Raw genomic sequence first — 57671 nt, forward strand, 5'->3', positions numbered from 1 at the left:
CTTAGCTTGAGCTCCCGAGAGCTATTTAAGATAGATCTGGCGCTGGCTTGTATATAACAGAGAACAAGGAGCACTGATGAAAATTGAAAAAGTCGCCAATGTTCTAAAGGTGCTTGGTCATCCCAAGCGATTAATTATCTATAAGAACGTGGTAGAATCCGGGGCTCTTGGGATCTCAGTCGGGGAGCTAAAAAAACGCCTAAACATCCCCTCTTCAACACTATCCCATCATATTGCTTGTCTCATTGCTGTTGGTCTTTTGAGCCAACGACGTGAGGGCGAACACTGTTTTGTGTCGCTGAGTATCAATATCTTTCGGCGATGCTTGATTTTACCCTTGAAGAGGGCTGTGTTTATGAGTGAGCCTGGAACATATTTGGTACTGATCATGGTCGGCTCTGGTTCGAATAGGCTGGTGATCTGGACTCGAAAATCAACTCAGAGCATTTGGCGATAAAGGGGATGAGCCTAGAGTTTTTTCGGATTAATCCGGTTCATTATGTTCAGGCTTTGCTAAGCTGACTTTCTTCAGCAGAGCGGCCAAGGGCGTGGTTGCATCGCAACAAGCGAGAGGCATGGGTGGAATTGCCTCCTGGCAATGAAACGGGAGGCAGGATGCCGAGCTGGTGAGGATGCCCATGGATGGGCATCGCCGAACTGGTAAGGATTATCATGGATGATAATCGGTATTGCGAGTCAGCGTGTAAAGCCAGAGATTAATTACAGCATTGGCTCCATCTATGGAGAAAATGCTCTAGTTACCTATATACCCAGAGATGAAAAGAGCCTCATCAAAGAGGCTCGAGTTCACTGCATGACCCTGGGGGCCATCTTATGATGAAAACCCGGTACTTAATGGTTTTTCTTGATTAACAGGTAATTTATGAGTCGAGACAAATAATCTACTTTCTGCCGGGCATTGCTTCCTCGTAACTTTTGCAGACAAATCTGGTACTTCCCATTAATAATAAACTCCGGAACACCGTACACCTTATAGCTCTTTATGAGTTGATTATATTGGTTAATCATTCCCTCAACCTGGAGGTTGCTCCATGCCTGATCAAATAGCTCCCCATTCACCTCGTTGGCAACAAACAACTTCTTGATGTCCGATTCATCACTTAGATTCTTATGTTCAAGTTGAATTGAATTAAATAATACCGGCGTCATCTTTTCTGTCACCCCTAATAACTGAGCTACGGCAAAGGCATGTTGTAGTAACGGGCCTGAAGGACCACCGAGTAAGGCGAGTGGAACTCTTTTAAACTCAGTCCCTGCTGGGATTTTTGATTTTAAATATTCGGTAATAGGTTCAAATTGGTAGCAGTGCGGGCAAAAATAGGAAAAAAATTCCATAAGCTGGGGGTTTTCTGTGCTAACCTGTTTTACAATTATATAGTTCACACCTTTCTTGAACAGAGGTTCAGCCTGCGAGCTTAAAGAGGTGAATGTTCCAAGAAGTATTATCAACAACCATCTTTTCATGTCTGTTACCTATGAGGTTTTCAGGTTTTTTGGATTTATCTATTCATTGGGATCAAGATTACAAATAAGAGCTGTATCCAGATCTTATTTGTAATATTTTATTTGATTTATTTGTTATAAGTTAAATTGTTACCATAAATATAAAAGTAAATTGGTTATGTCTCAGATCCGTTGCTCATACAAAGGTGTACTGATTTCAAGGTCACCAACCTTCTGCCGCAGGGATGCGGCAGCAGAGGCTCCATGGAAGGATACACACCGTGTTGGTGAGACATGAAATCAGACATCAACATCAGTATTCATTTTCTGAGGAGCATGGAGTTCGCTGGTGCTGTGGTGCATCAATGTCATGGTATGGAGTTATCTATCAGATGCTATAGGTTGATGTTTTTCTATGGCAGCAGACCTTTGAAGATTCATCTTCTTCAACAGCACACAGATCAGCCATGATCTCCTTCAGGCTCTCTCTGGCACGCAACAGCCGGGATTTCAAGGCTGGTAATGTTATCCCCATTTCTGCTGCAACCTCTTTCTGTTGCCGACGTTCTAAGTCACATTCACGCAATAGGGTGCGTGTAGCCTCTGGTAGTTTATTCATCGCCTCAGGCAGACATTCTGTCAGGGTTACCAACTCGGATTGCTCCACTCCGGCCGGAAAGTCAATCTTATCTATGTCAACACAGTCTCTATTGCGCCTATGTTCATCGGTGATCAAATTCTTAGCGCTTCGATAAATCCAGGCCCGAGGTTGAGCCATATCGCAGAAGCTGTTGAAATTGTCTCTTGCTTTCAGAAATAATTCACTTAGAAGATCTTTAGCTTTTTCTGGATCAGCCACTCTTGACAATAAAAACATGTAAAACTCATCCTGATGTTGATCCCAAAACTCAGTTATACATGAGTTAAATGATTCGATACTTTTCATTAATCTACCTTCTGATTAAAGCTTAAAATTTCTCTATCGAGGAGTCATGCTTTCCTATCACAGCTAGCTACAGGAGCCGGAATAGACTTTGAGCTCGATGTTGATCGATTCATCAATAGAGCCCAGAAAATAATGTTGCAAATTTGATTCAGAAATTCCAGGCACAGCTCTAACGCCTCCTCGAGAGTGTCTTATGATGGCTCACTTTAAGAACAGTGATTAGATTCGTATGTGGCCTAAGTCAAACCAATTGCAACTTCCATAAAACTAGTTTTATGGAAATGAATTGTAGCCTATCTCTTAGAGCATAACAACGTTGATTGAGCTAACAGAAAAACCAACCCCCAGGGTAAAGAAATCATCGTTTTGCCACAAGGCTTGGCAGAGAGTCTGAGCCACAGAGGGGCTGAAATCATCAGGATTACTGAGGATTATTTGAGATCCGGGACCTTGTGGATTGTTCGCGGTGAGCACCATGCCTTGTGTATTAGGAGGGAGACTATCTTTTCAACTCGCCGTGGGTCTGCATCGGCATGTACCCTGAGCCCTTGGTCTGAGAGCTGGTCGCGATGTTAGCGAGGGTGATTTATAGTTTTTAATATTGCTTTCATCAGGAGGCATGAATGAAATGCTCCCTGCTTGCCATCGCGTTACCATCACCGGATGTGCCACTCGTCCAGCGGAGCGTACGGAATATACCAAGCTGCAGCCTCTTGAGAGCGGCTGGAGTCGTATCTATGTGAGTGCGGGGAGATATGCTGGAGTAAAGTTGTGGAGTGTTCACCAGGTCGGCCCCGTCTTCGTCGATGACCAACATGTGGGGAATACCGCAAAAGATGAGCATTTTGTGGTTGACCTGCGACTAGGGAGCTATGAGGAATATTGTGAACCAGAGCAGCCGGACAGGAACCGGGTTGAAAAACGCCAGTTCAGATTTAATGCTGGAGAGACGTATTACTTAAGCTGTGAAATGTCGAATAAAGGGGTTGGGATCGGCTTTGGCATGGTTGGCGCTATTTTCTCAAAATACTTAACCAAATCCTATTTAGCAGAAAAGACGATGAGTGACCCGGATAGCAAACTTGTTGCATACAAGAGATTGCAGCCCACACCCCTGAATAAATAGCTTCATTTTGACTCGCTTTAGTAAAGATCTGACATGCATCCGCGCCATCACGAGATGAGAGCAGATAATTGAGACTCTAGGTGAGCGAGAGCTGATGACTGGGTGAGTTATTTAGGCAAGTGGCATGTCATTAATGCTGCAACTTGGTGGAGCTTTCCTCTGAAGACTTCTGCCATCTTTAAGCCGACGTATCGACCAATCGAAGGGAGATCGGGAATGGAGACAAATTGCGGGCCGGTATAGGGTGTGGGCTTTTTGGTAAAGTGGACTGGATCTGCCTTGAGTGTCTCCTTTAGAACAAACTCAGAGAATGGTACTGACTGTAGGTACTCCTGATTATATGTAGAAAACCGCGAGCCCGGGGGACAGCATACCAGCCATCAGTATTTGCAACTTGCCTAATATACTCTTTCGAAAGCCCTGGTCACCAATTCATGAACATAGCCTTGATCCGGCAGGGGCATCCCTATGTAGGGTTCATGTTCGGATGCGGCTAAAACAACTTTATCTCTGGCTATAGCAAGATTGGCCACGAACAGTGCAAATATCAAAGGGAGAAAGAACAGGTTGCGCCCTGGGGATAGCCAATCTGGACAAGTATGTATCGCGGGTGGTGGGCTACTCATAACTCTCCTCCCTGAGAGTCTATGCGATCTGGAGATCTTTTCCTGCTCTAATTGTAGTTTAGTGGGAGAGCATATCTGCTCTGCGATAATCGAGCGGCTTTGCGCTTATAAATCTTTGCCAGGGATTTTGCAGCATTATCTGCAGATTACAGGCTGCTTAAGTCGAAGAGGGAAGAGATGAGCCTGCAGATGGACGCCTTGATGGGAATGCTTCAAAGGGGCCGGTGCGTTACCTGGCGATTAGAAGAGCTTAACGGGTTGTCTTACTGCAAGGTCACACACCCTGAAGGGACGGGCTCACTTGGATGGTTAACGTTCGATTTAAGTCAAGTCCATATTTACCAAAAAGCCTTTGTTTACTCACTAAGCAGGCTCTTCTCTTAGCTTAAATGAACACGCTTCTACTATAGAAATAGATGCTAACATGACCTGGTGAAGCTTGTTGCATCGGGCTTAGTAGTATACGATACGATAATCATTTTAAATAAAAAAGTCTGAATTCCATTGATAAAAGTATGGTTCTAGGAATGTATGTTAACGAGTCTTTTTAAGAGGGTTGATATTGAAATGTGTTTCTGTTAACTGCTCCAATGGTGGTGTGAATGCAGATAACTTTATGCAATAAATCGGTTAGGACTTTGCATTCATGCAATTAACTTTCTAGATTGTCGGTGGTAACATAAGAGTAATTCTTCCTCTACCTGATGGTCCAAAATTATAAGGTATGATGATAAAATGCTTTCTAAAACACTAGACTGGGACTTATTGAGAATTTTCTTCGTCATTTGTAAAACCGGCTCTCTTTCAAAGGCCAGTGATTATCTAAATATAAATCAGTCTACAATTTCACGCAAGCTTGCGAGACTTGAATTAAAATTAGGTGTTAGACTATTTGATAGAGTTTACAGTGGCCTTAAAGTAACTGATGAGGGTATTCAATTACTTGATTCAGTTAATAAAATAGACGTGGAAGTTAATAATATTAGTCGGCATTTTATGGGGAATGGTGACGAACTCTCAGGGAAAGTTGTTGTTGCAACTTTTGATGCAATGGCTGAGCATTTGCTACCGATTATCTTGTCTTTCCAAAAAAATAATCCAAATGTAACAGTTGAGCTTACTTCATCGGGTCATACATGTAATCTTGAAGATCGAGAAGCTGACATTTCTATTAGAGGTGCAATGAGCGTTCCTGAGGGTTTAATAGGGAAAAAAATATCACCAATTAGTACGTCAGCATATAGAAAATCTGATATTACCGGGGAGATGCCTTCTTCTTGGATCGGTTGGGGCAGCTCAGACAGCAAGCTTGATCCAACGCCTAAAGATGCCAAGGTCTCACTGAGATTTGATAATGTTGGGATGATACTAAAAGCTTGTGAGTCTGGCGCGGCCATTGCTACTCTTCCCTGCTTTATAGGCGATGCCTCCAAAAAACTTTGTCGTGTCCCGGGAACTTTCAACGAGGAACAGACTGGTCTGTGGATGCTTTGTCATAAAGATGTGATAAAGAAAAAGAGGGTAAGTGTTCTTTATAATTTATTACTGGATTTTTTCTATGAAAGTAATCCAGTAATAAATAGCTGAAGTTATTTCTAGTGTTACTTTTATAAAGATAAATTATAAAATGTATGCTGCATGGGGATCTTGGTTTATCTATAACCTAACTGGTTTACTTATGGGCGACTTACCTTTTATATAAATGTATCCCTCACATTGCCGTATGTATTTTTATAAATACAGCGATTTTCTTGTTTTCTTCATTGTAAGGTACAACTTATTCTCAAAGTATCCATTCCGTTGGGTCTTGGGCTAATAAAAAATCACATTGCCAGTGGTGAGTAAATAGTAGCTAAGATTAATATAGCTCAAGGCATTTATGCCTTGGCTGTATTGCAATTTTGCAAGGGTGATTAGTTGGTTAATTTGTAAGGTGTGTGTATCATAGGTTATATTACATGGTTCACCTGGTTGGGCTTTATTTTATGTAAATTTGAGTATATGGAGAGAAAGGTGTCACTGGAAACTTTATCTAGGATGATAGGTATATGGACAGGAAGCGGGGAAATGAATGATGGGAGCCGTAAAGGAGATATTCATGAATATCTAGAAATAAAACACAGTGATATCAATGATTGTTTGTCTTATGAGAGAAAGCTTAGGATAGACTATCCAACTGAATCAGTTCTTCATAATGAAATTGGATATGTTACACATGAAATGTTTAACATAATGACCTCATTAGGTGGTTACCTCCCATTAAAGTGGAATAGTGTTAGTGAAAGATATTGTCAAATGTATGAATCCTCGTTCATCAAAGGTATATCGAGAAAGGTTGTATTCCCTAACTCAGCGATGATGATTTGGGATAGTAGGTCAAAAATAATTAATGGTAGAGATTGGGTTACCCATAATGCATATGTTGAGTTTTTCTTGGTCAGTAGGTGAACTTTAATATATAAAACAAGATATAAATCAATCTCCTTATTTATGGAGTGATGCGTGAAAATTATACTCAGTACTATTTTGTAAGGTGATAAAATGAAAAGAATTTTTGAAAACTTATGGCAAACCGAAACAGAGAACCCTTTTTCAGGGCTAAACACCCATGCTTATGTTTTGAAAGTTGAGGGGGTAAATATTCTAATGTATAACACAAGTCTTATAAGCGAGGTTGATGAAATGGCTGATGTTGGAGGTATTGATTATCAACTTATCAGTCATAGGCATGAGGTAGGTAAATCATTAAGTCTAATTAAAAATAAATATAACAGCAAGCTCTGCATTAATAAATTAGAGGCTGGATCCTTTAAAGGTGATGTGGATGTTTATCTTGACCAAAACACAGATATAGTTGAGGGGTTAAAAGTTATCTCTACTCCCGGTCATACCAGTGGTGGAGTTTGCTTCTATTATAATCCGCCAGTGGGGAAGTCATATCTTTTTACCGGAGATACATATTTTATTTCAAATGGTTTACTTAGTACATTGATTTTTTCTAGTCATGGAGGTAATTCACATGATATGAAATGTAGTTTATTAAAGCTAAAAGAACTGTCTCCTGATTTCATCATACCCAGTGGCTCAGTAGGCGAGGTTAACATTTTAGAAATCACAAAAAGTGAATGGCAAGAAGCTATTGAATCTAGTTTGTTGAATATATAGAAATAGATGTTTATGATACTATCACCTTAATGGCTATTAATTAAAAGTGTTGTCTCATGCAATGTAATCATTGAATGTCGTACTTTTAGTTATAAAAGATTTCAACTTAGGTAAGTCTTTTGTTCATGAATCACTGATTCACAAGTTGATCTGAACTTAATAGAAAAACCCTCAAAAATAGAATTAATATTTGTGGAACAGCCAGTATATGCTCTACTGAGGACTCTTGAGGCATGTAAAAATACAAGGTGTTTTAGTTTCTATTACTATCCAGTTAAATAATGAGGTGGCTACTATCCAAGTGCTAATCTCTTGAACAACTAATTCGAGGTTTATATTATGAGGGTTCAATTTACAAACACTCAGGTTAGGATTCACTTGAATGTAATAGAATGCCATAATTTGAGTGATGGTATTCCTTTAGATCTTGAGTACAAGGTTGGAAAAAATTCACTTTACTCATGTCGCGTTGAATCCTGTGATTATATACAAGATTACCTGTTAAGTAATGATGGTGGCGAACACTTGATATTGTTTAACTCTACTCATGTTAAGAAATTTATTAGTAACGATAAAACTTCACCATTCATTTTGGATAATGGAAAAGTGGTAATATTAGTCGAGCGGAATAATTAGATTTAATTTCACCTTGTTATTTAAGGAATAAATATGCCTAGAGAATAAGGGGGGAGTAGAGTTGAAACTTTCACTACCGTTAATATGTCTTCTAAATACTAAAGTCAGGTTTTATTTTAATTTTACTCAAACAGGTATAGGAAATACTGGGTTATTTCTTCTGAGCTTAAGGGTGATTCTGCATAGTATTTTATTCTCAAGGGAATCCGGGATATGACGAGAGCGGAGTGAGAAGGGATTGCAAAGGGGAAGCAATTTCCCCTTTGGCCGAAGGTCACAGCCAGGAACCTGTACCGAAGGCACAAATTCCGGCCCACAACTGTATTTTAAAGTCTCAACTTCTGATCATTCGCTGCGGTTGACGACTGGCAGTCGCAGCTCCACCTGTTTTTGCGCCATGATTGCGGCCAGAGCCGGTGGGGGCGACTGATCACTGAACAGGGCCGTCGCCTGACCTATATTACCGATCTCCACTGCGGCCGAGGAGTGGTACTTGGTATGGTCGGCGGCGAGTAGCAGGTGACGGGAATGACCCATCATCGCCTTGACCACGGCGCTTTCGTTGACATCGTACTCCAGCATGCTGCCATCCTCCTCAAGGGCGCCCATGCTGGTGATCAGGTAGTCGGCGCGAAATCCTTCAATAAAGGCGACCGCTGCCGGACCTATGATGCCACCGTTATGAGGGCGCAGGGAGCCGCCGGGTACCATGACTTCGAACGATTCAGATTTATACAGGATATCTGCCACCCGCAGGCTGTTGGTGATGATGCGCAGATCTTTATGGGATCTGAGCGCCCTTGCGATCTGCTCCACTGTGGTACCAATGGAGAGAAACAGGGTGCAACGGTCGGGAATATAGTCAGCGATCGCCTGAGCGATCGCCTCCTTCTCTGCGGTATAGGAGATTTCTCGTTGTTCAAAATCTGTATTGACCACACTCGATGCGCGTCCCGCACCGCCGTGGTGACGAGTCACCAGGCGCTGCTCGCTGAGTTTGCGAATATCGCGGCGGATCGTTTGAGTCGACACCTCCAGCAGTTGGGATAGTTCCTCAATACTCATATAACCGCGCTCTGAGATCAGGGCGATCAGCTGGTCATGGCGCGGATTACCGGTAAACCCGGAGAGGTTCATGCGCGCTCCTTGTAAAATGGACATGGATGTGACCATTTTAATCATAAACTGACAAAAATGTGTTTAATTGATCACAATCCGGGATCCCGCTGCGACCTCCGGGCTGGGTACACTTGAGTGCTGCCGTGGCGCAGGCGAGCTGTACCGCCTGCTCCTGGGAGGAGCCTTCGGCGAGGGCATAGGCGAGGGCCCCATGAAACACATCGCCGGCACCTGTGGTGTCAACCACTTCAACCTTGAAGCTGTTTTGATGCTTCATCTTTCCCTGGCTCAGGTAGTAGCAGCCTTTGGCTCCGGCCGTCACATACATAGCGCCGTTGGCACGGCCGCTCATCATCTGCAGGGCCTGTTGGATATTTTCCTCAGGGCAGCAGCGATGTAGTCCTGGTTCAGAAAACGCCACATGATCGGCTAGTGTGACCAGCGGCAGAATATCCTGGGGGTGACATCGGCATCCAGCAGGGTCGGCACTCCGGCTTTTGCCGCCAGGGTGAAGGCTAACTGAGCTCCCTCGTCCCAGCGCACGTCTGCCAGAACCAGATCGTAGGCGCTAAAATCGATCTCATGCAGCCAGTCGGCGTTGTTTGGTAGCTCAGGACTGGCTGCATTGATGATGGTCCGTTCACCCTGGGCATCCACCAGAATCGCCGATTGGGAGGAGCGAGCTCCCGGGATACGTTGGGTATAGCGGCAGTTGACACCATAGTATTCAAGCTCTGCGATGATCGCATCACCGCAGTCATCACTTCCGACCCGACCGATAAAATCAACCTCGGCTCCCAGGCGACTCGCCGCAACCGCCGCTGTGGCAGCGGGTCCACCCCCCATCTCCCTGTATTGATTGGCGACATATTTACCCGAGGTCATCGGCAGTTGATCCAGGTAGTAGATGCGATCCTGCACCGCGATGCCGACACATGCGATCTTGCTCATAAGAGAACTCCTTTTGTTGTGTTTAATTGCAGCTGCTGATCATTTTATCGGGGGCAAAATCGAAAAGAGTGACGAATGTCATGTTTTTTACTTAAAACAACAAATATGATCACTTTCGAGCGATAAGTGACAAATCTGAACACAGACGAGTCCACCGAATTCAACAAGGAGATCAGCAATGGCTACAGTAGCATTTATTGGTTTAGGACAGATGGGGCAGCCGATGGCTCTCAATCTGCTTAAAGGGGGAGAGCAGTTGCGGATCTATGATCGCAACCCCAACGCGATGCAGGCGTTGACTGAGCAGGGCGCTTTCTCCTGTGATTCGCCAGCCGAAGCTGCTGAGGGAGCCGAGTTTGTCATCACCATGCTGCCTAATGGCGATCTGGTTAAAGAGGTACTGCTGGGTGAGCAGGGGGTGTGTAGCAAACTGGATAGCAAGGCGCTGCTGATCGATATGTCGACCATCCATCCTCTGCAGAGCGATCAACTACGTGAGCAACTGGCTCAACTCGGATTTAGCTATATGGATGCTCCGGTTGGCCGCACTTCCGATCATGCGGTTGCCGGTACACTGCTGATCCTTGGCGGGGGAGATGCGACGCAGCTTGAGCGGGCACGTCCATTGCTGATGAAGATGGGCAGCGAACTTATCGAGGCGGGCGGTCCCGGCATGGGGATCCGGGTCAAGCTCATCAACAACTATATGAGCATTGCTCTCAACGCATTGTCTGCCGAGGCCGCGACCCTGTGTGAAGGGCTGGGCCTGTCATTTGATGTTGCCCTTGAGGTGATGCAGGGCACGCCGGCAGGCAAGGGGCACTTTACCACTACCTGGCCGAACAAGGTGCTCAAGGGGGATCTCTCTCCCGCCTTTATGATCGATCTGGCCCATAAGGATCTCGGGATCGCCATGGATGTGGCAAATCAGCTGCATGTCACCATGCCGATGGGCGCTGCGGCACGTGAACTCTTCAGCCAGGCAAGAGCCGCCGGGCGCGGGAAGCAGGACTGGACCGCGATCCTGGAGCAGGTGCGCGCAGCATCCGGGCTCACTTCAAAAGAATCAACCAAGACGAATTAAGGAGACAATGATGCCATATATCTCGGGAAAACAGATGATCCAGAAGGCCTGGCAAAATGGCTACGGGATCGGCGCATTCAGCGCCCATAACGCGGAAACCATTGCTGCCATCCTGGAGGCAGCAGAGGCGGAGCAGGCGCCGGTGATGATCCAGATCGGCCAGAAGGTGATCAGCGTCATGGACCTTGAGCCAATGAAGGCGATGGTCGATGCCTTCATGGAGAAGATCACAGTTCCTGTGGCGATCCACCTGGATCACAGCCGCAGCTTCGAGCAGACCATGCGTGCAGCGCGTTGTGGCTTCCAGTCTTTGATGTTTGATGGCTCACACCTGGAGTTTGATGAGAATGTTCGTATCACCCGCGATGTCGCCAATGTTGCCAGTGCCCTGGGCATAGGTATGGAGGGGGAGATAGGTAAGATTGGTGGTACCGAAGATGATATCTCGGTCGATGAGAAGGATGCCCTGATCACTACCTGCGATGAGGCACAGCGCTTTGTTGATGGGACTGGGGTGGATTATCTGGCGGTCTCTATAGGCACGGCTCATGGGGTTTACAAGCAGGAGCCTAAACTTGCATTCGGACGCCTCAAGGAGATCCGCGATGAGATCCAAAAGCCTATCGTACTGCACGGTGGCTCCGGGGTTCCCGATGATCAGGTGCGTGAAGCGATCTCCCTTGGCGTTGCCAAGATCAATGTGGATACCGAGCTGCGTCAGGCGTTTACCCAGGGGGTCAATGAGATACTTCAGGCTAACCCGGATGAGGTAACCCTGGCGGTCTCCCTCGGACGGGGACGTGAGGTGATGCGTGACAAGGTAGTGGAGAAGATCCGCCTGTTTGGCAGCCAGGGCAAGGCTGCAGATTTTAACTCCGTAAGTCACTCAAACTAGGACCGACTCATGACCCAGATAACGAAGCATTTTTTTGGTGAACATCAGGGACAGGAAGTGAGTCTCTATACACTAACCAACAAAAACGGCCTGCGGCTGTGTGTAACCGACTATGGTTGCATCATCACCCAGCTATGGGTGCCGGATCGAAACGGTGAGCTGGCGGATATCGTACTGGGTTTTGATGAGCTGGCCAGTTATCAGGCAGGACACCCCTTTTTCGGGGCCATCGCCGGACGCTGCGCCAACCGTATCGGTGGGGGGCGCTTCTCGCTCAAGGGGCAGGAGTATCAGCTTGCCTGCAATGAGGCGCCCACCGGTCAGCACCTGCATGGTGGGGTGCGTGGCTTTGATAAGTATGTGTGGCGCTCTGAGGTCGATGGTGACGGCATCCTGTTCTCACGAGTTTCTGCCGATGGTGAGGAGGGGTATCCGGGGGAGCTATGGGTGACTCATCGGATTGCCCTGACCGATGACAATCGTCTGGTGTTTGACTACAGCGCCCATAGCGATCGCACCACAGTGGTTAATCTGACCAACCACAGTTACTACAACCTGAGTGGTCAGCGGCAGGATATTTGCCAGCATCAGCTGCAGATCAATGCCGATTTTATCACTCCCACCGATCCGGCCACCTCTTTGCCCACAGGTGAAGTCCTGAGTGTGGCAGGCAGTGCGTTTGACTTCCGGCAGGCCACCTGCCTCGGGGAGGCGATGGCCAGACGGCCCGATCGCGACTTTGATATTAACTATGTGTTGCGTCGCGACAGTGAATCGCTGCGGTTTGCGGCCGAAGTCACTGAGCCAAATTCGGGGCGAGTGATGCGGGTCCTGACCAACCAGCCCGGAGTTCAGCTGTATAACGGCTTTAAGCTCTCCAATAAGCACTGGGAGGGTAAAGGAGGTGAGATCTATCGTGCCTTTGCAGGCTTCTGCCTCGAGGCCCAGGCGTTTCCCGATAGCATTCACCAGCCTCACTTCTGTGATGTGGTGTTGCAACCGGGTGAAACCTATCAACACCGTACCGAGCATCACTTTTCTGTCATCGATGGGCAGGAGTAAGTCGGTTATCCGATGATATTTGAGTCTTAATGGAGCTGATGTAATGAGCTTTTTCTCTATCTATACCCCGGAGGGGGTCCTGCTATCCGTTGGCACAGTGCTGATTGTGACAGGCCTGATGTTTTCCTACACCTTTGTCGGTATCTGTGCCGGCTTTGGTGGAGGATTAACTTCGATGCCCCTCATCACCCTGCTGCTTCCGGTTAAGATGGCGGCACCCATGTCGGTGATTGTGGGGACGGTCACCGCCATCTATGCAACCTGGCTGTCGCGCAAGGAGGTGGATTGGCGATCCTCTGCGGTGCTGATATTGTTTTCGGCGCTGGGGGTACCGGTTGGCTTGTATGCTCTGTCTTACCTGCCGGATGATCTGATGAAGATAGGACTGGGGGCATTTTTGATCCTCTACTCCTTCTACAGCCTGTTTATCCCCAAGCTGCCTATCTATGACCGGCGCTGGATCGCGGCACCCATGGGAGCGATTGCCGGTGCCCTGGGCGCAGCATTCTCTACCAATGGTCCACCTGTGGTGATCTATGGCATGCTGCGTAATCTTGGTCCGGCAGCATTTCGCGGCACCCTGAACGCCTTTTTTACCGCCAACAACATCATTATTATCTCGGGTCTGGTAACCAGCGGGATCCTGACAGTGTCTACGGTCAAGCTGGTCATGTTTTCGATCCCAACCATGATCCTGGGTAGCCTGGTGGGCCAGTGGGTTCATAAGAGAATGCCGGTGGCGGTATTCCGTAAGCTGGTGTTTATCCTGCTGATTGCATCGGGCTCGATGCTGATTAAAGGGGCGGCGGATCTGCCAGCTGCCTGGGTGCTGGGTTCGAGCTTTGGGTTGCTGATTATCTGCCAGTTGCTGTTTGGCAAGAAGGTGGCAGCGATCCGTGCTCAGGAGAGTGCCTGAAGTTTTGTAGCCATGAGATAAAACTGAACTAAAACCTGAATAGAACTGAACTATAACCCTAAGAAATGAAAGGATATCAAAAGATGAACAAATGGTTTAATACCCTGACCCACAACCGCTGGCTCGAACAAGAGACCGATCGTATTTTTGACTTTGGTAAAAAATCTGCAGTTCCGACCGGATTCGGCTGGCTGGGGAATATGGGGCAGGTTCGCGAGGATGTCGGCACTCATCTGTGGATCACCGCGCGGATGCTTCACTGCTACTCAGTTGCTGCCGGAATGGGCAGACCCGGTTCGTTAGCCCTGGTTGAACATGGCATCAAGGCCCTCAATGGCCCGCTGCGTGATCAGCAGCATGGTGGTTGGTATGCCTGCGTCAATGATGAAGGTGTCCTGGATGCATCCAAGCAGGGATATCAGCACTTCTTCGTCCTGCTGGGGGCTGCCAGTGCGGTAACCACAGGTCATCCGGATGCACCTAAACTGCTGGATGATGCGATCGAAGTGATCGAGAAGTACTTCTGGAGCGAAGAAGAGCAGATGTGTCTTGAGTCCTGGGATGAGTCCTTTAGCAAGACCGAAGACTACCGGGGCGGTAATGCCAACATGCACGCCGTTGAAGCCTTCCTGATTGTCTATGATGTGACGGCGGATCGTAAGTGGCTGGACCGTGCTCTGCGCATCTCTTCTGTCATCATCCATGATGTGGCGCGTGCCGGTGAGTACCGGGTGAACGAGCACTTTGATACCAACTGGAATCCAATTCGTGATTACAACAAAGAGACTCCGGCGCACCGCTTCCGCGCCTATGGCGGAACCCCGGGTCACTGGATCGAGTGGGGGCGCCTGATGCTGCACCTGCGCGCAGCCCTGCAAGCTCGGGGTGAAACGGCTCCACAGTGGCTGCTGGAAGATGCCAAGGGGCTGTTTGATGCCACTATCCGTGATGCCTGGGCACCCGATGGGGCCGATGGATTTGTCTACACTGTGGACTGGGATGGCAACCCGATTGTTCGTGAGCGCGTTCGCTGGCCGATTGTTGAAGCGATGGGTACCGCTTATGCCCTGTTTACAGTGACCGGTGATCACCAATATGAGGCCTGGTATCAGAAGTGGTGGGATTACTGCGATAAATATCTGATGGACTTCGAAAATGGCTCCTGGTGGCAAGAGCTGGATACCAACAATGAGGTCACCACCAAGGTTTGGGATGGTAAACAGGATATCTATCACCTGCTGCACTGCCTGGTGATCCCTCGCTTGCCGCTTGCTCCCGGATTGGCTCCGGCGGTTGCCGCCGGTTTGCTGGATGTGAATGCGAAATAGCATCCAGTAACCAGGTGACTGGTTAGGAGTTACCTACCGTTTCGAAAGCCCTGAACAGTCAGGGCTATTCGAAACGGTTTATCACGCCAGGGAGCGTTTGATTCAATAGCGTTCAGTTACTGCTCCAATCTTAGCCACGCAAGTCACAGTTCTTATTCATCATAACTCCTGCCACTTTGCATCCTTTCTCCCGCCGGCTTGGCTCTTACCTCAATACGCCTGCTAGGGCCTTTTCCGGATAAACCGGTTCATCTCATGAAAGCAGCTTTGACTTTGATCGCTGACTCGCAAGTCACATCCATGTTGCTCTACTGCAGCATCCTTGCTGCAGAAGGCCAGCTTAACAAAGCTCAAAGCTGCACTTGAACTTGAGAGGCGCGAATAACTACCCGGATTACACAAAAATGCTCTAGGGTAAACCCGATTCATGCTCAAGATCACCTGAGTCACCCTCCAGCTCACCTGACTACCAAGCATAGGTGTTGGTCAGGCCACAAAAATACAATTTCATGAACATTTATGGACATTAAGTGGGCTTTGTGAGGCTCATGTCACAGTCATTGTGATTGATATTGGTTAAGTTGTTTCGAAAGTTGACATTTATTGGGGTCTTGATGGTCATTTGTGTCTTTTTAAGCTGTCAAACAGACACTTATTTGATGAGAGGCCCAGGGCAGGGAGCCTTAAACCCGTTCACTAACCCTTTAATCTGATGCCTCAGCGGGGCATCCTCAACGGAGACTGAAGATGAATCACAGCTGCGACAAACCGGCCGGACGCCGGTTAGCTTTCAGTGAGAAATTTTCCTACGGTATGGGGGATCTGGGATCGAATCTGCTACTGGATATCGGCACCCTTTACCTGCTCAAATTCTACACCGACGTGCTGGGGATCCCGGCAGCCTATGGTGGTGCCATTTTTCTGGTGGCTAAGTTTTTTACCGCTTTTACCGATATCGGCACAGGTCTTATCCTCGATTCGCGTCGGCGCATTGGACCTAAGGGCAAGTTTCGTCCCTTTATTCTCTATGCCTCCTTCCCGGTTGCCCTGTTGGCGATCGCTAATTTTATCGGCACAGATTTTAGTATCACAGGCAAAACCATAGTCGCGACTATCCTGTTTATGCTCTACGGGTTGTTCTTCAGTCTGATGAACTGCTCCTACGGCGCCATGGTGCCGGCGATGACCAAGAACGTGGATGACAGGGCACAACTGGCAGCCTGGCGTCAGGGGGGGGCAACCATAGGTTTGCTGCTGACAACCGTGGGTTTTGTGCCGATTCTCAAGCTGTTTGACTCCAACCCTCAACTGGGCTATATCCTGGCATCCAGCGTGTTTGCTCTGGTGGGGCTGGCCTGCATGTGGTGGTGCTATCGAGGGGTCCGCGAGTATCACGTGGAGGCGGTAAAAGAGCCCGCGGCTAGCCGTCCCGGCCTGTTGCAATCCTTTAAGGCGATCGCCGGGAATAAGCCTTTGTTTGTGCTGTGCATCGCTAACCTGTGCACTTTGGCGGGTTTTAACATCAAGCTCGCGATCCAGATCTACTATACCCAGTATGTACTGCATAACACCGAGCTGATGTCCTACATGGGCTTTTTTAGCATGGGCTGTGTGTTGATTGGGGTACTGTTGGTGCCTTCGGTGGTGCGCCGTTACGGCAAGAAGTCGGTGTATCTCGGTGGCCTGGCACTATGGGTGGTGGGTGATCTGCTCAATTTTCTGTATGGAAACTCCCCGGTGACCTTTGTGCTGTTCTCCTGCCTGGCCTTTTTTGGCACTGCGTTTGTGAATAGCCTTAACTGGGCGCTAGTGTCGGATACTGTCGAGTTTGGTGAGTGGCGTACCGGAGTACGCTCCGAGGGTACCATCTATACCGGATTTACCTTTTTCCGCAAGATGTCCCAGGCATTGGCCGGTTTTTTCCCGGGGGCGATGCTGAGCATTATCGGTTATGTGCCCAACGTGGAGCAGACCTCCGATACCGTGGAGGGCTTAAGGCAGCTGATCTTTATCTATCCGGGCGCTCTGGCGCTGCTGACCGCCCTCGCCATGGGCCTTTTCTATAGCCTCAATGAGAAACGTTACAGCGAGATCATCAATGATCTTGAGCAGCGTCGTTTAAGCGTCTAGTGAGCTATTGACGCAGCATGAGGCTGCGTCGTTGTTTGGCAACCAAGAGGAACTATTTATGGCCAACCGACATCAGTCCCCCTGACTCTGAGAGAAAAGCTGGCCTATGCGGTAGGGGATGTGGGAAACGGCTTTATGTACGATCTGGGGCAGATCTACCTGCTTAAGTTCTACACAGATAGCCTGGGTCTTCATCCTGCCGCTGCGGGTGGCGTGTTCTTCTTTACCAAGATCTTCGATGCCTTTACCGACTTTAGTGTCGGTACCTGGGTTGATAAACGCCGCCGCCTCGGCAAACGTGGTAAGTTTCGCCCCTTTATCCTGTTTGGAGCGATCCCCCTTGGGCTTGCCACCGTTGCTTCCTTTTATAATCCGGGGCTGAGTGTCACAGGTAACCTGGTATGGGCCTATCTGACCTATATGCTGTTTGGCCTCATCTACAGCATAGTGAATATCCCTTATGGCTCGATGATCCCGGCAATGACTCAGGATCCTGTGGAGCGGGCTCAGCTGTCGGCGTTTCGCCAGGGGGGCTCAAACCTGGCACTACTGATCACCACGGTCCTGTTTGTCCCCCTGACCAGCATGATGCCAACCTCATCCGAGGGCGCTATGATAGTCGTCAGCATCTTCGCCCTGAGTGGGGTATTGTTGCAGCTGTGGTGCTATGCCAATGTGCGTGAGCACAATGTGGTGATAGAAAAGGTGCAGCCACAGGTTGAGTTTAAGAAGGCGTTTAGCGCCCTGCTTGGCAACACCCCCCTGCTGCTGCTCTGCCTGGCGAGTCTATTTACCTTCTCCGCCTTTAACGTCAAGCTGGTTGTCCAGGTTTACTACCTGCAGTACGTCCTAAAAGATATCTCTTTGCTGCCCTATATGGGATTTTTCAGTATCGGTTGTGTATTTTTAGGAGTAGCCTGTGTGCCCTGGCTATCGAAGACCTACGGCAAGAAGCTCACCTTCATGCTTGGTTGCGCCATCTGGGCGACCGGGGATCTGGTGAACTACTTCTTTATTCACAATCACTTCGGCTTTATCTTTTTCTCCTGCGTGGCATTTTTCGGCAGCGCCCTGATCAACAGTCTGAGCTGGGCCATTGCATCGGATGCGGTTGAGTATGGACAGTGGCGCTCCGGGATGCGTACCGAGGGGATGGTGTACTCGTTTTTTATCTTCAGCCGTAAGCTGTCTCAATCGATCGCAGGTCTGGTTCCCGGTGTCGTGCTCGCTTTTGTGGGCTATGTGCCAAATGTGTTGCAAACCGCCGAGACACTGGTGGGCATCAAGCTGCTGATGTTTGTCTATCCCGGGGTGTTGGCGCTTATCACCCTGCTCATCTGGCATTATGGATATCGGTTGGATGAGGATCGTTATGAGCAGATCCTCTGTGAGTTGCGAAGCACTTCGTAGCAATAAATGGAGCTATCCGGCGGCAGGTGTTGGATCCGCGCCGCAGCAAGGCCTTGAGATAGCAACTGCCCATTCGGGTGAGCCGTTGCTATCTCAAGGGAGGTCTCTTCTTAGGATATCGATTTTGGCAGCCGCAGCTCAGGTGCCAGATAAAATCCCCGGGTCACTTATCATCGAGTGACCTCCAGCCATCATTTCGGCTCAAATCTCCTTACAACCCTTCACCTGTGGCTGTTGCTCTTCCTGGGTCGCTTCAAAATGGCTTTGTACTCAAGCATGCCGGGCGGCAATGAAACACAGATAACTGAAGTCAGACTCCTGTCTTTGCTGACACCTGTGTGTCTCTCATGCCGCCGCTGAGCCCTCACCAAGACTCGTAACGATACGATTTTTGTTTCAGTACTGCCTGTTTTTGTTAGCTTGATCACGATTGAGAGAATTACCTGACATTTTTTAAGGTTTTTACGGGCGCAGGGATTAAAAAATTTATATGATCCGGCCCCGCTGGATTAATAGAGACTGGGTTCTAACCGGGTCTTATCACAGATTTTGTAGTATTGAGTGATATTGTTTTCTATCTGTTAACTCCTTGATTTAAACCTCGTCGGCCTCCTGAGGAACGGATAACTACATGCCAGAAACAGCAGTAACAATTGGCTCCTTTTTGCTCTTCGTTTTTATCGTAGCGCTCTATTCCTATCAAAAGACCAAAGGGGTTAGTGAGGATGGGGTGAGCGGTTTTTTCCTGGCCGGGCGGGGGCTGAGTGCCTCCTTTATTGTGGGCTCCCTGCTGCTTTCTAACCTTTCGGCCGAGCAGCTGGTGGGGCTTAATGGCAATGCCTATCGCTTTGATATCAGTGGGTTAGCCTGGGAGAGCACGGCGGCGCTGGCAACCATAGTGATGGCTCTGTTTTTCCTGCCCCGTTACCTGAGGCGTGGGATCAGCACCATGTCGGAGTTTCTTGAAGAGCGTTTTGATGCCACGACCCGGCGGATGGTGAGCCTGATGTTCCTGGTGGGCTATACCCTGATGGTCAACCCTTCGGGTCTTTACCTCGGGGCGATCACCATGGATAAGATGTTCGGTCTGCACCAATCCCTGCAGCTTTCTTATGAGAGTTCGATCGCAATCCTGTGTGCGGTGATGGGGACGGTTTCAGGCTTGTATGCAGTATTTGGAGGTCTGAAGGCGGTGGCGGTTTCCGATACGATCAACGGTGTGATCCTGCTTGCTGCGGCGCTGCTGATCCCGGTTTTGGGGCTGATTGCCCTGGGGCATGGCTCTTTTCTCGGGGGAGTCGGGATGCTTTTGCAGCAACATCCGCAACAGCTCAATGCGGTCGGTGGTGCTCAGGCCAGCGTTCCCTTCTCGACTATCTTTACCGGCATGCTGGTGGTGAATCTTTTTTACTGGTGCACCAACCAGATGATTATTCAAAGGGCCCTGGGGGCAAGCTCGCTGGCACAGGGGCAAAAGGGGGTACTTCTGGCGGGCTGTTTTAAATTGCTGCTCCCTCTGGTGTTGGTTCTGCCGGGTCTCATCGCCTTTAATCTTTTTGGAGGGGGATTACCCCATCCGGATGTTGCTTATCCAACTCTGGTACAGGCACTTCTGCCCTGGTGGCTGAGCGGGCTGTTTGCAGCGGCTCTGTTTGGTACCGTAGTGAGTCATTTTAATAGTATTATCAACTCGGGAGCGACCCTGTTTACTCTGGATCTCTATCAGCCGCTAAGCGGGTGTCGCGATGAAAGAAAGCTGGTGTGGGTCGGTAAGCTGGCCTCGTTGGTTATCGCGATTATCTCGATTGCGATAGCCCCACTGCTGCTACATGCTTCCAGTGGTATTTTTGAGCTGATGCGTAAGGCGACCGGATTTTACAGTGTCCCGATCATTTGTATTGTATTGATGGGCTTTTTGACCCGGCATGTTCCCGCGCTGGCGGCCAAGTGGGTACTGGTGTTCCACTTGCTGGCTTATGGAAGCTACACTTTTTTTCTCAAGCGCTACTTTGCTCTCAATTTTATTCATGTGATGGGATTGCTGTTTGTGATTGAGGTTGGGATGATGTGGTTTTTTGGCCACTACCGCCCTCAGCGGAGTTATCAGCCCAGAGCCATGCGTCCCGAGATCCCGATGCGTCCCTGGCGATATGCCCGCCTGGTCAGTACCTTGATTGTTGCAGCTCTGGTCAGCATCTATATCACCCTTTCGCCTTTGGGGGTTGCGAAGCCGGGCCCGGTGTCATGGCATTATCCAATATTGCTGCTCTTGGTTTGGGGCCTGGCTGTCGTGGCTTATTTTCTGAAATTCAATTCAGAACGAACGGTAAATACAGTAATTATTCATGCGAAAACGAACCAAACAAACTGTCAAACTGGATGATGTAGCTGCGCTGGCCGGCGTCTCACCTTCTACTGTCTCTTTATATGTGCGCCATCCCCACAAGGTTTCTGAGAAAAGTGGCAGCAAAATTCGCCAAGCAATCGATGAGCTGGGATATGTGCACAACAGGATCGCCAGTCAGTTTACCGGTGGGCGAAGTCACACCATGGCCGTGGTGGTTCCCTCCATTGCCAATATCATCTTCGGCCGAACTTTGCAGCAGATTGAAAAACGGATCAGTGCCGCTGGTTATCAGTTACAGATCGCCTCCCATGATCACTGTCTTGAAAAGGAGGAGCAGCAGATCCGATCCATGCTTGAATGGTCTCCCGCGGTGATCGCGGTGACCGGCTTGGAGCATACACCCAATACCCTGAAGCTGCTTAAGTCCAGTGGGATCCCCGTGGTCCAGATGTGGGAAGTGGGTGGAGATGATTTTCCGGCTCAGGTTGGCCTGGATCATTTCAAGGCAGGCTTTGAGGCGGCTCGCTATCTCTATGAATCCGGATGCTCTAAGGTGGCTTACTTCACTGTGCGACTCAAGGATGATATACGGGCGCAAAAGCGCAGCGCCGGCTATCTGGAAGCGGTACGCCAGTTTGGGGAGCACCCGCCGATTATCCTGGATATGCCCCGAAGTGATAATACTTTTGAGACCTCGCGTAATTTTTTGACTCGTACCCTGGTGAAAGATCGGGGGTTGGATGGGATCATTGCTTCCAACGATGATATTGGCACCGCGGTGTTGATGGAGTCCTTTGATAAGGAGATTGAGATCCCAAGGCAACTCAGTGTGATGGGATTTGGCGATTTCCCACTCAGCGCACACTTGTCGCCTCATTCGCTCAGTAGTGTCAATCTCAATACGGATCGGGTGGCGGAGGCTGCGGCGCAGATGATGCTCAGACTCAGCGAAGAGGAGGGGTATCGGGGAGAGGTGGTCGATGTGGGGTATGAGATCATTCCCCGGGGCAGTACTCGCTTGTTGATCTGATGAAGCCGCTCCACCTCTGAGTTGCCAGGGGAACCTTGAAGGGAGCCGTATCGTTTTTTACTTTGGTTGCGTGAGATTCCCCCCTTGAATCGATAAAAAAAGGAAGGGTATAGTCAGGGTTGTGTGCTGTGAATCAAGGATGGCTGATGAGATTAAACTGCGACATGGGTGAGAGCTTTGGACTCTGGGCGATGGGAGAGGATGCGCAGGTGATGCCCTGGATCGATATGGCGAATATCGCCTGTGGCTTTCATGCTTCGGATCCTCAAACCATGGCGAAAACCGTAGAGCTGGCGGTTCGGCACGGGGTGCAGATCGGGGCGCATCCTGGCTATGAAGATAAGCCCGGATTTGGCCGGCGCAGCATTCCCCATGCGTTACCCTCCATTACCCAGCTGTTGGTCTATCAGGTAGGGGCCCTGGATGGCATCTGTACCCTTTATGATTCTCATGTGAGCTATGTAAAGCCCCATGGCGCTCTGTATAACGATATGATGGCGCGTCCCGAGATCTTCGAGGCGATTCTCAAGGCGATTGCCGCGTTGAACCAGCAGCGAAAAGAGCCTCTGCCTCTGATGATCCTGGCGCGATCCGATAACCGGGCCTATAGTGATTTGGCGCGTGATTACCAGGTCTCGCTGCTCTGCGAGGCATTTGCTGATCGAGCCTACAGCGCGGATGGGGCATTGGCTCCCAGGGGGCAAACCGGCAGTGTATATCAGGATCCACAGCAGATAAAACGCCAGGTGGTTGAGCTTGCCGCAGGCAGGGTGACCAGTATCGAGGGCCAGTCTCTTAAGCTATCGGCCGATACAATCTGTGTTCATGGTGATAACCGGGCTTCGATGGAAATTATCAGTGAGCTCAGGGGGCTTATGGCTAAAAATGATTAAGATCCAGCCTGTCTCTGAGGTAGCCCTGATGGTCTATCTGGGGGAGCAGATAGAGATCTCCCTGACCCACAAAATCGTCCAGCTCACAAACTACCTCGAAGCCCGCTATGCTGGCGCCCTGGTTGAGCTGATCCCTTCATACTGCTCCCTGATGGTTCAATATCATCCCAGGCGAGTGGACTATGAAACCCTGGTTCAGGGGATCCGGGCTTGGGAGCTGCTTGATGAGCCTTCTAATGTATCGGGCAAAGAGCTCCAGCTGCCGGTTTATTATCATCCCGAGGTGGCACCGGATCTTGAGCCTGTAGCCAAACGCTACAGCTTATCCATTGAACAGGTGATCGAATACCATTGCCTGCAGCAATACACTGTGTGTGCCATCGGTTTTGCGCCCGGGTTTGCCTTCCTGGCCTCGGTTTCCCCCAAGATTGCCACGCCACGCCATGATGAACCCCGGCTGGTGATTCCGGCGGGAAGTGTCGGGATCGCCGATCAGCAAACTGCCGTGTATCCAAGCCGTTCACCAGGTGGCTGGCAGATCATAGGTAACTGCCCGCAACGAGTGTTTGATCCCGGAAGCTCGCCGATGAGCCCCTTTGAGGTGGGAGACACAGTGAAGTTTAAGCCGATCGATAGGGCTGAGTTTGTGGCGCTGGGAGGTGAGATATGTCCGAGCTGGAAGTAGTTCACCCCGGGGTACTGAGCCAGGTTCAGGATCTGGGGCGCTTTGGAGTGGCTCGCGCCGGGCTCAGCCAGGGGGGCGCGATGGATCTGAACGCTTTTTGCTGGGGGAACCATCTTCTTGGAAACCCCATCGGCGCCCCTCAGGTCGAGCTCACCCTGGGACGCAGCGTGTTTATGGCACACCGGGATATGCTGTGTGTGCTGACCGGTGCCGATATGCATGGGCGGATCGGGGATCGCGCCATTGAGCCCTGGCAGACATTTATCCTAAGAGCCGGTCAACAGCTTAGTTTGGGATATGCTCGTCATGGCTTGCGCGCTTATCTGGCCGTTGAGGGGGGCTTTGAGATTGAGCCTGTGCTTGGGAGCTGTGCAACCGTCACCCGCAACCAGCTTGGTGGGCTGGCAGATGGAGAGCCTCTTCAGGCCGGGGATCGCCTGGCGGTCGGTGATGGCCATGGTCAAAAGGCTGGCCGAAGCGTGCCCTGGCGATATATTCCAGATTACAGCCAGCCGCTTAAGCTAAGGGTGATTGAGTCCTATCAGCAGACACTGTTTACTGATGAGGAGAAGCAGTCATTTTATGGGGGGGAGTATCGGGTCAGTCAGGCCTCGGATCGCATGGGATGCCGGTTGCAGGGACCAGAGGTGAGCGCTGAGGTGGGGGGGATTATCTCTGAGGCGATTGAGCTTGGGGCGATCCAGTTTCCGGCCAATGGTCAGCCGATCATCCTGTTGAGCGATCGGCAAACCCTGGGTGGCTACCCCAAGCTTGGCTGCGTGGCACGAGTCGATCTACCTGCCTTGGCTCAGGCCAAACCCGGGGACAGCATCCGGTTTGTCAAAGGGGATTTGACTGAGCTTCGCCGACAGTGGTGCGAGTTCTCAAGGTTTTTTGGCCTGCCGTTTTAGGTTGATTTGCCCTGCCAGCGGCTGTTTTGTGCCTGTGGCACAATTGTCCGGCCGCGGACTGCGGGTCAGGGGGACTGCTCACCCAGTTCCCCTAACAACCCCTAGGGTGCCTCTCGATTCGTGGAGATCCTGAAAATCACTTACTCCTTGATACTCAGCATAGACACGTCGCATACCATCCATGATATGCCTACCTAGTTCGATATCCCTATCTCTCGCTCTGTCTCTCCGGGAGAGACTCCTCCCTTGGCGTGACTATGTACTCATGGCGTCCTGCCATTCGGCTTCACTCGCATTATGATTTTCGGGCACGAATCAAAGGGGAAGTAACTCCCCGTGAGCGAGCGCTGAGGCGAACGATAAACCCACTATTTTTGTTTTCGAGGCAGGATGCCGAGCACCGGAGCTTGATGGAGGGACCCATCACGCGAAGGGAGCTTTTGATTAACCTGAGCTGCGCATAAGAGGGGAACTAAAAGCTCAAGCTGCGATCTGATCGTTTGTCCAGAACCATCAATCGCCAAGGAGCTTGGGCATGATCAATTTAGAAGCTATTTTCGTTGATGTCGATGATTTCTGTCAGGTCTTTCTACCCGCTTGGCAAAAACAGCAGATCTCCTTAGGTGTGAAGCAGCGGAACAGACCCTCTCGCCTGGCTGTCAGTGAAGTGATGACCATCGTCATCGCATTTCATCGCTTGGGCTTCCGAGACTTTAAATCCTATTATCTTCAGTTTGTCTGTAAGTACTGGAAAAGTGAGTTCCCCGGCCTGGTGAGTTACACTCGGATGTTGAAATTGATGCAAGCGACCCTGATCCCTTTGTGCTCCTATCTCACCCACAGACAAGCAAAACCTACTGGGATTGCATTCGTCGACTCAACAAAACTTCAGGTTTGCCATAACCTTCGCATCCCTCGACATCAAGTATTTGAAGGTGCAGCCAAGCGTGGCAAAGGAACCATGGGGTGGTTTTATGGATTTAAATTGCACCTTATTATCAATGATCAAGGTGGTGTTATCTCGGTCAAATTAACCCCAGCCAATGTTGATGACAGAACTCCTCTTCCTGAAATGTGCGAGCAGCTCTGGGGTTCACTCTATGGAGATAAAGGCTATATTTCAGGACCACTTGCAGAAGAGCTGGCAGACCAAGGGGTCACATTAATTACCAGCATCAGGAAGAATATGAAACCAAAGTTGATGCGGCTATGGGATAAGCTGATGCTTCGCAAACGCTTCATCATTGAAACCGTCTTTGATCAGCTGAAGAACATCTCTCAGATAGAACACTCACGGCATCGTAGCTGCGTCAGCTTTATGGTGAATCTCCTTGCTGGCCTCATTGCATATACCTTCCAGGAAAAGAAGCCGAGCATCCGAATGTCTCGGCTTGAAAAGGAAGCGCTTATGCAGATCTGAGGTTGATTACTTTTGGCGGTACAAAAGTAATGTGCTGCCGGCTTCCCGGCAATAATGCAGCGCAGCTGCAAAAAGGCTATTCGCAGGATATCTGAAAAGTTCGCTTTTGATACAAAGTGAACTTTAGCCATGTGTCCTTCGGACAGAGTATTTGTGCCTGTGGCACAATTGTCCGGCCGCGGACTGCGGGTTAGGGGGACTGCTCACCCAGTCCCCCTAACAACCCCGAGGGCGCCCCCCGATTCGCGTTGATCCTCAGAGCCACTGGTTTTATGAGGTACGCAGAAACGAGCCATCCATGGCTCGACCCTGCTTTCAGGATATCCATATCCTTCAATCTCAAACACCAACGTGACCCTTCGGTGCGAATCAAAGGGGAGTTTAAACCCCGTGAGCGAGCGTTGAGGCGAACCGTAGGGGATTTGTGCTCTTTTCGAGGCATACCGTAGCTTGATGGAGGGACTCATCTTGCGAAGGGAGGTTTTGCTGACTTTTGCCGGTACAAAAGTCAGGCGCTGTCGGCGCCCCGACATATTCTGTGGCGAAGCCACAATATTAGCTGCATGCAATGCCACCAAACTCGCTATTGGTACAAAGCGAATCTGGATAGATTGACCTGCGGTCAGCAGTTTGTACCTACGGCACCCTGGTATTTTCTTCATCTTCAAGTTTCAAATTCGCAGAGGTACAGGCAAACAGTACGTCCATGTACTGGATGCCTTTTCATCGCGGATATCATCCATGATAAGCTGTGCCTTAATCCTTAGGGAAGCCGAAGACTCAGCGAGGTCCGGGGCGCCAGGGGATTGCAAAGGGGAAAGGCGTTTGCCCCTTTGCTTGCCGGTCGGGCAAGACCGACACTTGCCACATAGTGGCAAACAGCCATCTGCAGAATATATATGAAGTTCGTAGTACGAGCCTTAGTTCAACGTAAGTCCTGCATCGACGATATAGTTTTGACCGGTGCAGCCGCAGGATTCATCAGAGCCAAGAAAAAGAGCGAGCCTGGCACAGTGGGTGCCATCCAGGCGGATCTTGAGAGCCTGGAGTTCAATAAACCGGTCGATCTGGGTAGGATCCAGCTCGGCCCACATTGAATCCTGTTTCGCGGTGCGGATCGCCCCGGGAACCAGGCTGTTGACCCGAATGCCGCGATCGCCAAGCTCCTGAGCCAGAGTTCGGGTAAAGCCGTTGATCGCAGCCTTGGAGAGTGAGTAGCAAACCCGCCCGGGGCGACCACGCATCCAGTTAATCGAGCCCATGTTGATGATGGATCCCGAGCCTTTTTTGGCCATTCCCTCAATGACACACTGAATGGCAAAAAGCTGGTGGCGCAGGTTGATGTTGATCCGGTTGTCGAAATACTCCTCGGTTATATCTTCAAGCTTATGGTGGTCATCACAGCCAACGTTGTTGATCAGGATATCAACATCCCCAAGATTGGCTGCAACTTGTGCAAAACAGTCTTTGAGCTGTGAAGTGTTGGTCACATCACAGTACAGAAATAAACAGCCCAGCTCTGAGGCAAGCAGTTCAGCACTTTTCTTATCAAAATCCAGGAACGCAACCTTTGAGCCCTGGCTAACATAGGCTCGAACCAGCTCCTCGCCGATCCCATTCGCACCACCTGTGATGACAACTACTTTATCTTTCAATGATTGATAGGAAACCTGATTTTGGTAGTTCATTATTATGTTCCAATATCGTTATTAATGGAGGCCGCAGGGGATGGTCGCCATTATATCTGATACCGAAACCAACAGAGCCTAATCTTTGGCGAATACCCCGGGAGGGATCTGATGGGGGCCATAGTAGTGCCTTAGGATCTGTTGGTAGCTTCCGTTGGCTTTTATCTGTGCCAAGCCTTGTTTGAAATCTTGTATATGTTGTTGGCACTCTCTGAGAAAGACAAGGTCACCCGAGGCGTAGAAAAGCGATTTCGGATCCATCTCAAACTGATCTGAGCTCTGTGGGTAGATCGCATCGATCAGCATCCAGCCGGTGAGAGCGGAGGCGATAAACAGATCGACCCGCCCCAGGTAGGTCTTTCTCAGGTTTTGCTCCATGGTGTTTGAATAGTAGATATTGGGTAATAGCGGGCTGCCCTGAAAATGCACCAAGAAAAGGGGGCTTCGCAGCACACCTATCTTGAGTCCGGCCAGCTCTTTAAGCTGGTGATATATTAATCCGTCTGGAAAGCGCTGCTTGAGATAGAAAAAGTGCAGATCGGTGTTGTAGATATTGATAAATATCTTGTTCTTCTGCTCGGTGGTTTCGAACCAGTTGCGACTACCGGTGGCGAGACAATACTTTTGTTTGGTCAGGGAGCGGGTGATCCGAACCACAGGCTGAGAAACAAATTTGGTCTGGATCCCGCTGGCCTTGAAAGCAGCGCGGGTGATATCGGTCATGATCGCATTCTTCTCTCCCAACAGGGGAGGGATCTCCGCGGTCAGAATGGTGAGTGGCTCTGGCGCAACTCTAGGCTTTTCTGAGTCTCCCAGTGAAGTGGCAAATGCAGTGAAACTATTCAGGGTGAGGGCCGCGAACCCAGCGATGATTAAGGAGGTAAACTGAATCATGGCATCCTCTTAGTGGTTAACTCTAAGATTAGGTGAGCCAGGGTGAATGCTCAATGGTTCAAAGCTTCGATTGCACAGACAGCGACTGGCAATGACTTGGTTAGCGCACCAGATCGCAGCATCTTCTTACTGCCGAGTCCAGTCAAACGAAGACTTGCCATTGGAACAATACTGACATCTTTAGGACTGGGCTTGTACCAGTGGCGCATTTACTAGCGGCCGCAATCGTCACCGGATCGATGTAATGCTGGTTTCCCGGGCCTTTTCAGATTATTCGGCAAGGCTTTTCAAAAAGTGCTTTTTGTACAATAAATGATTAGGTATACTTAATTTTCGCTGCGTTTAAAGTCCATTTTAAACGTCCTCGCGAAATCAAGTGATTATTGATTCACTCGAAACCTTTTCGGATTCATTTGAAGATTGATGATGGTGCTAATTAACTCTCCATTAGCACCATCATGATTATAAATGGATCCATTTGAACTAAATTTATTTTTGTTTTTACTTTCAGGTAATTAAAAATGCTGCTTACTAACAATGCTCGGTTTGGTACGAGTCTTTTGAGATCTTGTTTGCTATTTATCTTATGTCTCGGAACGATACATACAACATATGCTAGTACTAAATGCTCTTTTACCAAAGTTCCTGAGGGACAGCGTAGATGGTCTATGTATTTGCTCTCAGGCAATACTAAAAATCCACAGCAAAGCTGTGATCAAATGACTCTTAATTCCGGTAATAGTCCATTGGATATAAAAAGTGTCAAAATTGGATTCAATGGTCAAGAACTGAGCACCGATGTATCAGCTGGTGACAAGATAGCAAAAGTTCAGCTGTCTTCGAAAAAGGATATAAACTCTGTTCATCTATATGTAACGCTGGCTAACGGGTATCAGTATGATCTTGGGACACGATCAACGGAGCACCGTAAGAATAGAAGCACTGGGAACTTTATCATCCGAGAAGTTGATCAACTGACAGGTGATATGTGTTTGCGCTTCAACAACGAGAACAAGTGTGCAAGTTTGGTCGGAGAGCATCCAGCGATAAAACATCAGCTCATGTTGTTGAATTCGGCTAGCTATGCGAGTGTTTCATGCTCTCCTGAGAATGTCTCAGCTAAGTTTGACTTGTATGATAGAGCCATTGAGGTCGTGGGGGATTGTCAAACATTTTCAGTTTCGGGTGGAGATCCTGTACAAAATCCTTGTGAAGGGGTGGGAGTGTTCTCAGTAGCAATTGATTCAAGTGTTGTATTTACAAAATGCGTCACTAAAACATCCAATAAAGGTCCTGGGGTCTACTTTTTTAACTGACACTTGCATTAAATAGCCAAGCAATATAAGGCTTATGTTCTTTCCAGAGGCAGGTTGTATAATGACATCCTGCCTCTCTCTTTATTGATACGCTCTATATGGGAGATTCAGCTCCCCCAGTCGCCTAACGATTCTGGGTGTGCCCTCCGATTCTTATGCCTCCTTAAATCATCGCTAATTCGTTGTGTAGCCATAGCGAATGTTATGGATGATTATTCTTTAAGCCCCAGGATAGATGAGGGGAAAGCGAGGTCTGGGGCGCGAGGGATTACACGCCGTTAACGCCGATTATCATCCATGATAATCCTTTCCTGCTCAGTCTCCCTCCCTCGCGTTACGTTACTCCGGGAGTAACTACACCCTTGTCTAGCGCGGCATTCACACCTCCCTGTGTATCAGGGGAAGGCCGTTTCCTGCAATACAGGATGTATCAATGCCGTGGAAGGCAGGGTGGAGTTGCAAAGCACGTAGCGAGAGCAATGGACTGCGAACTGGAGAGGGCTATCAGGATGGTAGCCGCCTGAGAACGGCCTTTGCTCGCTGTCGGGCGACCACGACATCTATGCTGCGTAGTGCAAAACGGGTATCCGTAGGATATAAAGTTTGAGCGTGGAGGAAGGGGGATGCACTCCCCTTATATAGAAGCGGTTAACTATGGTAGTCCCGACAGGCGATGAGGGTGTTCTCCAGCAGGGAGGCAACCGTCATCGGGCCAACCCCCCGGGAACCGGGGTAATATAAGCGGCGTTTTGGCTGGCGGACTCAAAGTCGACATCTCCCACCAGTTTTCCGCTCTCCAGGCGGTTGATCCCGACATCAATCACAATCGCACCGGGTTTTATCCAGTCACCCGGGATCATCTGGGGTTTACCCACGGCAACGATCAGCAGATCGGCGTTACGCACATGGGATTCGAGATCCTTGGTAAAACGATGGGATACCGTGGTGGTGCAGCCCGCCAGCAGCAGCTCCAGGCTCATCGGGCGACCCACGATATTTGAGGCACCGATGATCAGGGCATTGAGACCGCGGATCTCCACATCCAGAGACTCAAGCAGGGTCATCATCCCCTTCGGGGTGCAGGCTCGCAGCGCCGGGTTGCGCTGGACCAGTCGCCCGATATTGTAGGGGTGGAATCCATCCACATCCTTATCGGGGCGAATCGCTTCGATGACTTTCACCGAGTCGATATGCTCAGGCAGGGGTAGCTGAACTAGGATGCCATCGATACTGGGGTCCTGGTTAAACTCCTCAATCACATTGAGAAGCTCGGCCTCGGTGACCGATTCAGGCAGGTCTGCAGACTTAGAGATAAAGCCGACTTCATCACAGGAGCGGCGCTTGCTGCCGACATAGACTTGTGAGGCCGGATCATCACCGACCAAAATAACTGCCAATCCGGGGGGACGTTCACCCCGGGCGAGGCGTTCTTTTACCTCGGAGGCAATACCTTGTTTAACTTGCTGAGCGATCGCTTTTCCATCAATGAGCTGTGCAGGCATGGGGGGTCTTCTTTTCGGCCGTGAAACATCAGTGCGCATTGTCCTATTTTTCGGGGGCCTTGTCAGTACAAGATGTTGTAATAAAGGGGGAGAATTGTGAATAAAAAGCTGATAGTTCGTTTTGGCGGAGGATTATTTCTCCATCCTGCTGGGCATTTAAACAAACAGTTCGGACAGGCAAAAAAAAGTTTGACCGAACTAGGCGAAATGGCTAGGATTCTTCCCCGTCAGTTAGCTCTGGCTTGTTCGGTGAGTAGCGCAGCTTGGTAGCGCATCTGGTTTGGGACCAGAGGGTCGGGGGTTCGAATCCCTCCTCACCGACCAACTTGATTTTTACTGACAATGAGATTACGGTGAGTAGCGCAGCTTGGTAGCGCATCTGGTTTGGGACCAGAGGGTCGGGGGTTCGAATCCCTCCTCACCGACCAGGCGCCCTTAGCTCAGCTGGATAGAGCAACGGCCTTCTAAGCCGTGGGTCACAGGTTCGAATCCTGTAGGGCGCGCCATTATCTCACATCTCTATGGTGGCTATAGCTCAGTTGGTAGAGCCCCGGATTGTGATTCCGGTTGTCGTGGGTTCAAATCCCATTAGCCACCCCATCTCTCTTGGTTTTACCCTGCTTTGTATCTACATCTTCGCTAACCAGAGCCCGATCATCTTAATCGCATCTCGCTTTTTATTTTTTTCTGTTTCAGGGGTTGAATCCTGAACCTGGGATCCCCACTTCAGGTACAAGGGTGAGAGTCGCTCGAATTATTCGTGTCGAGCAAGGAGCAATCAGGCCGTTAAAAAGCGGTGTACGGCTCGACTCGCGATCAAAGCGCCGCTATAATGGCGCGTCTGATTTTCATACGCTCTGAAGGCAGGTACTGCCTTCAATTGAGGGGAATCCAGGCAGAGAGTTCTGTCTGAAGCGAATTGGTGAGCAGCGAGATGAACGCTGCCGTAAATCGAGGTAACAAGATGCAAGTTTCTGTAGAGTCGACTGAAGGCCTAGGCCGTCGCCTTACTATTACTGTTCCAGCGGAAAAGATTGACGCTGAAATCAATAACCGCCTGCGTAACCTGGCAAAGACCCGTCGCATCGATGGTTTCCGTCAGGGCAAGGCTCCCCTTAGCATTGTTCGTAAGATGTATGGTCAGGCTGTTTCTGCCGATGTCGCTGGCGATATCATGCAGCGCAACTTTATCGAAGCGATCATCTCTGAGAAGCTCAATCCAGCGGGTGCTCCTGCTATGGATGCTCCTGAGATCAAGCAGGGCGAAGATTTCTCTTTCACCGCGAGCTTCGAAGTTTATCCTGAAGTGAAGGTTGAAGGTCTGGAAGAGATCGAAGTTGAGAAGCCGGTTGCCGAGATCCAGGACGCTGATCTGGACAACATGATCGAGACTCTGCGTAAGCAGCAGGCAGGCTGGACAGAGGTTGAGCGCGAGTGTCAGAACGAAGACCGCGTGAACATCAACTTCATCGGCAGTGTTGACGGTGAAGAGTTCGAAGGCGGTAAGGCCGAGAACTTTGACCTGGTGATGGGCGCTGGTCGCATGATCCCTGGCTTTGAAGATGGCATCATCGGTAAGAAGCAGGGTGATGAGTTCACCATCGATGTGACTTTCCCTGAAGAGTATCACGCTGAGAACCTCAAGGGTAAAGCGGCACAGTTTGCGATCACCATCAACCGTGTTGAAGAGCAGGAACTGCCAGAGCTGACTGAAGAGTTTGTGAAGCGTTTCGGTATCGAAGACGGTTCTGTGGACGGCCTGAAGGCTGAGATCCGCAAGAACATGACTCGCGAGCTGGAGCAAAACATCCGTAACCGCATCAAAGAGCAGGTTCTGGATGGTCTGGTATCTAAGAACGAGTTCGACCTGCCTTCTGCAGCGGTTGCTCAGGAAGTTCAGACTCTGCGTGAGCAGGCGATGCAGCGTTTTGGCAACATGCCAGCTGACAAGGCCCCTCAACTGCCGGATGAGCTGTTCAAGGACCAGGCTGAGCGTCGCGTACGTGTAGGTCTGCTGCTGGGCGAGCTGATCCGTGAAAGCGAGATGAAGGCAGACGAAGAGCGCGTGAAGTCGACCATCGAGTCTATGGCGAGCGCTTATGAAGATCCTTCAGAAGTTGTAGATCACTACTACAACAACGAAAACCTGCTGACAGGTGTTCGTAACCTGGTTCTGGAAGATCAGGTCGTTGATATGATCCTGGAAAAGGCTAAGGTTTCTGATAAAACCATGAGCTTTGACGAAGTTATCAACAACACTGCAGCAAGCGCTTAATCGCAAGTTGACTTAATATCTAAGGCTTTGCGTATAATGGCCCGAGTGTTTTCACCGGGCCATTCTTTTTAGGGACACAAGATTATGTCGATAGAAATGATGAGTAATGCAGGAAGCCTGTCTAGTGCGCTGGTTCCTATGGTTGTTGAGCAAACTGCCAAAGGTGAGCGTTCTTATGATATCTATTCACGTCTGTTGAAAGAGCGAGTGATCTTTTTGACCGGCCAGGTTGAAGATCACATGGCAAACCTGATCGTGGCGCAGTTGCTGTTCCTGGAGTCCGAGAGTCCGGAAAAAGATATCTTTTTGTATATTAACTCTCCGGGTGGCTCAGTGACCGCGGGCATGGCTATCTATGACACCATGCAGTTTATTAAACCGGATATCAGCACCGTATGTATGGGGCAGGCTTGCTCTATGGGTGCCTTCCTGTTGGCTGGTGGTGCCAAGGGCAAACGGCACTGTCTGCCAAACGGGCGGGTGATGATCCATCAGCCGCTGGGTGGTTTCCAGGGGCAGGCATCGGATATTCAGATCCATGCCCAGGAGATCCTCAAGACCAAGCAGAAGCTCAATCAACTTCTGGCCGAGCATACAGGACAGCCTCTGGAGGTGATTGAGGGAGATACGGATCGGGATAACTTCATGTCTGCAGAGCAGGCGGTGGAGTATGGTCTGGTTGATTCTGTGTTGACGCATCGCGGTTAAGTAAATCTGCCTTGACTGTTATACACTGGAACTATGTTATGAAAGGGGGGAGACGCACTTTCCCCTTGCCTGAAAAAGAGGTTGATGAATGACTGATAAGCGCAAGGGCGAAGGAGAGCGAAGCAAAGTGCTTTATTGCTCTTTTTGCGGCAAAAGTCAGCATGAGGTGCGCAAACTGATTGCTGGCCCTTCTGTTTATATTTGCGATGAGTGTGTCGATCTTTGTAACGATATTATTCGCGAGGAGATCAAGGAGATCGTCGCGGAGAAGGTAGAGCGGGATCGCCTGCCGACACCTCATGAGATTCGGGCCCATCTGGAAGAGTATGTCATTGGGCAGGAGCATGCCAAGAAGGTTCTGGCGGTTGCTGTTTACAACCACTATAAGCGCCTGCGTAGCGGTGATATGGAAGGCGGGGTTGAGCTGGGCAAGAGTAACATCCTGCTGATCGGCCCAACTGGCTCGGGTAAGACCTTGCTGGCTGAGACCCTGGCTCGCTTCCTGGATGTGCCTTTCACCCTGGCGGATGCGACTACATTGACCGAAGCCGGTTATGTGGGTGAGGATGTCGAGAACATCATCCAGAAGCTGCTGCAAAAGTGTGATTACGATGTAGAGAAGGCCCAGCGAGGCATCGTCTATATCGATGAGATCGATAAGATCTCACGCAAGTCCGATAACCCATCCATTACCCGTGATGTGTCGGGTGAAGGTGTTCAGCAGGCTCTGCTCAAGCTGATTGAGGGTACGGTTGCTTCGGTACCACCTCAGGGCGGACGTAAACACCCTCAGCAGGAGTTCCTGCAGGTTGATACCTCCAAGATCCTGTTCATTTGTGGTGGTGCTTTTGCCGGCTTGGATAAGGTGATTGAGCGTCGTGTGGCAACCGGAACCGGAATCGGTTTTGGTGCGGATGTTCGCTCCAAGGATGATCACAGCTCGCTGAGCGAGATTTTTGCTCAGGTAGAGCCAGAGGATCTGATCAAATATGGTCTGATCCCTGAGTTTATCGGGCGCCTGCCTGTGGTGACCACTCTGGGCGAGCTGGATGAAGAGGCCTTGGTTCAGATCCTCAAGGAGCCTAAGAATGCGTTGACCAAGCAGTATGGTGCGCTGATCGCTCTGGAAGGCGCTGAGTTGGAGTTTCGTGATGACGCGCTCAAGGCGATTGCCGCCAAGGCGATGGAGCGTAAGACCGGTGCTCGTGGCCTGCGCTCAATTGTGGAGGATATTCTGCTCGATACCATGTATGAGCTGCCATCCCAGGAGGATGTTGCCAAGGTGGTGATCGATGAGACTGTGGTGAACGGTGAGTCCGATCCCATCCTCATCTATGAGAGTAAAGAGCCCTCTGCAGCCAGTGGCGATTAATCCAGCCGTTTGACGGACAAAAAAGGAGCCATTGGCTCCTTTTTTTATGCCTGAGATCTGCGATTAATCGCTAACGCGCTCGGCGGTCAGGCGGGCGATCTCGACCAGGGTTGCGACTGTCTTGTGCATCGATTGCACCGAGATATACTCGTGTTTGCCGTGGAAGTTATGGCCGCCGGTAAAGATATTGGGGCAGGGAAGACCCATATAGGAGAGGCGAGATCCATCGGTTCCGCCACGGATCGGCACGATCTTAGGCTTAATATCCAGATTCTCCATCGCCTGGCGAGCGGTTTCTACGATATGCATGTGGGGCTCGACTTGGCTGCGCATATTGAAGTAGCTGTCTTCGAGGTGCAGGCTAAAACGCTCGACTCCTTCACTGCGGTTAAACTCTGCAACCATCTTCTCCATCAGCTGTTTACGTGCCGCAAACCCTTTCATCTCAAAGTCGCGAATGATGTAGGTCAGGGTGGTTTGCTCAACCGAGCCCGTGGTGCCGATCAGGTGGAAAAAGCCCTGGTAGCCTTCGGTGCACTCCGGAGTTTGCTCTGAGGGAAGCTCCAGGTGAAAGCGTGCAGCCAGGTGCTGGCTATTGACCATGATCCCTTTGGCTGTTCCCGGATGAACATTATTGCCGCGAATGATGACTGTAGCGGTGGCGGCGTTAAAATTTTCATACTCAAGCTCACCTAACTCCCCACCATCGACTGTATAGGCCCACTTTGCCGGGAAGCGGTCCATCGGGAAGTGATCGGCTCCACGGCCAATCTCCTCGTCCGGGGTAAAGCCAAGCAGGATAGGGCCATGCTCAATTTCCGGGTGCTGCTTAAGATAGCTGATGGCCTCGAGGATCTCACAGACACCGGCCTTGTTGTCGGCACCGAGCAATGTGGTTCCGTCTGTGGTGATCAGGGTATCTCCCAGGTAGTGGTTTAGTTCGGGAAACTCCTCAGGGGAAAGGATCTCACCACTGTCGCCTAAGGGGATCACCTGTCCCTGGTAGTTTTCGATGAGCTGCGCCTTCACATTGGCACCACTGAAATCCGGAGCAGTATCCAGGTGGGCGATAAAGCCGATAGTCGGGATCGATTTCTGACTGTTTGAGGGTAAACAGGCGGTCAGGTAGCCATTTTCGTCCAGGTTAATATCTTCAAGCTGCAGGCTCTTGAGTTGCTGCTCCAGATGGCGAGCCAGCTCAAGTTGACCCGGGGTGGAGGGGCAGTCGCTACACGCTTCATTAGACTGAGTATTGAAGGCGATCAATTCATAAAATCGTGAAACCAGGCTATCCATTTTTTTTCCATTCATGAAAGATTAGAAAGCTATCCTACCGCGGGGCAAGGGAGAGGTAAATTGCGATTTGACCCGGGATCTTTTGTTTAGAAAAGGATAACTAAATGGTTTTCTAGAATTATTTTATATAAATGTTACCGACTCTTGATGATTTTGTGCTTGACTTAGGGTTGTAGGAGTTTAACTCCGGTGAGCCTTGCCATGAGGGCAAGAGAGGATACAGGAACACTCATAGATATAGATATAGATATGGATTTTTTATGGCTAAATGCTCTGTAATTGATGCTGATGAATGCTTAAATCACAGTGCTTGCACCTTAACCTTGGATGATGAGCTCAGGGTCGTCGGCTGGGGAAGCCGGATCCGTGAGTTATTACCCGATGTTACTCAGGGTGCCTCTCTTGAAAGCCTTTTAGATCTCAAGACTCCCATGTGCGGGTTTGAGCCGGACAAATGGCGACTCCATTCCGGCGAGTGCTTCTGTTTTACCAGCAGGAATGATCCCAAGCTCTGTTTCGATGCCTACCCGGTTGCTTATGAACCCCAGGGGTGGCTGGTGATGATTGGGGTGCCCAATGAGCAAGGTACTTCAAAGGGGATTGTCAATCTTGAGGAGCAGATCCCGCCCTGCAAAGATAATGAGACTGAGTGTGAAGCCCTTGCAAAAGCGATGCAGCTCTTAGAGCAGCAGCAGGGGCGTCTCGAGCTCACCGAGACCCAGCACCGGCTGGTGAAGCGGGAGCTGGACCGCCTGCAACAGCATCTGGTGGAGTCGGAGAAGATGGCGATGTGTGGTGAGATGCTGGCCGGTTTCTCTCATGATCTGAAAACACCGCTCGGGGTCTGTATCGGGGCCGTCAGTGTGATTGAGGTGGCTCAGAAGAATTTCACCAAGGCACTGGGGCAGGGGCTGACTAAGTCGGTTCTCAATCAGTTTATGGAGACCTTGAGTGAATCACACGATATCTTGCAAAAGAATCTGCAGCGCTCGCTGCATCTTCTTGAAAACCTGAAACAACTCTCCTGGGATCAGTTTCATGACGAGCGTCGCCAGGTTGATCTCGGGAAATATACCGAGGAGCTGCTGGAGACCCTGCACCCTCTGTATCGTAAGAAGCAGATCGAGATCATCACCGAGTTGGATGTCGATGAAACCGTCGAGACCTATCCTGGTTCGTTCTCGCGGATCCTCTCCAATCTATTGATCAATGCGGTACGCCACGCTTTTGTCGATGACAGGGAGTCTAAGCAGATAGTGATTGCTCTTACGGTGGATCGACAGAATATTAGCCTCGAGGTTCGGGATAACGGGGTGGGGATCGCGCCCGATGTACTCCCGCATATTTTTGAGCCCTACTTTACCACCGCAGAGGATGATGGTGGAACCGGGCTTGGTTTGAACATAGTGCATCACCTGATTGAAGGCTTATCGGGTGAGGTGCGCTGTGAGAGTGTCCCGGGTGAGGGAACTTCTTTCTTTATCCGCTTCCCAACCGATCAACAATAACCAGGCTCTGTTGATGTTTCCAATTTAGAACCTGTTGCCCCTGAAAATGATCTGTTCGCGACGCGAGCTACGCGGTTCTAAATCAGTGGTGAGCAACAATGAACAGGCCTTATTTAGGCACAACCCGAAGAGCTGTGGCTATTTTTCCTCCCAGCAGCGTTATCGGATGCTTAGGTAGAGCAACTAGACCACACATCAACAGGCTTGCTGGATGAAAAAATTGCCAACTGCAGATCCTAAATAACAGCCAAAAAAAAGCCCAGCGAAGTAGATTGCTGGGCAAGGCTTAGTGCTTAATTGCAGTGGCATATATATAGAGTCCCCTAAGTTGTAGAAAGTTCCCACGACAATCATCTTTTTTAAAAAAATGTTGCTAAGTTCTGTCGGAGCTTTTGATTTGGCTCAAAATAGGAGAGGCCAGCGCTGCCTGAGAGTTTCGATTGCAGAGGGAGGTCGGGGGCAAGCGCAGGGCAGAGAGCCTACCCTGCGGTGAAAGAGGGGGATTAGAGCCCCATCTCCTGTTTGAGTTGAGTGCACCAGCTGGTGATCCGGCTCTGGGTTAACTCAGGTTGACGATCTTCGTCGATGCCCAGCCCAACAAACATATCATCGCTGATCTTTGCCTTGGACTCTTCGAACTCGTAGCTATCGGTCGACCAGTGACCGACGATCTTGGCGCCACGAGGTTCTATGATGTCGCGCAGGGTTCCCATCGCATCCAGGAAGTACTCTGCATAATCTTCCTGATCACCGCAACCAAAGATTGCTGCGGTCTTACCAGTGAAATCGATATTCTCAAGCTCGGGGAAAAAATCGTCCCAGTCAGCCTGGGCTTCACCATAATACCAGGTGGGAATGCCAAAGATCAGTGTATCAAACTGCTCAATATCTGCTTTGGTGCTCTTTGCGATGTCGTGGATCTCCACCACAGAGTCATCAAACTCTTTTTGGATCAACTCAGCTACCGCTTCGGTATTTCCTGTATCGCTTCCAAAAAACAGACCTATTTTTGCCATAATCAACTTTCACCTATTGTATGGGAGTCACTTATATTCAGATGGGTGTTATGCTCAGCAATCTGTTGCTCAAGCATTGAAACAATCAACTCACTACGGCTGATACTGTAGGCCTCAGCTAAACGGTTGAGCTGCTCGAAGATTGGCTGCTGGACTTTCAGTTCAATACGGCGCAAGCCCTTCTCTTTATCTCGTTTGAGCTGATTGCGCTTATTGATCTTCATCTGCATGGAGCGGGGATGAGGGTTGGTTCTGGGACGACCAGGACGTTTCTCATCTGCAAAAAGATCGATAGTGATCCGATCGCTTTGTTGTTTTGCCATAATGTTCCGCAGTGTAACCCGTTAGCTTCTCGAGGTTCGAGCGATTGTTCTTTTACCGACAGGGTTTTTCCACCCGAAACCGGCAATCCTTTTGCGAACCAAAGACTATATCATAGTTCCCGTTTGACTGTTAACCGCGCTGCAGAGGAACTCGCTGATTGTCCGGTTAAATAACCTGGGTTTTTCTGCGTGTAACCAGTGGCCGGTACCCAGGATTACTTTGGCTTGGGCGTTCGGAAACAGCCCGGCAATGGCTTGCTGATGGGCGGCCTGGATGTAGTCTGACTCTCCTCCCTTGATAAACAGGGTTGGTCCGGGATATTGGCTATCCTGTGACGGCCAGTCCATGATGTTTTGATAGTTAGCCTCAAGAGCGGCGCGGTTGAACTTCCACTGGCCGTAGCCACTTTTCAGAGTTAGGGATTTTAATAAAAACTGCCGGGTAGCGGGGCAGTCGAGTTGGGTCGAGAGAAGCTGTTCGGCCTGCTGACGACTGGATACCCGGGCCTGTTCGACCTGTTTGAGTGCTTTAAAGACGGCGCTATGGCGATCTTCTGTGTAGGGAACCGGGGCCATGTCTGCCACCATCAGGCTTAGGATCCTCTCAGGTGCGATGAGGGCAAGCTGCATCGCAACCTTGCCTCCCATCGAGTGGCCAAGCAGGTGGCATTGATTGAGCTCTAGTGTTTCGAGAAGTTTGAGGATGTCCTGGGCCATCGACGGATAGTCGTGGGTATCACTATGGGGGGAGTCACCATGGTTTCTGAGATCGACCGAGATCACCTGCATATCGGGCTCAAGATGTTTTGCGATTACGTTGAGATTGCCTCGATCGCCAAATAGTCCATGGAGTAACAGGATCGGCTGGCCTTGTCCCAGGATCCGATAAGAAAGTTGCATCATGTTTGTATCTTGTTGGTAGATTGTGTTTATTTTGCCTTGGCATCGGCGCAATGCCAAGGTTGGCGCATCTTTGCGCTATCGGCAGCCAGGATCGGCGCTCAATGCAAGGAGCACTTTCAGAGCGCATTGAGGCTGTGTATAATCGGCGCTGTTTCATCTGTTATTGGATTGGTCAGACGCATTATGAAAACTATTGAGGTCGATGACGAACTGTATTTTTACATAGCCAGTCAGACCCGTCATATCGGAGAAAGTGCATCCGACATCTTGCGCCGTTTGCTGCAGGCTCAGGCTCCGGTGGCGGCAACCACTCATGCCGGATCGCTAGCTCCGCAGGGTGCAGAGTCGGGTGAGCAGGCTATGGCACACCTTCCCTCGACGGGGGAGTTGTTAGCGAGTATTGATACCCAGAGTGAAGAGACATCGATCGCACGCTTTATGCGGATCCTAAGTTGTCTCTACCAGGATCAACAGCAGGCGTTTATCCGCGCTGCGGATATCCGGGGCCGTAAACGTGTCTATTTTTCCAGGAGCCAGGAGGAACTGTTGGCGACCGGAAAAACCACTAAGCCACGACCGATCCCGCAAACCCCTTACTGGGTGATCACCAACACCAACACGAGCCGGAAACGAAATATACTGATTCAGCTGATGGAGAATATGGGATACAACAAATCTCTGATCCAGGCTGTTTGCGACAGAATTTAGAATATCTTATTTGCTGGAAAAGGAAGACTATGGCACAACATCCACGTGCTGGGCAGCGCGCCCAGGTAGAAGATCTGACCAACATCCCAAGACTGGTTGCCGCCTATTACTATAATCAGCCCGATGCATCACAGGCTGAGCAAAAGGTAGCCTTTGGAACCTCTGGCCATCGCGGCAACTCATTTGCGAAATCCTTTAACGAAGCTCATATCCAGGCGGTCTCACAGGCGGTTGCAGAGTATCGCGCCTCAGAAGGAATTGAGGGACCCCTGTATATCGGCATGGATACTCATGCCCTGTCAGAGGCGGCTTTCGTCACTGCGGTTGAGGTCTTTGCAGCCAATGGCGTGAAGGTGCGGATCCAAAAGGGTCATGGCTATACCCCAACCCCGGTGATCTCTCATGCGATTTTGACCCATAACCGTAACGGGGCTGCCGATAAGGCCGATGGCATTGTGATCACTCCTTCTCACAATCCACCTCAGGATGGCGGCTATAAATATAATCCACCACACGGTGGCCCGGCCGAGGGTGAGATCACCAAACTGGTCGAGAACCGTGCCAATGCGCTGCTGGCAGATGGACTCAGCGGTGTGAAGCGGCTGCCTTATGAGGAGGCGCTGGCTTCTGAGTGGGTTGAAGAGTATGACTATGTCACCCCTTATGTGAATGACCTGGAGCAGGTGATCGATTTTGATGCGATCCGTAAGGCCAACATCCATCTGGGTGTTGATCCTCTGGGTGGCTCGGGCATTGCTTACTGGGATGTGATCGGCAAGCGTTATGGTCTGAATCTGGATGTGGTGAACTACCAGGTGGATCCATCCTTCTCCTTCATGACCCTGGATAAGGATGGTAAAATTCGCATGGACTGCTCCAGTCCCTATGCGATGGCCTCACTCATCGAACTCAAAGATAAGTTTGATATCGCGATCGGTAATGACCCTGACTACGATCGTCACGGCATAGTGACCAAGCAGGGCCTGATGAATCCGAATCACTACCTGGCGGTGGCGATCCATTACCTGTTCACCCACCGTAAAGGCTGGTCTGCCGATGCGGCCGTGGGTAAGACCCTGGTCTCTTCTTCAATGATTGACCGGGTGGCGAAATCGATCGGCCGTGAGCTCAAAGAGGTACCGGTAGGCTTTAAGTGGTTTGTGGATGGCCTGCTGGATGGAAGCTTTGGCTTTGGCGGTGAAGAGAGCGCCGGTGCCTCATTCCTGCGCAAGGATGGTACTGTCTGGACCACCGACAAGGATGGGATCATCCTGGGGCTGTTGGCAGCCGAGATCCTGGCGGTGACCGGTAAGGATCCACAGCAGTATTATGAGGAGCTGCAGCAGCAGTTTGGTTCACCTGTCTATCGCCGTATCGATGCTCCTGCCAATACCGAGCAGAAGGCGGTTCTGGCGGCGCTGAGCCCACAAATGGTTGAGGCTAAGACCCTGGCCGGAGAGCCGATTGTCGAGAAGCTGACCAAGGCATCGGGTAATGGTGCTGCCATCGGTGGCCTGAAAGTAGTAACCGAAAATGGCTGGTTTGCGGCGCGCCCATCGGGGACTGAGTCCATCTATAAGATCTACATGGAGAGCTTCCTGGGTGAAGATCATCTGGAGCAGATCCAGGCTGAAGCCCAGCAGATTGTCTCGGATACCCTGGCCAAAGCCGGCGTGTAGCCTAAGCTTGACCAAGATGCAGGGCCGCTCACTGAGCGGCCTTTTTTATGGGGAGTGCTCAGAGCCGCTCTTTGTGTCTGAAGGTGCGCTCAGGTGAACAGCGCAGTCGATCTCCAGCCTTGGGTACTGGATAATCATCTGCCAGCGCTGGTACAGCTCGCGCAGCTTTCCGGAGCAATAGAGATGCTCGAATCGCCGGTCAAATATCGCCCTGAGAGCTTTGCCCCGGGCGGTGTTAGCAAACAACCAGTATAGGCGGTCATATTTGATGACCTGCTTGCGATACAGGGAGGGATCCGGGACAGGCTTTATTGCATCCAGGGTCTGCTGCATCTGAATCACATTATCCAGGTAGTAGTCGGCCCGATCCTTGGTCACCAGCATTGCGGCCTTGATGCGGGACTTGGTTGGTTGCCCTCTGAGATAGCGAACCAGATCTTTTTCCATGTGCTGGGTATAGCCCAGGATCCAGCGGCCGGATAGCCCCTTGAGGCTCTCAAGACCCTGCCAGTTGGGGAGGGTGCTCTTTTTGAACCAGATCACCTCAATGTTTTCGATGATGGGATGCCTTGAGTAGAGGTAGCCGGGAGCCTTGAGCTCAGCCCCTGTCATATCTGCCTGTCCGGACTGAACTAATCTCAGGGCCCGGTTCCAGGGGACGTAGCTGCGCTTGATCCGGATATTTTGTGGAGCATAGATGGCCTCCAGCATCTGGTTATACAGGCCGCTGCCATCTTTATCGGTATAGCCTTGCCATTCCGGGGTGGCCCAGAGCGCAGAGCCGATCGTACTGGTTGCGTTTAGCTGACCAGCATAGAGCAGAAGCGACATCACCAGCATTGTGCCAATAATTTTGCTCCCCGGGTGCTGCTGGCGGCTCCTGTTTAGGTTGACCTTCATCGGCAGGTTTCCTTGTGAAGCAAGGGATCAGTTGCTGACGACCACGATCCCGGATTCGGTGACTGTATAGCCATTGCTCCGGTCATCATCATGGTTGTAGCCGATGCAGTCCCCATCTTCGATAATCACTCCCTCGTTAATGATTGCCCGCCTGATTTTGGCGGCCCGGCCGATGACGACTCCTTCGGCAAGAATCGAGTCCTCCACCAGGCTATAGCTGTGGATCATGCAGCGGGGTCCGAGGATGGAGCGGCGCACCAGGCCACCACTGGTGATACAGCCTCCGCATACATAGGAGTCCAGATTCTGACCGCGGCGGTGATCGTCATCAAAAACGGTTTTGGCCGGCGGGTCATTACTAAATCCTGAATAGATGGGCCACTGGTAATTGTAGAGATTGAGGTGAGGGGAGATATCGATGAGATCCATGTTGGCATCATAGTAGGAGTCAATGGTGCCCACATCTTTCCAGTAACCCCGCTCCTCGGGGTGCATCCCGGGATCAGGTTGTCATTAAAGTTATAGGCAAAGATCCGATCACTCTGGCGTAGCATCATGGGGATCACATGCATACCAAAATCCAGATCCTTGTGGTGCTGCTTGCCCTCCTTGAGGATGGAGATCAATTTTTCACGGGAGAAAATATAGTTGCCCATGGATGCAAGGCAGGTGGCCCGGCCCGGAATGGTGGCGGGGTTTTGCGGCTTTTCGCTAAAGGCGGTGACTCTGGACATGTTATCGACGGACAGGATCCCGAAGCGGCTGGCTTCTTCGATACCCACTTCGAGCGCCGCGATGCTGATATCCGCCTGAGAGCGGGTGTGGGCATCGATCATCTGGCGGATATCCATCTTATAGATATGATCGCCCCCGAAAATGGCAACGTAATCGGCATCTGAGGTTTCGATAAACCTCAGATAGTGGTTTATCGCATCTGCGGTGCCCTGAAACCAGGCCTCACTCTCACTGCTGGTTTCGGGAGAGATGGCATCGAAAAATTCGTCCATGCCGGTTCTTCGCCCCCAGGAGTCGCGGATATGCTTATTCAGGGTATAGGAGTGATATTGGGTCAGGATATAGACATTCTTGATCCCCGAGTTAAAGAAGTTGCTAAGCACGAAATCGATGATCTTGTACTGACCGCCAAACGCTACGCAGGGCTTTGATTTATTGCGGGTCAGGGGAATAAGGCGTGAGCCTTTTCCACCGGCGAGAACCATGCCTATTGTTTTTTTTGGAACCGCGGGCTTGTTGGTCATAACGATACTCCGTGGCTATGTGACGAACGCTGAGGATCCCTGAGCCTTAGCACAGAAAACACCCACTGTCTGCTTAAAGCGTAATACCTCAGGCCCTGGTTAACCAACTGGATGATAGAGCTCAAGGGAGGGGGAGATAAAGGCCAAAGTAAAAAAGCCGCCCTGAGGCGGCTTTTGATTGAGTCGTTAGCCCGCTTTAAACTACATGGCAGGCTTCCAGGCTCCAGATGTAGTTCACATAGTCTTCAATGGAGCGATCCGAGTTAAACTTACCGACGCTGGTGGCGTTGATGATCGCCATCTTCGCCCAGCGCTTCGGATCCCGGTACGCCTTATCCAGAGCGGTCTGTGCCTTACAGTAGCTCTCAAAGTCCGCCAGAACCAGGTAGGGGTCGCCGCCATCGAGCAGGCTTTGCTTGATGGGGGAGAGCTCTCCCGGATGACCCGGAGTGAAGAAGTCACTATCCAGCCAGTCGATGACCGCCTTGAGCTCACTATTCGCGTAGTAGTAATCCTGAGGGTGGTAACCCTTGGCCTTCAGGGCCCGGACCTCATCCACCGTCAGGCCGAAGATGAAGATGTTGTCATCGCCCACCTCTTCGGCGATCTCAATGTTCGCTCCATCCAGGGTACCCACGGTGACCGCACCGTTGAGGGCCAGTTTCATGTTACCGGTTCCGGATGCCTCCTTACCTGCGGTCGAGATCTGCTCTGAGACATCGGCGGCCGGGATCATCTTCTCAGCCAGGGTGACGCGGTAGTTGGGCAGGAACACAACTTTCAGCTTATCTTTGATCCGCTTGTCGTTGTTAACCCGCTCGGCAACCCGATTGATGGCATAGATGATGTTCTTGGCCAGGGAGTAGCTTGGAGCCGCCTTAGCACCAAACAGGAACACCCTTGGATGCATCTCATAATCGGGATCCGCCAGCAGGCGACGATACAGCGCCATGATATGCAACAGGTTGAGGTGCTGTCGCTTGTACTCATGGAGTCGCTTGATCTGGATATCGAAGATCGCATCCGGGCTCACGGTGACGCCTGTCTCCTCGAGGATCACCTTTGCCAGACGCTCTTTGTTGCTGCGCTTGATGTCCATAAAGCGTTTTTGCAGGTCCGCATCACCAGCTTTGGGAGCTATCTCCTTGAGCTTATCCAGGTTGACCGGCCAGTCATCACCCACCTCCTGGGTAAAGAGCTCGGCCAGAGCCGGGTTACAGGAGAGCAGCCAGCGTCGAGGGGTGATTCCGTTGGTTACATTACACAGCTTATCCGGATACAGGGCATCAAACTCGGGGAACAGCTCCGCCTTGACCAGCTTGGAGTGGATCTCGGCAACCCCGTTGACCTTGGCGGAAGAAACCACGCACAGGTGTGCCATCCGCACCATCCGCTCGTCACCCTCTTCGATGATGGAGAGGCGGCGCTTCATCTCATTACAGTGTGGCCACTTTTTCTCGACTTCGTTATCCAGGAAGTACTGGTTGATCTCGTGAATAATCTCCAGGTGGCGTGGCAGCAGACGCTCAAACATATACTCAGGCCACTTCTCCAGAGCCTCAGGGAGCAGAGTATGGTTGGTATAGCAGAACACCTGACGACACAGGGTGAAGGCATCATTCCAGGGCAGGCGCTCCTTATCGACCAGAAGGCGCATCAGCTCGGGCACGGCAACGGCCGGGTGAGTATCGTTCAGCTGGATCACGATCTGCTGGGCAAATTCGCTGAAGTCATCATGGGTGCGCTTATAGCGGCGCATGATGTCGCGAATTGAGCAGGAGCAGAAGAAGTACTGCTGAACCAGGCGTAGCATCTTACCTGCTTCGGTTTCATCGTTAGGGTAGAGTACCTTGGAGATGGTTTCCGCTTCGGTCTCTTCCTGCTGGGCATCCACATAACCACCGGCATTAAAGACGTCCCAGTCAAAATAACCAGAGGAGCGGGACTCCCAAAGACGCAGGATACTCACGGTATTACCGCCGTAGCCGACCACAGGGATATCCCAGGGGACGCCCTTGATCATCTTACCGGCGTGCCAGATCTTACGAATTGAGCCATCTTCGTCGTAGACGGTTTCGACATAACCTTCTAGCGGGATCTCCTGAACCGATTCGGGTCGGCAGATTTTCAGTGGGTTACCGTATTCACACCAGTCATCGGGACGCTCAATCTGATGGCAGTCATGGATCTCCTGGCGGAACAGACCATGCTCATAGTGAATACCGTAGCCGACGGCCGGGTAGTTAAGGGTGGCAAGAGAGTCGAGGAAGCAGGCGGCCAGGCGGCCCAGGCCTCCGTTACCCAGCGCCATATCCGGCTCCTGTTCACAGAGATCGCGTAGATCAAAGCCCAGCTCAGAAATCGCTTCTTCACAGGTCTCGAACAAAAACAGGTTGTGCAGGTTATTTTCCAAAAGACGACCCATCAAAAATTCCATCGACAGATAGTGGATGGCCCGGGTGTCCTCTTTATAGTGGGTCTCCTGGGTATTGGTCAGTCTTTCGAAGACGAGCTCATTAATAGCGATACAGGTTGCACGCCACCAGGCATTCTTATCAGCCTTGTTGATGCTGGTGCCTAGTGAGGAGTGGAGGTGGCGAACAATGGAGGCTTTGAGTTCATCTTTTGTCAGTGAGTAGAGGGGATCTTGGTGACGTTGTGTTTCTTCATAACGCATGTCCTTGTCGTTAAGGTTTGAACCCGGATAGTGTAAAGGTTCGCGATCAACTACCTGTACCTTAGTTGATTATATGCACTCAGGATAAAAGATTCATTTAACTCTAAACAACTATTTTGTGATCAAGTTTTGTGATCCAGCCCATTGTATTCGTTTGGCAACTCAATGAGTTGTGGAAAATAGCGAGGCTAGTTCCATATAATACAGCTCGCCCGGGCCGGGAGAGCCCGGGGGCCCGGGATGAAATCCGGGGTTGTGCAGAACAATGGAGAGCCGATAGCCAGTGATAGCCAAGAATGATTTTTTAGAATTTACTCTTGAAAATCAATGTTTTACAGATTTTGTTGAGTTTATCATTGAACCCTCAACCCGGGTTCAGATCTGGGATAGCGGGGTGCTCCTGTTTGAGCCCCTGACCGATCGGCCGACCAAGGATATTGTTCTCTCCAGCGGGGTACATGGTAATGAAACCGCCCCCATTGAGATCTGCTCCGATCTCATCACCCAACTTTTAAATAAAACCCTGACCGTTCGTCACAGAGTGCTGTTTATCTTTGGTAATCCGGGGGCGATGGCTCTTGGACAGCGCCAGGTTGAGGAAAACTTGAATCGCTTGTTTAGCGGCCGGCACAGCCAGGATGATGGGGTGATCAATGGTGAGCGACGGCGTGCTCGCAAGCTTGAGCAGTACGTGTCGCAGTTTTTTGAGCAAAATCCGCAGACTCTGGGGCGCTACCATTACGATCTGCATACCGCGATCCGTGACTCAAAGCAGGAGAAGTTTGCTGTCTATCCCTATCTGCAAGGGGCAGGAAGCATGATCATCGCCAGCTGATGTTTCTGGCTGGCTGTGGGGTCAGAACCATCTTACTCTCCCATGAGCCCACCACCACCTTTAGCTATTTCAGCTCCCAAACCCATGGGGCTCATGCCTTTACGGTGGAGCTTGGGAAAGCCAGGCCTTTTGGCCAAAACGATATGAGCCGTTTCACTGAGGCTAGCTCCATGCTGGAGCAGCTTGTTTGTGAGGCGGAGCCTGGCATCGAGAGCTGGCAGCCTGAGCAGCTTCTGATCTACCAGGTCAATCGCACTCTTATTAAGCACAGCGATGAGTTCTATTTCACTTTTTCGGATGCGGTGGCTAACTTTACCGAGTTTCCCAGGGGGCACCTTCTGGCGGTTGATGGCTCGCTGGAGCACAGGGTGGAGCTGGATTTTGAAGCGATTGTCTTTCCTAATGCCAGGGTGGCGAAAGGGGAGCGGACCTGCCTTTTGGTGAGCTTGACTCAAGTGTGATCCGGCGCAGCCGTTATGAGGGATCTGATCAGCTTGAGTTCAGCTATCTCTGTTATTTTAGAATTTGGTAGCATTCGGGGGATGCTAAATAAATGGGTGAATATTTTTAATTGTGAATGTAAAATTATTTTTTGTTCGGCAGTGGGAACTTTTGTTTGAACCCCATGCCTTACTAAGGAAAGCTTGAAACAGAGGGTTGGTTATGAAGATTTTTCAAAGCTATCGTCCTCTTCAGATAGCAAAGTATGTGAAGGGATTCTTTAAGGGGCGTATCTATATCCATGGAAGAGGAAGCTATGAATTTTGTCTGGGGCATCTGGTGATGGCTCCTGGCTCTGGTATCCTGCATAAGCGAACGGTCAGTGAGGTCAACGGATTGATTGATCAACTGTAATTCGCCATCGTTCATTTCATGTATATTTCCCTAACACCCTCACTCGAGGGTGTTTTTGATCCCGCCAGCTTCACTCTGAAACTCTCAATGACCTTGTCTTCTGGGCTCTGTTGAAGTTTCAGATTTGGCTCTGCAGTTGGCAATTTTTTCATCCAGCAAGGCAGAAGATGTGTGGTGTAGTTGCTCTACATGAGCACCTGATAACGCTGCTGGGAGGAAAAATAGCCACTGCCCTTCGGATTGCGCCAGAAAAAGCCCTGTTCATTGTTGCTCATCACTCATTTAGAACAACTAAACCTCATGATTCGCGCCGCGAACAGAACATTTTCAGGGGCAACAGGTTCAAAATTGGAAACGTCAACAGAGCCTAATTAGTTGGCGTGTGGTTGAATACTCATCCGGATCGGCAAGCTGGTTAATTAATTGTTAATAAAGTGTTTTTATTCTGCTAGTGTTAGTTCTTTTCCTCGGCGCATGGAGTGTGCATGAAGTTAAGAAGAAGCATTAGTAACAAGGGACTATTGATGACCTCACTTGGGGCTATGATAGGTTCGGGATGGCTGTTCGGCGCTATGTATGCTGCACAGCTGGCGGGTCCCGCAGCGATCATCTCCTGGGTCATTGGTGGTATCCTTCTCATCATTATCGGCCTTAACTATGCGGAGTTGGCCACCGCGCTTCCTTTGACCGGTGGGATCGTACGCTTCACCCACATTACTCACGGCAGTGTTGTCAGTTTTATCGCAACCTGGCTGGCCTGGCTCTCCTGTGTGGCAACTGCTCCGACCGAAGCTCAGGCCATGCTACAGTATGCCAGCCATTATCTGCCCTGGACCCTCTATTATCACCAGGGAACCAGCCCGCTTCTGACCCATACGGGGTGGGCTTTGGCCGTGCTGCTGGTATTTCTATTCTCGATCATCAATATCTACGCAATTCGTCTGGTGACCCGGTTCAACTCTTTGATCACTTACTGGAAGCTGCTTATTCCACTGCTGGTGTTGGTGGTGATTTTTTTCAGTGACTTTCATCCACAAAACTTCTCTCAATATCATGGGTTTGCTCCCCATGGCCTGCATGGTGTGTTGTGGGCGATCCCTGCCGCCGGGATCATCTTTTCATTTCTCGGATTTCGCGAATGCATCTCATTGGCCGGGGAGACCAAGAATCCTGCCCGGGCTATTCCACTGGCATTGATCGGCTCGGTGACCATCTGCACCCTGCTTTATGTGGCGTTGCAGATCGTCTTCGTCGGGGCGCTTGGACGTCAGGACCTGAGTCATGGCTGGAATGCCCTGAGTCTGGGCATGCAGACCGGTCCCCTGGCGAGCATCGCATTGGCATTGGGGATCACCTGGATGGTGAAGCTAATCTATATTGATGCCATCATCTCACCGGCCGGGACCGGGGTGATCTATACCACCACCACGGCGCGTCTCAACTATGGCGTGAGTGCAAATCGTTATATGCCACAGCTGATGATGAGGCTGAATCGTCAGGGGCTCCCATTTACGCGATTTTAGTCAATTTTGTGATCGGGGTATTTTTGTTAACTCCGCTGCCGACCTGGCAGGCATTGGTTGCGTTTCAATCATCCGCCATTGTGCTTTCTTATGGATTGGGACCCATCTGCTTGCTGGCGCTGCGTAAACAGGCGCCGGAGCTGCATCGTCCCTTTATTTTGCCCGGTAGTCGTCTGTTTAGCGCTCTGACTTTCTGTGTCTGTACCCTGATCGCTTACTGGACCGGCTGGGGGACGATTCATCAGATCGTCTTTGCGATCCTGGCTGGGCTGGTACTGATGTTGATGTACAGGGGGCTGACTCAGCGAGGGAAGAGCTATGCGCTCGAGTTCACAGCGGCCCTATGGTTGATCCCCTATATTCTGGGTCTGAGCCTTATCTCCTATTTGGGAAGCTTTGGCGGTGGCCTGAACCTACTTCCCTTTGGCTGGGACTTTGTGGTGATTGTGTTGTTTAGCCTGGGGATCTTCTGGTTGGCTTGCCGTGCAGCCTTGCCAAAAGAGAAGGCGCGACAGGCAATTTACGAGGATCCTGAATACCAGCTTCATGCCGAGAGCCTGGCCAGTACCCATTAGAAAGGCCTGATGCCAGAGGTGACCTCCCCGGGTGCCTCTGGGCTCTGTTGACGTTCATGACCTGGTACTGCAGTTGGCAATTTTTTCTACCCGCAAGGTAGAAGTTGTGTGGCGTAGTTATTCTATGTGAGTAGCTGATAACGCTGCTGGCTGGAAAAACGGCCCCTTTCCTGAGGGCTGAAAAAGCCCTGTGCATTGTTGCTCATCACTCATTCAGGGTAACAAAATTTCAAGATGAGTGTCGCGAACAGACCACTTTCAGGGGCAACAGGCTCAGAGCTGGAAACGTCAGCCGAGCCTGGTTCTCACAGCTCTTTTGAAAAAGTAGTTTGTAAAACCTGAGTCGACTTGTCAGAGTTACTTGTGAGTATTCTTGAGGAGCAGATTACTGGGCCTGGTATCTTGCATTCGGGCTCATGAGTTCAGAAGGGAGGCTGTCGTGGCGGATTCGAATAAAAAGAGTAGAGCGATGGAGATCTATGAGTCTCTGGGCCCTAATGAGCATGCAATCATAGATAAAGTGAAGATCAAGTTTCTTCGAGATCTCGTGATCTATTTAGTGGCGATTAAGCTGCAACTGCAGTTTAAGGGTGGTTACAGTATCTGATGCCTCTGCCACTGATTCTTGTCCTCTTACTGCTGGGAGGGATCATTTATCTGGTTGGTGCAGCGAAAACCGCAGCCGTCATCTGTGCTGTTCCCGCTCTTTTATTGCTTATCCTTCTGTTCGATATCATCTCCTGCAAGTTTGGTTTTCGGCTCCCGGAGCCCCTTGCAAAGAGCAGCGGCGAGCTGAGTGTGTTTGAGCTGATCCGGGCTCGAAGATCCTGCCGTTCCTATCAAAAAAGAGATCTGACAAGTGCAGATATGGACAGCCTCATGGTGTCGGTCAGGAAACATAGCCATCAAGCAAGGCTCGGGGCCGCACCGATACGTTTTGAGTTTGTCTCGGCCCCGATAACGGTTTGGCCGGTTGTTAATGCGCGTCACTTCCTGGTCGCCATTGCACCCGCAGAATATGATCGTGTTGCCATTATCGATATAGGCCGAACTCTGCAGAAGATAGTCATTGATGCTACCCGTATCGGGCTGGGTACTTGTTGGATCGGACCTGGCGCCGATCACAAGAGTGTCGTCAAACATCTTGGTGATCGTTTCAATCCTGAGCAGGATTCGATTATTTGCCTGTGTGCCGTCGGCTATCGTTCGATTTATATTCCGTTATTTATTCGTTTTTTTAACTCCCAGGTGCGAAGGCGCCTGCCCCTCAGCGCTCTGTTTTTCTCTGATCCCACTATGACTCAATCTTTGCCGGTGAGATCAGAGCCTTTTCGGATGTTTGGACAGGCCTATGAAAGCTGCCGATGGGCACCCTCGTCCTATAATGGCCAAACAACACGCTGTGTCGCCATCTCTATCAATGGGAAGCCAGGTAACCCTAACGATGAGCCGCTGTTTCGATTTGACTTCTACTCGGTCACGGCCTCAAGGTATTACGCTGCCGTCGCCGTGGGCATCTGGTGCTCAAACTGGGAGATGAGTTGTGATGCACTGGGCATTGCCGGGAAGTTTAGGATTCTAAATGACGAGCAAAGAGAGGCCTCTCAGATCCCACAGCGGCAAACTCTGCCAAGGTATGATGTGAGCTGGATCATGGACTCTGCCGGTTAAGGGCATGTTATTGGTTATGATAAAGAATCGGCAGTGTGGCACGCTGCTGCCACTCTATCTGCATCCCTCCCTGGTAGACACTTTGGGAGGCAACCAGGCTCAGGTAAGCGGCCTTTGCTAACGGGGCCGGGGGAGAGTCGGGTTTGGCAACCAACTCCTGCTGTTCGGGGATGAGCTGATAGTCGGCATCCAGCTGCTGCCAGTTTAGGTGGCTCAGCGGGCAATTTTCACTCTGAGGGGGGAGCTTGCCGGTGAAGTGGTAGTCTTGCTGCTTTAAATGAAGGGCTGCCCAGTTTTTCCTGGGGAAGGGGGAAGAATCAGTAATCTCTGGCGGGTCTTTCCCTTAAGGGTCACGGATAGGGTGTAGAGTCCTGCCGGGGCGGGGCATAGAGATCCTCGCTTTCAAGCTCTGCATAGTCGTTGTCAATATTTGTGCTACCGGACAGCCAGTTTTTCCCCTGATGATCTTGCAGCTTAAGGCCGAGAGCTGTGTCCCCCCTTCAATGGCAAACTTGAGACGATAGCTGGAGTGATTAAACCCCTGACTATGGATCAGGATAAGCTTGAGTGACAGCTGATGGGACGGAGTTACTGATGGAAGATCCCGCCCGCAGCGACTGGTTTGGCTCAGGATCTGGTAAGCCTTTGGCCACTCATGCTGCAGGGTTTGGGAGACCGGCTGTGCCAGTAACCAGGTCAGCTGCTGCCAGGCTTGAGTGGGTTGTTGCTTTAACAAAGACTCGTAAACCCCCTGCAGAGGGGATGGCGCGATCCACGAATTTTGTGCCACCGCTTTTGCCTGAGGCAGTAGAGAAAACACCAGTAACAGCATCCGGATATTCATTTTAGTCGGTACCCTATGCCCCGAACTGTCTCTATGGTCAGCCCGGGGAACTTTTGGCGCAGTTGTAAAATATGATTGTCTATGGTGCGAGTTGAAGGAAAGCTCTGATATCCCCAGACCTTATTGAGCAGTTCATCCCGACTGTAGATGCGCCGAGGGTTTTGCACCAGCATCCACAACAGTTTGAACTCTTTGGGAGTCAACTCAATCTCTTTACCCTCAATGCTGGCCTGTTGGCAGGATAGATCCAGAGTTAAGGGGCCGTAGTTTAGCGGGGCGCAGCCTAATGGGCGTAGCTGGGCATGGATCCTGGCCAGTAACTCCTCTTCGGCGAAGGGTTTGGTGACATAGTCACGGGCCCCTGCAGCCAGGCCATCAATCCGTTCCTCCAGCTCCCCGCGGGCGGTGAGGATAATCACGGGCAGAGCCTTGAGGCTCAGCCAGCTTGCCAGGTACTGAAGTGAATCGCCATCGGCAAGCTGGCGATCCAGGATCACCAGATCGGCCCGAAGCCAGTGGGACTCAACATCCTGAGCCAGCTGTAGCCAGTCTACCTCATAGCCGTGGCGTTGCAGAAATTGGCTCAGGCCTTCACCGAGCAGGGGATCATCTTCAATCAGCAGTAACTGACTCATAGGGACACTCCAGGGTAAAACGGCTTGGGGAGGATTGGATCTTCAGCCGTCCTCCGATGTTTTTAAGGATCCGAGAAACCAGATAAAGGCCGATCCCCATCCCTTTATTACGCGATGAGAGTTTGGCAAGTTTTCTCAAGCGGGTCTCTGAGAGCCGCCCCTGATCTTCGACACAGATCTTAAGTTGTTTGTTCAGGGTCACATGGATGCGGATCGGGGCGGCGCCATGCAGGCGGGCATTTTGCACCAGGTTGTCGAGGATCAGGCTCACCCAGAATAGCGCAAAGCGTATCTGCCTATCCTGCTCCAGTGAAAAATATATCTCTAAACGTTCACAGAGCTGGCTTAACCAGTCACTGAGCAGAACCGGGGGATCTTGGCTAAGTTGCCCGGGATTGAGGCTCAGGTAGTGCTGACTACAGTGAGCGAGCTGCTGTAGCCTTTGGTTATCGGCGAGCAATCTGGCAAATGCCTTTTGCAGAGGAGGACTGAGGGCGTCGAAGTGTTGGCGAAAGCTGTCGATAGTGAGTGCCAGGCTGGTAATGGGAGTGCGCAGCTCGTGGGTTAATAGCTGCAGCAGATGGCGTCTCTCCCTGGCGCTCTGGATCCGTTGGCGGATCATCAGTCCGGCCAGGATCAGAAGCAGCAGGGTGATGCCGACACCCAGGGAGAGGAACAGGTAAGGGGGGTAGGGGCCTGATTAATGCACACCGCCCCTGAGAAAGAGCACAATAATTACCTGTGGTTTGAGTGAGTCGAATATTGTACGAATCCGCCAGGGGCTTCCAGCGGGTGTGGGGGAAGCGATATATTCCCAGGCGGGTTTGTAGCCAGAGGTTTTTCTGGCTGAGTAGCCAGGGAGTGCCCTCTAGCAGCTGAGTTAACTCATCGTCACTGAGGGATTTAAGTGCTTCATGCAGGGGATGATATGGGTTTTTCAGGGTGACCCAGGGGCGAAGTTTCTTCAGCTCGGCCTGGGCTAGATCCGGGTGGGCCTTGATGTAGCGCCCTGCGTAGCTACCCCCGGCCGGATGGAGCCAGGGGCTTTTTCTAAACCAGCTCACTCTAAGGCGCTCATGGCTGCACTGTGCCAGCTCAAACTCAACGGCCTTGTCACCCACGGCCCTGTGGAGGGGAGGAGTGCAGTTATGACGAAGCTGGTTGAGGAGCAATAGCTGTGACCAGCTTTCGGTTTTCAGCTGAGGATATTGGTTTTGAGGCACAAGCAGGGCCCTTGGATAGCGTCCCAGTGCCTTGGCTGTTACCAGGGGACTGCTGCCCTGTGCCTCAAGCTGCCGGGTAAATTCCTGCCAGCGGGAGGCCAGGGGCTCTTTGGCAATTCCCGGGGCGGGAAGCAATAACAAGAGCAGTAAAAAGGGAAGTACAATCATAGTGAACCAGCTTTGGGAGAGCGGATTATTGTAGCTGGTATCTGGTTGCATATGTCATCTGAATGTCAGCGTTTGCTGTTTGGCATAGGATAACCCTTTTCGAAAAGAGCTGAAAAGCTTTCAAAAAATGTTTCTTCTATAGGAACTGGTTTATCTTTGACCAATTTCAGGTGATTTCCGGGAGGAAGCGGGTATCATCACACTCTGGATGCGCAGGATCAGATGGATAATTGGGGCGATCCTGTGGTTGGTCATTATCCCCGGATGGGAGATCTGTTAGGGTTCCCTGATGTTTAGCTTAGTGATTTAAATGAATCTCTCAAAAGTCCTTCTGATACTGCTCTGTGTCAGTTGCCCGCTGCAAGCCAAGACCATAACTTTTTGTTATGACGGATACCCGCAATCCACGTTATTGCCGGTTGAGCATGCCTCAACCCTGGCCCCTGAGAAGCTTTTACCCCTGTTGATCATGGCGGCCGGACAAAAAGCGGGCCTTAGGGTGAACTTTCAGCGCAACAGCCAGGCCCAATGTGAGCGTGGGATCCGCTCAGGACGATATGATGGGATGTTTGCGATGCGCTGGACTGCTCAAAGAGCTCGCTGGCTGGCTTATCCCAAAGATAGTCAGGGACATCTGGATACTGCACGCTACCTGTGGCGGATCCGTTATCTCATCTATGTACCGAATGATTCATCGGTGACCTGGAATGGTCACCGTTTCCATGGGATCCGCAAGGGGCTGGATGCTCCGGATAACTTCATGAGTGAACGCAGGCTCGGTGCGTTAGGGGTTCTCACCAACTACAAACGGGAAAGTTCAGATCAGGAGATCATGCGGGTCATCAAGGGACAACTCGATGGTTTCGTGCTGCAAAAATCCACAGGCGAGGAGATGATCCGTCGTCTGGGATTAGGTGATAGTTTAAGGCCCCTGGCTAAGCCTTTGATCCAGATGGATCTGTATGCCCCCTTATCCAAATCTTTTGTTGCCAGCCACCCCAAGAGTGCACAAAATTTTTGGAATGCCCTGGCGTATCTCAGAGATAACCAAGCCTGTTATTACCAGCTGGTGATGCGCTGACAAGAGATGACATTCAGCTGACAAACCGATAAATCAGATCTGCTCAAATGTGGAGACTCTATCTACTTTTGAGAGCAGGCATGAAAACCACAA

Annotated in this window: 52 protein-coding genes, 4 tRNA genes and 3 pseudogenes (1 of these 59 cut by a window edge); 39 read left to right on the forward strand and 20 right to left on the reverse strand. The window is 50.6% G+C overall.

What is annotated here, in order from left to right; genetic code table 11:
* The first annotated feature begins 76 nt into the window (after positions 1–76).
* Positions 77–457, forward strand: a complete 381-nt coding sequence (locus tag DB847_RS08210; RefSeq protein ID WP_325049153.1) for an ArsR/SmtB family transcription factor — start codon at positions 77–79, stop codon at positions 455–457.
* A gap of 219 nt (positions 458–676) precedes the next feature.
* Positions 677–838, forward strand: a complete 162-nt coding sequence (locus DB847_RS24305; RefSeq protein ID WP_159084471.1) for a hypothetical protein — start codon at positions 677–679, stop codon at positions 836–838.
* Between the two features lie 14 nt (positions 839–852).
* Here the strand turns inward: DB847_RS24305 and DB847_RS08215 are convergent, their stop codons facing one another.
* Together DB847_RS08215 and DB847_RS08220 are read right to left on the reverse strand one after the other, a co-directional pair.
* A complete protein-coding gene (locus tag DB847_RS08215) occupies positions 853–1485 on the reverse strand; it encodes a thiol:disulfide interchange protein DsbA/DsbL (RefSeq protein WP_108650245.1) in 633 nt (210 codons plus the stop codon).
* Between the two features lie 367 nt (positions 1486–1852).
* Positions 1853–2410, reverse strand: coding sequence for a sigma-70 family RNA polymerase sigma factor (locus tag DB847_RS08220; RefSeq protein ID WP_108650246.1), 558 nt, complete (start codon positions 2408–2410; stop codon positions 1853–1855).
* Between the two features lie 619 nt (positions 2411–3029).
* Here DB847_RS08220 and DB847_RS08225 point away from each other — a divergent pair.
* The 4 genes from DB847_RS08225 to DB847_RS08245 all read left to right on the forward strand — a co-directional run bounded on the left by DB847_RS08225 (position 3030) and on the right by DB847_RS08245 (position 7327).
* On the forward strand, positions 3030–3536 hold the full coding sequence (locus DB847_RS08225) for a DUF2846 domain-containing protein (RefSeq protein ID WP_108650247.1): 507 nt from the start codon (positions 3030–3032) through the stop codon (positions 3534–3536).
* A 1361-nt stretch (positions 3537–4897) separates the two neighbouring features.
* Complete coding sequence (locus DB847_RS08235) at positions 4898–5749, forward strand: LysR family transcriptional regulator (RefSeq protein WP_108650249.1); 852 nt, start codon at positions 4898–4900, stop codon at positions 5747–5749.
* A gap of 426 nt (positions 5750–6175) precedes the next feature.
* Positions 6176–6610: a heme-binding beta-barrel domain-containing protein gene (locus DB847_RS08240; protein ID WP_159084472.1), complete on the forward strand. Its 435-nt coding sequence runs from the start codon at positions 6176–6178 to the stop codon at positions 6608–6610.
* 93 nt (positions 6611–6703) lie between these two features.
* Positions 6704–7327: an MBL fold metallo-hydrolase gene (locus DB847_RS08245; RefSeq protein ID WP_108650251.1), complete on the forward strand. Its 624-nt coding sequence runs from the start codon at positions 6704–6706 to the stop codon at positions 7325–7327.
* A 981-nt stretch (positions 7328–8308) separates the two neighbouring features.
* Here the strand turns inward: DB847_RS08245 and DB847_RS08250 are convergent.
* Both DB847_RS08250 and DB847_RS26605 read right to left on the reverse strand, forming a co-directional pair.
* Positions 8309–9100: a DeoR/GlpR family DNA-binding transcription regulator gene (locus DB847_RS08250; protein WP_108650252.1), complete on the reverse strand. Its 792-nt coding sequence runs from the start codon at positions 9098–9100 to the stop codon at positions 8309–8311.
* 37 nt (positions 9101–9137) lie between these two features.
* A pseudogene (locus tag DB847_RS26605) lies at positions 9138–10033 on the reverse strand (PfkB family carbohydrate kinase).
* 178 nt (positions 10034–10211) lie between these two features.
* Between DB847_RS26605 and yihU the strand changes: the two are divergent.
* The 13 genes from yihU (at position 10212) to DB847_RS08320 (ending at position 26144) form a co-directional block, all read left to right on the forward strand.
* Positions 10212–11117 carry a sulfolactaldehyde 3-reductase gene (gene yihU / locus DB847_RS08260; protein WP_108650253.1) on the forward strand — a complete coding sequence of 302 codons (906 nt, stop codon included), beginning with the start codon at positions 10212–10214 and terminating at the stop codon, positions 11115–11117.
* Positions 11118–11127: 10 nt separating this feature from the next.
* Positions 11128–12012, forward strand: coding sequence for a class II fructose-bisphosphate aldolase (locus DB847_RS08265; RefSeq protein WP_108650254.1), 885 nt, complete (start codon positions 11128–11130; stop codon positions 12010–12012).
* A gap of 9 nt (positions 12013–12021) precedes the next feature.
* The gene (locus DB847_RS08270) at positions 12022–13074 is read left to right on the forward strand and encodes an aldose epimerase family protein (RefSeq protein ID WP_108650255.1); all 1053 of its coding nucleotides are present in this window, start codon (positions 12022–12024) and stop codon (positions 13072–13074) included.
* 43 nt (positions 13075–13117) lie between these two features.
* Entirely contained in the window at positions 13118–13990 is an 873-nt protein-coding gene (locus DB847_RS08275) for a sulfite exporter TauE/SafE family protein (RefSeq protein WP_108650256.1), read from the forward strand.
* 83 nt (positions 13991–14073) lie between these two features.
* Positions 14074–15318, forward strand: coding sequence for a sulfoquinovose isomerase (gene yihS / locus DB847_RS08280; RefSeq protein ID WP_108650257.1), 1245 nt, complete (start codon positions 14074–14076; stop codon positions 15316–15318).
* Positions 15319–16065: 747 nt separating this feature from the next.
* Positions 16066–17448 carry an MFS transporter gene (locus tag DB847_RS08285; RefSeq protein ID WP_108650258.1) on the forward strand — a complete coding sequence of 461 codons (1383 nt, stop codon included), beginning with the start codon at positions 16066–16068 and terminating at the stop codon, positions 17446–17448.
* A gap of 135 nt (positions 17449–17583) precedes the next feature.
* Positions 17584–18858, forward strand: a complete 1275-nt coding sequence (locus DB847_RS08290; RefSeq protein WP_108650259.1) for a glycoside-pentoside-hexuronide (GPH):cation symporter — start codon at positions 17584–17586, stop codon at positions 18856–18858.
* A gap of 631 nt (positions 18859–19489) precedes the next feature.
* Positions 19490–21241, forward strand: coding sequence for a solute:sodium symporter family transporter (locus DB847_RS08295; protein WP_108650260.1), 1752 nt, complete (start codon positions 19490–19492; stop codon positions 21239–21241).
* The gene (locus DB847_RS08300) at positions 21204–22235 is read left to right on the forward strand and encodes a LacI family DNA-binding transcriptional regulator (protein WP_108650261.1); all 1032 of its coding nucleotides are present in this window, start codon (positions 21204–21206) and stop codon (positions 22233–22235) included. The genes DB847_RS08295 and DB847_RS08300 overlap by 38 nt, the downstream gene beginning before the upstream one ends.
* A 146-nt stretch (positions 22236–22381) precedes the next feature.
* Complete coding sequence (locus DB847_RS08305; protein ID WP_108650262.1) at positions 22382–23128, forward strand: 5-oxoprolinase subunit PxpA; 747 nt, start codon at positions 22382–22384, stop codon at positions 23126–23128.
* Positions 23121–23813: a 5-oxoprolinase subunit PxpB gene (gene pxpB / locus DB847_RS08310; RefSeq protein ID WP_108650263.1), complete on the forward strand. Its 693-nt coding sequence runs from the start codon at positions 23121–23123 to the stop codon at positions 23811–23813. The genes DB847_RS08305 and pxpB overlap by 8 nt, the downstream gene beginning before the upstream one ends.
* Positions 23795–24724, forward strand: a complete 930-nt coding sequence (locus tag DB847_RS08315) for a 5-oxoprolinase subunit C family protein (RefSeq protein ID WP_108650264.1) — start codon at positions 23795–23797, stop codon at positions 24722–24724. Before pxpB ends, DB847_RS08315 begins: the two co-directional genes overlap by 19 nt.
* Positions 24725–25259: 535 nt before the next feature.
* Complete coding sequence (locus DB847_RS08320; protein ID WP_108650265.1) at positions 25260–26144, forward strand: IS982 family transposase; 885 nt, start codon at positions 25260–25262, stop codon at positions 26142–26144.
* A 920-nt stretch (positions 26145–27064) separates the two neighbouring features.
* On the opposite strand, the gene DB847_RS08325 is transcribed toward DB847_RS08320, so the two are convergent.
* Together DB847_RS08325 and DB847_RS08330 are read right to left on the reverse strand one after the other, a co-directional pair.
* Positions 27065–27832: an SDR family NAD(P)-dependent oxidoreductase gene (locus tag DB847_RS08325; RefSeq protein WP_108650266.1), complete on the reverse strand. Its 768-nt coding sequence runs from the start codon at positions 27830–27832 to the stop codon at positions 27065–27067.
* Positions 27833–27910: 78 nt separating this feature from the next.
* On the reverse strand, positions 27911–28726 hold the full coding sequence (locus tag DB847_RS08330; protein WP_108650267.1) for a substrate-binding periplasmic protein: 816 nt from the start codon (positions 28724–28726) through the stop codon (positions 27911–27913).
* A gap of 668 nt (positions 28727–29394) precedes the next feature.
* Between DB847_RS08330 and DB847_RS08335 the strand changes: the two genes are divergently transcribed.
* Positions 29395–30042 carry a hypothetical protein gene (locus DB847_RS08335; protein WP_108650268.1) on the forward strand — a complete coding sequence of 216 codons (648 nt, stop codon included), beginning with the start codon at positions 29395–29397 and terminating at the stop codon, positions 30040–30042.
* A gap of 648 nt (positions 30043–30690) precedes the next feature.
* Here the strand turns inward: DB847_RS08335 and folD are convergent.
* Positions 30691–31544: pseudogene (folD, locus tag DB847_RS08340) on the reverse strand (bifunctional methylenetetrahydrofolate dehydrogenase/methenyltetrahydrofolate cyclohydrolase FolD).
* Between the two features lie 96 nt (positions 31545–31640).
* Here folD and DB847_RS24310 point away from each other — a divergent pair.
* The 8 genes from DB847_RS24310 (at position 31641) to clpX (ending at position 35899) form a co-directional block, all read left to right on the forward strand.
* Positions 31641–31814 (forward strand): hypothetical protein, encoded by a 174-nt coding sequence (locus DB847_RS24310; RefSeq protein ID WP_159084473.1) that lies wholly within the window; start codon positions 31641–31643, stop codon positions 31812–31814.
* Positions 31792–31868: transfer RNA gene (locus tag DB847_RS08345), tRNA-Pro, on the forward strand. Before DB847_RS24310 ends, DB847_RS08345 begins: the two co-directional genes overlap by 23 nt.
* Before the next feature lie 27 nt (positions 31869–31895).
* Positions 31896–31972, forward strand: a tRNA-Pro gene (locus DB847_RS08350).
* A 1-nt stretch (position 31973) separates the two neighbouring features.
* A tRNA-Arg gene (locus DB847_RS08355) sits at positions 31974–32050 on the forward strand.
* An 18-nt stretch (positions 32051–32068) separates the two neighbouring features.
* Positions 32069–32144 (forward strand) — tRNA-His (locus tag DB847_RS08360).
* 364 nt (positions 32145–32508) lie between these two features.
* Complete coding sequence (gene tig / locus DB847_RS08365; protein ID WP_108652936.1) at positions 32509–33819, forward strand: trigger factor; 1311 nt, start codon at positions 32509–32511, stop codon at positions 33817–33819.
* An 84-nt stretch (positions 33820–33903) separates the two neighbouring features.
* Positions 33904–34527, forward strand: a complete 624-nt coding sequence (clpP, locus tag DB847_RS08370) for an ATP-dependent Clp endopeptidase proteolytic subunit ClpP (RefSeq protein ID WP_234418537.1) — start codon at positions 33904–33906, stop codon at positions 34525–34527.
* Positions 34528–34615: 88 nt separating this feature from the next.
* Entirely contained in the window at positions 34616–35899 is a 1284-nt protein-coding gene (gene clpX, locus DB847_RS08375; RefSeq protein ID WP_108650269.1) for an ATP-dependent protease ATP-binding subunit ClpX, read from the forward strand.
* A 63-nt stretch (positions 35900–35962) separates the two neighbouring features.
* Here the strand turns inward: clpX and pepT are convergent, their stop codons facing one another.
* Positions 35963–37195 (reverse strand): peptidase T, encoded by a 1233-nt coding sequence (pepT, locus tag DB847_RS08380; protein ID WP_108650270.1) that lies wholly within the window; start codon positions 37193–37195, stop codon positions 35963–35965.
* Positions 37196–37455: 260 nt separating this feature from the next.
* Here pepT and DB847_RS08385 point away from each other — a divergent pair, with 260 nt between their 5' ends.
* Positions 37456–38703 (forward strand): sensor histidine kinase, encoded by a 1248-nt coding sequence (locus DB847_RS08385; RefSeq protein WP_108650271.1) that lies wholly within the window; start codon positions 37456–37458, stop codon positions 38701–38703.
* A 503-nt stretch (positions 38704–39206) separates the two neighbouring features.
* Here the strand turns inward: DB847_RS08385 and fldA are convergent.
* From fldA to DB847_RS08400, 3 genes are all read right to left on the reverse strand, one after another.
* Positions 39207–39719, reverse strand: coding sequence for a flavodoxin FldA (fldA, locus tag DB847_RS08390; RefSeq protein WP_108650272.1), 513 nt, complete (start codon positions 39717–39719; stop codon positions 39207–39209).
* A 2-nt stretch (positions 39720–39721) separates the two neighbouring features.
* Positions 39722–40042, reverse strand: a complete 321-nt coding sequence (gene ybfE, locus DB847_RS08395) for a LexA regulated protein (RefSeq protein ID WP_108650273.1) — start codon at positions 40040–40042, stop codon at positions 39722–39724.
* 105 nt (positions 40043–40147) lie between these two features.
* The gene (locus DB847_RS08400) at positions 40148–40942 is read right to left on the reverse strand and encodes an alpha/beta fold hydrolase (protein ID WP_407644457.1); all 795 of its coding nucleotides are present in this window, start codon (positions 40940–40942) and stop codon (positions 40148–40150) included.
* Between the two features lie 186 nt (positions 40943–41128).
* On the opposite strand from DB847_RS08400, the gene seqA reads away from it, so the two are divergent.
* Together seqA and pgm are read left to right on the forward strand one after the other, a co-directional pair.
* Complete coding sequence (seqA, locus tag DB847_RS08405; protein WP_108650275.1) at positions 41129–41653, forward strand: replication initiation negative regulator SeqA; 525 nt, start codon at positions 41129–41131, stop codon at positions 41651–41653.
* A gap of 29 nt (positions 41654–41682) precedes the next feature.
* Positions 41683–43332 carry a phosphoglucomutase (alpha-D-glucose-1,6-bisphosphate-dependent) gene (pgm, locus tag DB847_RS08410; protein WP_108650276.1) on the forward strand — a complete coding sequence of 550 codons (1650 nt, stop codon included), beginning with the start codon at positions 41683–41685 and terminating at the stop codon, positions 43330–43332.
* 45 nt (positions 43333–43377) lie between these two features.
* Here the strand turns inward: pgm and DB847_RS08415 are convergent, their stop codons facing one another.
* From DB847_RS08415 to DB847_RS08425, 4 genes are all read right to left on the reverse strand, one after another.
* Positions 43378–44232, reverse strand: a complete 855-nt coding sequence (locus tag DB847_RS08415) for a substrate-binding periplasmic protein (protein ID WP_108650277.1) — start codon at positions 44230–44232, stop codon at positions 43378–43380.
* A 27-nt stretch (positions 44233–44259) separates the two neighbouring features.
* Complete coding sequence (locus tag DB847_RS24885; protein WP_456073091.1) at positions 44260–44535, reverse strand: GlgC family sugar phosphate nucleotidyltransferase; 276 nt, start codon at positions 44533–44535, stop codon at positions 44260–44262.
* Positions 44457–45491, reverse strand: coding sequence for a sugar phosphate nucleotidyltransferase (locus DB847_RS08420; RefSeq protein WP_199911775.1), 1035 nt, complete (start codon positions 45489–45491; stop codon positions 44457–44459). Before DB847_RS08420 ends, DB847_RS24885 begins: the two co-directional genes overlap by 79 nt.
* Positions 45492–45687: 196 nt before the next feature.
* Positions 45688–48168: a glycogen/starch/alpha-glucan phosphorylase gene (locus DB847_RS08425; protein WP_108650278.1), complete on the reverse strand. Its 2481-nt coding sequence runs from the start codon at positions 48166–48168 to the stop codon at positions 45688–45690.
* 283 nt (positions 48169–48451) lie between these two features.
* On the opposite strand from DB847_RS08425, the pseudogene astE reads away from it, so the two are divergent.
* The 6 genes and pseudogenes from astE to DB847_RS08450 all read left to right on the forward strand — a co-directional run bounded on the left by astE (position 48452) and on the right by DB847_RS08450 (position 53627).
* Positions 48452–49464, forward strand: a pseudogene (gene astE / locus DB847_RS26610) (succinylglutamate desuccinylase).
* 202 nt (positions 49465–49666) lie between these two features.
* A complete protein-coding gene (locus tag DB847_RS08435) occupies positions 49667–49858 on the forward strand; it encodes a DUF1107 family protein (protein WP_108650279.1) in 192 nt (63 codons plus the stop codon).
* Positions 49859–50343: 485 nt separating this feature from the next.
* Positions 50344–51381: an APC family permease gene (locus DB847_RS08440; protein WP_108650280.1), complete on the forward strand. Its 1038-nt coding sequence runs from the start codon at positions 50344–50346 to the stop codon at positions 51379–51381.
* Positions 51382–51404: 23 nt separating this feature from the next.
* Positions 51405–51956, forward strand: a complete 552-nt coding sequence (locus tag DB847_RS08445; protein WP_159084474.1) for an APC family permease — start codon at positions 51405–51407, stop codon at positions 51954–51956.
* A 439-nt stretch (positions 51957–52395) separates the two neighbouring features.
* Positions 52396–52563, forward strand: coding sequence for a hypothetical protein (locus tag DB847_RS24315; protein ID WP_159084475.1), 168 nt, complete (start codon positions 52396–52398; stop codon positions 52561–52563).
* Positions 52563–53627 (forward strand): nitroreductase family protein, encoded by a 1065-nt coding sequence (locus DB847_RS08450; protein ID WP_108650282.1) that lies wholly within the window; start codon positions 52563–52565, stop codon positions 53625–53627. The genes DB847_RS24315 and DB847_RS08450 overlap by 1 nt, the downstream gene beginning before the upstream one ends.
* Positions 53628–53634: 7 nt before the next feature.
* On the opposite strand, the gene DB847_RS08455 is transcribed toward DB847_RS08450, so the two are convergent.
* From DB847_RS08455 to DB847_RS08475, 5 genes are read right to left on the reverse strand one after another with little or no spacing between them, the layout of a single operon-like run.
* On the reverse strand, positions 53635–53952 hold the full coding sequence (locus tag DB847_RS08455; RefSeq protein WP_108650283.1) for a DUF2861 family protein: 318 nt from the start codon (positions 53950–53952) through the stop codon (positions 53635–53637).
* A gap of 18 nt (positions 53953–53970) precedes the next feature.
* Positions 53971–54471, reverse strand: coding sequence for a DUF2861 family protein (locus DB847_RS08460; protein WP_108650284.1), 501 nt, complete (start codon positions 54469–54471; stop codon positions 53971–53973).
* Positions 54468–55106, reverse strand: a complete 639-nt coding sequence (locus tag DB847_RS08465; protein ID WP_108650285.1) for a response regulator transcription factor — start codon at positions 55104–55106, stop codon at positions 54468–54470. Before DB847_RS08465 ends, DB847_RS08460 begins: the two co-directional genes overlap by 4 nt.
* Positions 55084–55662 (reverse strand): sensor histidine kinase, encoded by a 579-nt coding sequence (locus tag DB847_RS08470; protein ID WP_407644458.1) that lies wholly within the window; start codon positions 55660–55662, stop codon positions 55084–55086. The genes DB847_RS08465 and DB847_RS08470 overlap by 23 nt, the downstream gene beginning before the upstream one ends.
* Positions 55553–56548 (reverse strand): DUF3404 domain-containing protein, encoded by a 996-nt coding sequence (locus DB847_RS08475; protein WP_108650287.1) that lies wholly within the window; start codon positions 56546–56548, stop codon positions 55553–55555. The genes DB847_RS08470 and DB847_RS08475 overlap by 110 nt, the downstream gene beginning before the upstream one ends.
* Positions 56549–56807: 259 nt before the next feature.
* Here DB847_RS08475 and DB847_RS08480 point away from each other — a divergent pair, with 259 nt between their 5' ends.
* Entirely contained in the window at positions 56808–57578 is a 771-nt protein-coding gene (locus DB847_RS08480) for a type 2 periplasmic-binding domain-containing protein (RefSeq protein WP_108650288.1), read from the forward strand.
* Positions 57579–57658: 80 nt separating this feature from the next.
* On the forward strand, positions 57659–57671 hold the beginning of the coding sequence (locus tag DB847_RS08485; protein WP_199911776.1) for a glycoside hydrolase family 5 protein. 1127 nt of this gene lie beyond the right edge of the window; the window shows 13 of its 1140 coding nt (coding positions 1–13); the start codon lies at positions 57659–57661; the stop codon falls past the right edge of the window.

It is taken from the genome of Dongshaea marina (assembly GCF_003072645.1).
GTDB lineage: Bacteria > Pseudomonadota > Gammaproteobacteria > Enterobacterales > Aeromonadaceae > Dongshaea > Dongshaea marina.

What these genes read in the sequence shown, in the direction of transcription:
- yihS (WP_108650257.1), top strand. Translation starts at nt 14,074, where the DNA reads ATGAACAAATGGTTTAATACCCTGACCCACAACCGCTGGCTCGAACAA.
- DB847_RS08290 (WP_108650259.1), top strand. Translation starts at nt 17,584, where the DNA reads ATGTACGATCTGGGGCAGATCTACCTGCTTAAGTTCTACACAGATAGC.
- clpP (WP_234418537.1), top strand. Translation starts at nt 33,904, where the DNA reads ATGTCGATAGAAATGATGAGTAATGCAGGAAGCCTGTCTAGTGCGCTG.
- DB847_RS08285 (WP_108650258.1), top strand. Translation starts at nt 16,066, where the DNA reads ATGAATCACAGCTGCGACAAACCGGCCGGACGCCGGTTAGCTTTCAGT.
- DB847_RS08250 (WP_108650252.1), bottom strand. Translation starts at nt 9,100, where the DNA reads ATGAACCTCTCCGGGTTTACCGGTAATCCGCGCCATGACCAGCTGATC.
- DB847_RS08320 (WP_108650265.1), top strand. Translation starts at nt 25,260, where the DNA reads ATGATCAATTTAGAAGCTATTTTCGTTGATGTCGATGATTTCTGTCAG.
- DB847_RS08335 (WP_108650268.1), top strand. Translation starts at nt 29,395, where the DNA reads ATGTATTTGCTCTCAGGCAATACTAAAAATCCACAGCAAAGCTGTGAT.
- DB847_RS08210 (WP_325049153.1), top strand. Translation starts at nt 77, where the DNA reads ATGAAAATTGAAAAAGTCGCCAATGTTCTAAAGGTGCTTGGTCATCCC.
- DB847_RS08315 (WP_108650264.1), top strand. Translation starts at nt 23,795, where the DNA reads ATGTCCGAGCTGGAAGTAGTTCACCCCGGGGTACTGAGCCAGGTTCAG.
- DB847_RS08220 (WP_108650246.1), bottom strand. Translation starts at nt 2,410, where the DNA reads ATGAAAAGTATCGAATCATTTAACTCATGTATAACTGAGTTTTGGGAT.
- pxpB (WP_108650263.1), top strand. Translation starts at nt 23,121, where the DNA reads ATGATTAAGATCCAGCCTGTCTCTGAGGTAGCCCTGATGGTCTATCTG.
- DB847_RS08275 (WP_108650256.1), top strand. Translation starts at nt 13,118, where the DNA reads ATGAGCTTTTTCTCTATCTATACCCCGGAGGGGGTCCTGCTATCCGTT.
- DB847_RS08295 (WP_108650260.1), top strand. Translation starts at nt 19,490, where the DNA reads ATGCCAGAAACAGCAGTAACAATTGGCTCCTTTTTGCTCTTCGTTTTT.
- DB847_RS08475 (WP_108650287.1), bottom strand. Translation starts at nt 56,548, where the DNA reads ATGCAACCAGATACCAGCTACAATAATCCGCTCTCCCAAAGCTGGTTC.
- fldA (WP_108650272.1), bottom strand. Translation starts at nt 39,719, where the DNA reads ATGGCAAAAATAGGTCTGTTTTTTGGAAGCGATACAGGAAATACCGAA.
- DB847_RS08465 (WP_108650285.1), bottom strand. Translation starts at nt 55,106, where the DNA reads ATGAGTCAGTTACTGCTGATTGAAGATGATCCCCTGCTCGGTGAAGGC.
- DB847_RS08265 (WP_108650254.1), top strand. Translation starts at nt 11,128, where the DNA reads ATGCCATATATCTCGGGAAAACAGATGATCCAGAAGGCCTGGCAAAAT.
- yihU (WP_108650253.1), top strand. Translation starts at nt 10,212, where the DNA reads ATGGCTACAGTAGCATTTATTGGTTTAGGACAGATGGGGCAGCCGATG.
- DB847_RS08305 (WP_108650262.1), top strand. Translation starts at nt 22,382, where the DNA reads ATGAGATTAAACTGCGACATGGGTGAGAGCTTTGGACTCTGGGCGATG.
- DB847_RS08440 (WP_108650280.1), top strand. Translation starts at nt 50,344, where the DNA reads ATGAAGTTAAGAAGAAGCATTAGTAACAAGGGACTATTGATGACCTCA.
- seqA (WP_108650275.1), top strand. Translation starts at nt 41,129, where the DNA reads ATGAAAACTATTGAGGTCGATGACGAACTGTATTTTTACATAGCCAGT.
- DB847_RS08330 (WP_108650267.1), bottom strand. Translation starts at nt 28,726, where the DNA reads ATGATTCAGTTTACCTCCTTAATCATCGCTGGGTTCGCGGCCCTCACC.
- DB847_RS08235 (WP_108650249.1), top strand. Translation starts at nt 4,898, where the DNA reads ATGCTTTCTAAAACACTAGACTGGGACTTATTGAGAATTTTCTTCGTC.
- DB847_RS24305 (WP_159084471.1), top strand. Translation starts at nt 677, where the DNA reads ATGATAATCGGTATTGCGAGTCAGCGTGTAAAGCCAGAGATTAATTAC.
- DB847_RS08225 (WP_108650247.1), top strand. Translation starts at nt 3,030, where the DNA reads ATGAATGAAATGCTCCCTGCTTGCCATCGCGTTACCATCACCGGATGT.
- DB847_RS08245 (WP_108650251.1), top strand. Translation starts at nt 6,704, where the DNA reads ATGAAAAGAATTTTTGAAAACTTATGGCAAACCGAAACAGAGAACCCT.
- ybfE (WP_108650273.1), bottom strand. Translation starts at nt 40,042, where the DNA reads ATGGCAAAACAACAAAGCGATCGGATCACTATCGATCTTTTTGCAGAT.
- DB847_RS08425 (WP_108650278.1), bottom strand. Translation starts at nt 48,168, where the DNA reads ATGCGTTATGAAGAAACACAACGTCACCAAGATCCCCTCTACTCACTG.
- tig (WP_108652936.1), top strand. Translation starts at nt 32,509, where the DNA reads ATGCAAGTTTCTGTAGAGTCGACTGAAGGCCTAGGCCGTCGCCTTACT.
- DB847_RS08215 (WP_108650245.1), bottom strand. Translation starts at nt 1,485, where the DNA reads ATGAAAAGATGGTTGTTGATAATACTTCTTGGAACATTCACCTCTTTA.
- DB847_RS08420 (WP_199911775.1), bottom strand. Translation starts at nt 45,491, where the DNA reads ATGACCAACAAGCCCGCGGTTCCAAAAAAAACAATAGGCATGGTTCTC.
- DB847_RS08385 (WP_108650271.1), top strand. Translation starts at nt 37,456, where the DNA reads ATGGCTAAATGCTCTGTAATTGATGCTGATGAATGCTTAAATCACAGT.
- DB847_RS08480 (WP_108650288.1), top strand. Translation starts at nt 56,808, where the DNA reads ATGAATCTCTCAAAAGTCCTTCTGATACTGCTCTGTGTCAGTTGCCCG.
- DB847_RS08270 (WP_108650255.1), top strand. Translation starts at nt 12,022, where the DNA reads ATGACCCAGATAACGAAGCATTTTTTTGGTGAACATCAGGGACAGGAA.
- DB847_RS08400 (WP_407644457.1), bottom strand. Translation starts at nt 40,942, where the DNA reads ATGCAACTTTCTTATCGGATCCTGGGACAAGGCCAGCCGATCCTGTTA.
- DB847_RS08450 (WP_108650282.1), top strand. Translation starts at nt 52,563, where the DNA reads ATGCCTCTGCCACTGATTCTTGTCCTCTTACTGCTGGGAGGGATCATT.
- DB847_RS08460 (WP_108650284.1), bottom strand. Translation starts at nt 54,471, where the DNA reads ATGAATATCCGGATGCTGTTACTGGTGTTTTCTCTACTGCCTCAGGCA.
- DB847_RS08435 (WP_108650279.1), top strand. Translation starts at nt 49,667, where the DNA reads ATGAAGATTTTTCAAAGCTATCGTCCTCTTCAGATAGCAAAGTATGTG.
- DB847_RS08300 (WP_108650261.1), top strand. Translation starts at nt 21,204, where the DNA reads ATGCGAAAACGAACCAAACAAACTGTCAAACTGGATGATGTAGCTGCG.
- DB847_RS08325 (WP_108650266.1), bottom strand. Translation starts at nt 27,832, where the DNA reads ATGAACTACCAAAATCAGGTTTCCTATCAATCATTGAAAGATAAAGTA.
- pepT (WP_108650270.1), bottom strand. Translation starts at nt 37,195, where the DNA reads ATGGATAGCCTGGTTTCACGATTTTATGAATTGATCGCCTTCAATACT.
- clpX (WP_108650269.1), top strand. Translation starts at nt 34,616, where the DNA reads ATGACTGATAAGCGCAAGGGCGAAGGAGAGCGAAGCAAAGTGCTTTAT.
- pgm (WP_108650276.1), top strand. Translation starts at nt 41,683, where the DNA reads ATGGCACAACATCCACGTGCTGGGCAGCGCGCCCAGGTAGAAGATCTG.
- DB847_RS08415 (WP_108650277.1), bottom strand. Translation starts at nt 44,232, where the DNA reads ATGAAGGTCAACCTAAACAGGAGCCGCCAGCAGCACCCGGGGAGCAAA.